The 53852-nt window shown below is 50.7% G+C and carries 48 protein-coding genes and 1 tRNA gene; 29 read left to right on the forward strand and 20 right to left on the reverse strand.

Features of this window, described 5'->3' with window-relative positions:
- Nucleotides 1-113: 113 nt before the first annotated feature.
- Nucleotides 114-734: a phosphoribosylanthranilate isomerase gene (locus A8O25_RS12685; protein WP_066835415.1), complete on the reverse strand. Its 621-nt coding sequence runs from the start codon at nucleotides 732-734 to the stop codon at nucleotides 114-116.
- 287 nt (nucleotides 735-1021) lie between these two features.
- Here A8O25_RS12685 and mnmA point away from each other — a divergent pair, with 287 nt between their 5' ends.
- From mnmA to A8O25_RS12705, 4 genes are all read left to right on the forward strand, one after another.
- Entirely contained in the window at nucleotides 1022-2128 is a 1107-nt protein-coding gene (gene mnmA, locus A8O25_RS12690) for a tRNA 2-thiouridine(34) synthase MnmA (RefSeq protein WP_066835417.1), read from the forward strand.
- Nucleotides 2129-2137: 9 nt separating this feature from the next.
- The gene (locus tag A8O25_RS12695) at nucleotides 2138-2845 is read left to right on the forward strand and encodes a hypothetical protein (protein ID WP_066835419.1); all 708 of its coding nucleotides are present in this window, start codon (nucleotides 2138-2140) and stop codon (nucleotides 2843-2845) included.
- A 254-nt stretch (nucleotides 2846-3099) separates the two neighbouring features.
- Nucleotides 3100-3756 carry a ribulose-phosphate 3-epimerase gene (gene rpe / locus A8O25_RS12700; protein WP_066835421.1) on the forward strand — a complete coding sequence of 219 codons (657 nt, stop codon included), beginning with the start codon at nucleotides 3100-3102 and terminating at the stop codon, nucleotides 3754-3756.
- A gap of 5 nt (nucleotides 3757-3761) precedes the next feature.
- Nucleotides 3762-6221 (forward strand): TonB-dependent receptor, encoded by a 2460-nt coding sequence (locus tag A8O25_RS12705; protein ID WP_066835423.1) that lies wholly within the window; start codon nucleotides 3762-3764, stop codon nucleotides 6219-6221.
- Between the two features lie 97 nt (nucleotides 6222-6318).
- Here the strand turns inward: A8O25_RS12705 and A8O25_RS12710 are convergent, their stop codons facing one another.
- Nucleotides 6319-7194, reverse strand: coding sequence for a DUF2911 domain-containing protein (locus A8O25_RS12710; protein ID WP_066835515.1), 876 nt, complete (start codon nucleotides 7192-7194; stop codon nucleotides 6319-6321).
- A 14-nt stretch (nucleotides 7195-7208) separates the two neighbouring features.
- A complete protein-coding gene (locus A8O25_RS12715) occupies nucleotides 7209-7550 on the reverse strand; it encodes a hypothetical protein (protein ID WP_066835428.1) in 342 nt (113 codons plus the stop codon).
- A gap of 103 nt (nucleotides 7551-7653) precedes the next feature.
- Between A8O25_RS12715 and hisG the strand changes: the two genes are divergently transcribed.
- The 10 genes from hisG (at nucleotide 7654) to A8O25_RS12765 (ending at nucleotide 16900) form a co-directional block, all read left to right on the forward strand.
- Nucleotides 7654-8505, forward strand: coding sequence for an ATP phosphoribosyltransferase (hisG, locus tag A8O25_RS12720; protein WP_066835430.1), 852 nt, complete (start codon nucleotides 7654-7656; stop codon nucleotides 8503-8505).
- A 1-nt stretch (nucleotide 8506) separates the two neighbouring features.
- The gene (gene hisD / locus A8O25_RS12725; RefSeq protein ID WP_066835432.1) at nucleotides 8507-9787 is read left to right on the forward strand and encodes a histidinol dehydrogenase; all 1281 of its coding nucleotides are present in this window, start codon (nucleotides 8507-8509) and stop codon (nucleotides 9785-9787) included.
- Nucleotides 9788-10066: 279 nt separating this feature from the next.
- Nucleotides 10067-11128 (forward strand): histidinol-phosphate transaminase, encoded by a 1062-nt coding sequence (gene hisC / locus A8O25_RS12730; protein ID WP_066835434.1) that lies wholly within the window; start codon nucleotides 10067-10069, stop codon nucleotides 11126-11128.
- 396 nt (nucleotides 11129-11524) lie between these two features.
- Nucleotides 11525-12619 carry a bifunctional histidinol-phosphatase/imidazoleglycerol-phosphate dehydratase HisB gene (hisB, locus tag A8O25_RS12735; protein WP_066835436.1) on the forward strand — a complete coding sequence of 365 codons (1095 nt, stop codon included), beginning with the start codon at nucleotides 11525-11527 and terminating at the stop codon, nucleotides 12617-12619.
- On the forward strand, nucleotides 12619-13200 hold the full coding sequence (hisH, locus tag A8O25_RS12740; RefSeq protein WP_066835438.1) for an imidazole glycerol phosphate synthase subunit HisH: 582 nt from the start codon (nucleotides 12619-12621) through the stop codon (nucleotides 13198-13200). The genes hisB and hisH overlap by 1 nt, the downstream gene beginning before the upstream one ends.
- A 3-nt stretch (nucleotides 13201-13203) precedes the next feature.
- Nucleotides 13204-13923, forward strand: a complete 720-nt coding sequence (gene hisA / locus A8O25_RS12745; protein WP_066835440.1) for a 1-(5-phosphoribosyl)-5-[(5-phosphoribosylamino)methylideneamino]imidazole-4-carboxamide isomerase — start codon at nucleotides 13204-13206, stop codon at nucleotides 13921-13923.
- A 280-nt stretch (nucleotides 13924-14203) separates the two neighbouring features.
- A complete protein-coding gene (gene hisF / locus A8O25_RS12750) occupies nucleotides 14204-14956 on the forward strand; it encodes an imidazole glycerol phosphate synthase subunit HisF (RefSeq protein ID WP_066835442.1) in 753 nt (250 codons plus the stop codon).
- Nucleotides 14957-15042: 86 nt separating this feature from the next.
- Complete coding sequence (gene hisIE / locus A8O25_RS12755; protein WP_066835444.1) at nucleotides 15043-15693, forward strand: bifunctional phosphoribosyl-AMP cyclohydrolase/phosphoribosyl-ATP diphosphatase HisIE; 651 nt, start codon at nucleotides 15043-15045, stop codon at nucleotides 15691-15693.
- Between the two features lie 136 nt (nucleotides 15694-15829).
- Nucleotides 15830-16438 (forward strand): HD domain-containing protein, encoded by a 609-nt coding sequence (locus tag A8O25_RS12760; protein WP_066835446.1) that lies wholly within the window; start codon nucleotides 15830-15832, stop codon nucleotides 16436-16438.
- 18 nt (nucleotides 16439-16456) lie between these two features.
- On the forward strand, nucleotides 16457-16900 hold the full coding sequence (locus A8O25_RS12765; protein ID WP_066835448.1) for a hypothetical protein: 444 nt from the start codon (nucleotides 16457-16459) through the stop codon (nucleotides 16898-16900).
- 33 nt (nucleotides 16901-16933) lie between these two features.
- Here A8O25_RS12765 and A8O25_RS12770 read toward each other — a convergent pair whose 3' ends face one another.
- Nucleotides 16934-17545: a TetR/AcrR family transcriptional regulator gene (locus A8O25_RS12770; protein WP_153042732.1), complete on the reverse strand. Its 612-nt coding sequence runs from the start codon at nucleotides 17543-17545 to the stop codon at nucleotides 16934-16936.
- Nucleotides 17546-17619: 74 nt separating this feature from the next.
- Entirely contained in the window at nucleotides 17620-18360 is a 741-nt protein-coding gene (locus tag A8O25_RS12775; RefSeq protein WP_082893613.1) for a LytR/AlgR family response regulator transcription factor, read from the reverse strand.
- Between the two features lie 271 nt (nucleotides 18361-18631).
- On the opposite strand from A8O25_RS12775, the gene A8O25_RS12780 reads away from it, so the two are divergent.
- The 5 genes from A8O25_RS12780 (at nucleotide 18632) to A8O25_RS12800 (ending at nucleotide 23271) form a co-directional block, all read left to right on the forward strand.
- The gene (locus tag A8O25_RS12780) at nucleotides 18632-19420 is read left to right on the forward strand and encodes a peptidase-C39 like family protein (protein WP_082893614.1); all 789 of its coding nucleotides are present in this window, start codon (nucleotides 18632-18634) and stop codon (nucleotides 19418-19420) included.
- Entirely contained in the window at nucleotides 19395-20867 is a 1473-nt protein-coding gene (locus A8O25_RS12785; protein ID WP_066835452.1) for a RimK family protein, read from the forward strand. Before A8O25_RS12780 ends, A8O25_RS12785 begins: the two co-directional genes overlap by 26 nt.
- A complete protein-coding gene (locus A8O25_RS12790) occupies nucleotides 20857-22092 on the forward strand; it encodes a carboxylate-amine ligase (protein ID WP_066835457.1) in 1236 nt (411 codons plus the stop codon). The genes A8O25_RS12785 and A8O25_RS12790 overlap by 11 nt, the downstream gene beginning before the upstream one ends.
- A complete protein-coding gene (locus A8O25_RS12795) occupies nucleotides 22089-22793 on the forward strand; it encodes an N-formylglutamate amidohydrolase (RefSeq protein ID WP_082893615.1) in 705 nt (234 codons plus the stop codon). The genes A8O25_RS12790 and A8O25_RS12795 overlap by 4 nt, the downstream gene beginning before the upstream one ends.
- Before the next feature lie 85 nt (nucleotides 22794-22878).
- Nucleotides 22879-23271 (forward strand): phage holin family protein, encoded by a 393-nt coding sequence (locus A8O25_RS12800; RefSeq protein WP_066835459.1) that lies wholly within the window; start codon nucleotides 22879-22881, stop codon nucleotides 23269-23271.
- 330 nt (nucleotides 23272-23601) lie between these two features.
- On the opposite strand, the gene A8O25_RS12805 is transcribed toward A8O25_RS12800, so the two are convergent.
- On the reverse strand, nucleotides 23602-24642 hold the full coding sequence (locus tag A8O25_RS12805; RefSeq protein ID WP_082893616.1) for a nucleoid-associated protein: 1041 nt from the start codon (nucleotides 24640-24642) through the stop codon (nucleotides 23602-23604).
- Nucleotides 24643-24860: 218 nt separating this feature from the next.
- Here A8O25_RS12805 and A8O25_RS12810 point away from each other — a divergent pair, with 218 nt between their 5' ends.
- Nucleotides 24861-25550 carry a TIGR02117 family protein gene (locus tag A8O25_RS12810; RefSeq protein WP_241499018.1) on the forward strand — a complete coding sequence of 230 codons (690 nt, stop codon included), beginning with the start codon at nucleotides 24861-24863 and terminating at the stop codon, nucleotides 25548-25550.
- 67 nt (nucleotides 25551-25617) lie between these two features.
- Here A8O25_RS12810 and A8O25_RS12815 read toward each other — a convergent pair whose 3' ends face one another.
- The 4 genes from A8O25_RS12815 to gyrA all read right to left on the reverse strand — a co-directional run bounded on the left by A8O25_RS12815 (nucleotide 25618) and on the right by gyrA (nucleotide 30746).
- Entirely contained in the window at nucleotides 25618-26151 is a 534-nt protein-coding gene (locus A8O25_RS12815) for a DUF4136 domain-containing protein (protein ID WP_066835461.1), read from the reverse strand.
- 256 nt (nucleotides 26152-26407) lie between these two features.
- On the reverse strand, nucleotides 26408-26791 hold the full coding sequence (locus A8O25_RS12820) for a methylglyoxal synthase (protein WP_066835463.1): 384 nt from the start codon (nucleotides 26789-26791) through the stop codon (nucleotides 26408-26410).
- Nucleotides 26792-26945: 154 nt separating this feature from the next.
- A complete protein-coding gene (locus A8O25_RS12825; RefSeq protein WP_066835465.1) occupies nucleotides 26946-28103 on the reverse strand; it encodes a tetratricopeptide repeat protein in 1158 nt (385 codons plus the stop codon).
- 72 nt (nucleotides 28104-28175) lie between these two features.
- Nucleotides 28176-30746 carry a DNA gyrase subunit A gene (gene gyrA / locus A8O25_RS12830; protein WP_066835466.1) on the reverse strand — a complete coding sequence of 857 codons (2571 nt, stop codon included), beginning with the start codon at nucleotides 30744-30746 and terminating at the stop codon, nucleotides 28176-28178.
- A 554-nt stretch (nucleotides 30747-31300) separates the two neighbouring features.
- On the opposite strand from gyrA, the gene A8O25_RS12835 reads away from it, so the two are divergent.
- Entirely contained in the window at nucleotides 31301-32056 is a 756-nt protein-coding gene (locus tag A8O25_RS12835; RefSeq protein WP_153042734.1) for a hypothetical protein, read from the forward strand.
- A gap of 68 nt (nucleotides 32057-32124) precedes the next feature.
- Here the strand turns inward: A8O25_RS12835 and A8O25_RS12840 are convergent, their stop codons facing one another.
- Genes A8O25_RS12840 through A8O25_RS12850 form a run of 3 tightly spaced genes read right to left on the reverse strand, consistent with a single transcriptional unit; the run spans nucleotide 32125 to nucleotide 36258 of the window.
- Nucleotides 32125-33837 carry a M14 family metallopeptidase gene (locus A8O25_RS12840; RefSeq protein WP_161947745.1) on the reverse strand — a complete coding sequence of 571 codons (1713 nt, stop codon included), beginning with the start codon at nucleotides 33835-33837 and terminating at the stop codon, nucleotides 32125-32127.
- 35 nt (nucleotides 33838-33872) lie between these two features.
- The gene (locus A8O25_RS12845) at nucleotides 33873-35525 is read right to left on the reverse strand and encodes a M14 family metallopeptidase (RefSeq protein WP_066835480.1); all 1653 of its coding nucleotides are present in this window, start codon (nucleotides 35523-35525) and stop codon (nucleotides 33873-33875) included.
- 31 nt (nucleotides 35526-35556) lie between these two features.
- Entirely contained in the window at nucleotides 35557-36258 is a 702-nt protein-coding gene (locus tag A8O25_RS12850; protein ID WP_066835486.1) for an HD domain-containing protein, read from the reverse strand.
- A 276-nt stretch (nucleotides 36259-36534) separates the two neighbouring features.
- Here A8O25_RS12850 and A8O25_RS12855 point away from each other — a divergent pair, with 276 nt between their 5' ends.
- A complete protein-coding gene (locus tag A8O25_RS12855; protein WP_066835488.1) occupies nucleotides 36535-37629 on the forward strand; it encodes a BamA/TamA family outer membrane protein in 1095 nt (364 codons plus the stop codon).
- A gap of 284 nt (nucleotides 37630-37913) precedes the next feature.
- The gene (locus A8O25_RS12860; RefSeq protein ID WP_066835489.1) at nucleotides 37914-38987 is read left to right on the forward strand and encodes a BamA/TamA family outer membrane protein; all 1074 of its coding nucleotides are present in this window, start codon (nucleotides 37914-37916) and stop codon (nucleotides 38985-38987) included.
- 469 nt (nucleotides 38988-39456) lie between these two features.
- Here the strand turns inward: A8O25_RS12860 and A8O25_RS12865 are convergent.
- The 3 genes from A8O25_RS12865 to A8O25_RS12875 form a co-directional block, all read right to left on the reverse strand.
- Nucleotides 39457-39529 (reverse strand) — tRNA-Thr (locus tag A8O25_RS12865).
- 131 nt (nucleotides 39530-39660) lie between these two features.
- On the reverse strand, nucleotides 39661-41943 hold the full coding sequence (locus A8O25_RS12870; RefSeq protein WP_066835491.1) for a DUF349 domain-containing protein: 2283 nt from the start codon (nucleotides 41941-41943) through the stop codon (nucleotides 39661-39663).
- Nucleotides 41944-41967: 24 nt separating this feature from the next.
- Nucleotides 41968-42522, reverse strand: a complete 555-nt coding sequence (locus A8O25_RS12875; RefSeq protein ID WP_066835525.1) for a YqgE/AlgH family protein — start codon at nucleotides 42520-42522, stop codon at nucleotides 41968-41970.
- A gap of 207 nt (nucleotides 42523-42729) precedes the next feature.
- Between A8O25_RS12875 and pdxH the strand changes: the two genes are divergently transcribed.
- From pdxH to A8O25_RS12890, 3 genes are read left to right on the forward strand one after another with little or no spacing between them, the layout of a single operon-like run.
- Complete coding sequence (gene pdxH / locus A8O25_RS12880) at nucleotides 42730-43383, forward strand: pyridoxamine 5'-phosphate oxidase (protein WP_066835493.1); 654 nt, start codon at nucleotides 42730-42732, stop codon at nucleotides 43381-43383.
- Between the two features lie 46 nt (nucleotides 43384-43429).
- Entirely contained in the window at nucleotides 43430-44707 is a 1278-nt protein-coding gene (locus tag A8O25_RS12885) for a DUF1015 domain-containing protein (RefSeq protein WP_066835499.1), read from the forward strand.
- The gene (locus A8O25_RS12890; RefSeq protein ID WP_066835501.1) at nucleotides 44694-45263 is read left to right on the forward strand and encodes a Maf family nucleotide pyrophosphatase; all 570 of its coding nucleotides are present in this window, start codon (nucleotides 44694-44696) and stop codon (nucleotides 45261-45263) included. The genes A8O25_RS12885 and A8O25_RS12890 overlap by 14 nt, the downstream gene beginning before the upstream one ends.
- A gap of 426 nt (nucleotides 45264-45689) precedes the next feature.
- Here A8O25_RS12890 and A8O25_RS12895 read toward each other — a convergent pair whose 3' ends face one another.
- The 4 genes from A8O25_RS12895 to sdaAB form a co-directional block, all read right to left on the reverse strand.
- Complete coding sequence (locus A8O25_RS12895) at nucleotides 45690-46688, reverse strand: NAD(P)H-dependent glycerol-3-phosphate dehydrogenase (protein ID WP_066835503.1); 999 nt, start codon at nucleotides 46686-46688, stop codon at nucleotides 45690-45692.
- A 3-nt stretch (nucleotides 46689-46691) separates the two neighbouring features.
- A complete protein-coding gene (locus tag A8O25_RS12900) occupies nucleotides 46692-48077 on the reverse strand; it encodes an efflux RND transporter periplasmic adaptor subunit (protein WP_066835509.1) in 1386 nt (461 codons plus the stop codon).
- A gap of 7 nt (nucleotides 48078-48084) precedes the next feature.
- A complete protein-coding gene (locus tag A8O25_RS12905; protein WP_161947746.1) occupies nucleotides 48085-49479 on the reverse strand; it encodes a TolC family protein in 1395 nt (464 codons plus the stop codon).
- 63 nt (nucleotides 49480-49542) lie between these two features.
- Nucleotides 49543-50223, reverse strand: a complete 681-nt coding sequence (gene sdaAB, locus A8O25_RS12910; RefSeq protein ID WP_066835511.1) for an L-serine ammonia-lyase, iron-sulfur-dependent subunit beta — start codon at nucleotides 50221-50223, stop codon at nucleotides 49543-49545.
- A gap of 249 nt (nucleotides 50224-50472) precedes the next feature.
- Here sdaAB and A8O25_RS12915 point away from each other — a divergent pair, with 249 nt between their 5' ends.
- The 3 genes from A8O25_RS12915 (at nucleotide 50473) to A8O25_RS12925 (ending at nucleotide 53622) form a co-directional block, all read left to right on the forward strand.
- Nucleotides 50473-51411, forward strand: a complete 939-nt coding sequence (locus A8O25_RS12915; protein ID WP_338152748.1) for a tryptophan 2,3-dioxygenase family protein — start codon at nucleotides 50473-50475, stop codon at nucleotides 51409-51411.
- Nucleotides 51412-51603: 192 nt separating this feature from the next.
- A complete protein-coding gene (locus A8O25_RS12920; protein WP_066835513.1) occupies nucleotides 51604-53181 on the forward strand; it encodes an NAD(P)/FAD-dependent oxidoreductase in 1578 nt (525 codons plus the stop codon).
- 81 nt (nucleotides 53182-53262) lie between these two features.
- Entirely contained in the window at nucleotides 53263-53622 is a 360-nt protein-coding gene (locus tag A8O25_RS12925; RefSeq protein ID WP_066835514.1) for a CoA-binding protein, read from the forward strand.
- Nucleotides 53623-53852 lie beyond the last annotated feature (230 nt).

Below are 53852 nucleotides of genomic sequence, written 5' to 3' on the forward strand. Positions count from 1 at the left end.
TTGGCCTGTTTCATGAAAACAGGCAAAAACAGAAGAGGGGGTTTGGTAGGAGGGATGCCTGATGAAAGCAGAAGAATTAGCCCATCAGCGCCGCAATGTTCCAGAACGTTGGCTTAATCTTCCAGCTGTTCAAAGATCTCCTCCAGCTCGTCAAAATTTTTGTAGCCGGGGCGTATCTCTTCGCCGCCTTTTAAGGCAATTCCGGCCGGGGAGACCTTGTCTAACGCTTCTTTGGTATTTTCCTTCGTGAGCCCGAAACCCAGGAGAATTGGGTATTTCTTAGACAGGTCTTTCAGGAAACGCAGGTTGGTGGCATCAATTGACGTGAAGTCTTCTGAGTCAATCAAGAAATATTCAACGTGGGGGTGGTACACCTCCAGCAGGCTCTGGATATTCTCCTCCACAGTGTCCTTGTCAATCATCACCCTGAAAATGATGGGCATGGGGATTTCGTCCAGCTCCTCAACCAGGTACAGGCTGTTGAGCTGCACCATGTCTACTTTGTACGTAAGCAGCAATTCTTCCAGATCAGGAATAGGCAGCTCCTGCACCTGGCCCACCAGCTTTACGCCAGATACCCAGCCAGAAATTTCTTTGAACGCCTCCGGCGAAACATACCCAGGCTGACCTTCCTGGAGATTGAAGCCCAGCATTTCTACCCCCATGCCGGCGCAATAGCGCGCGTCACTCAGGTTGTTGATTTGGTTGACCAGAACAATTGTACTTAGTGCCATGTCAGTTTTATGCGTAATGTGAGAAAAACTGCCCCTAAACGGGTGTTTGTTACGCCAAAAGTAATGCGTTTCCTTTAACAATTGCGCCAACTCAGGTTAAATCTGCCTCCTGAGCGGGTAAACCCTTCATTATCACCGTTAAAGCCTGCTTTTTTACTAAACTTTTTCAGATTGGCTTCGGTTTGAAGGGGAAGGCTTGCATCTCTGGAAAAGAAAGCCTTCAAAAATTACTATATTTGCAGCATTGTTTTTCGGCGGGACTGTGAATCCCGTTTAATCTAGAAAAAATGAGTTCAAAAGGACGAGTACTCGTCGCCATGAGTGGCGGCATTGATTCCTCAGTGGCAGCCGTGCTGCTTCACGAGCAGGGATACGAAGTAGTGGGCATGACCATGAAAACCTGGGACTACTCCAGTTCCGGGGGAAGCAAAAAAGAAACCGGCTGCTGCAGCCTGGATTCTATCAATGACGCCCGTGACATTGCGGTGCAACTGGGTTTCCCGCACTATATCATTGACATCAGGGAAGAGTTTGGCGACTATGTGATCAACCATTTTACGGATGAGTACATTGCCGGCCGCACCCCAAACCCGTGTGTTCTCTGCAACACCCACATTAAATGGGATGCCCTGCTAAGACGCGCCGATAAACTGGGCTGTGATTTTATTGCCACCGGTCACTACGCCAACATACGGGAGGAGAACGGCCGCTTTGTGATCTCCAAAGGCAAAGACCACAACAAAGACCAGAGTTATGCGCTGTGGGGAATCTCACAGGAGAGCTTGAGCCGCACTATTTTCCCGCTGGGGCACCTGCATAAGACCGAGATCAGGCAAATGGCCATGGACCGCGGCTTTGACGCACTGGTGAAAAAAGCCGAGAGCTATGAGATCTGTTTTATCCCGGACAATGACTACCGCGGTTTCCTGAAAAGGCGGGTGCCCACTCTGCAGGCCGAAGTGGCCGGCGGCGAGTTTGTGCTGGAAGACGGCACCGTGGTAGGCAAGCATGAAGGCTACCCTTTTTACACCATTGGGCAGCGCAAAGGCCTGGGGGTGGCATTGGGGTATCCGGCGTTTGTAACCAGAATAGAGAAAGATACGAATAGGGTAGTGCTGGGCAATTACGAGCAGCTGGCCAAGAACGGCATGAACGTAGGCAAACTGAGCATGGTCAAGTACGAGAACCTGCACGGTAGGCCCACTGAAACGGTCACCAAAGTACGGTACAATGACCCCGGCACCGCCGCCACCATTGAGCAGGTAGGTGATAAAATGCTGGTGCAGTTCCATGCGGGCGTGAACGCCATAGCCCCCGGGCAGGCGGCGGTCTTCTATGAAGGCGATGACGTGATTGGCGGCGGCTGGATTGAAACCAGCTTTAACCTGGAGTAATAAAAGTCTATGAGACGCATCTTGATCGTATTGGCACTGGTTGCCGGTTTCTTTTCCTCCTGCAGTGATGAGGAGGTAGTGTTAGACCCTGTCAAGCAGGGCTATGACTACTATCCCCTGGAAGTAGGGAGTTACCGCATCTACCATGTCACGGAGACCAGGTACCGCGACAATGTGGGGCAGACCACTGAGTATGAGCGCAGGGAGCTGATAGATGCCATCACCAAAGACCAGACCGGGAAAGAGTGGTACAGAGTAGAAGTAAGCCGCAGAGAGACGGGGGCCAGCTCCTGGTCAGTAAAAGGGGTGAAGCTTTTATCTGCCTCACCCACCAGCCTGCAGGTACAGGAAAACAACAGAAGCACGGTCTTGATGGTGTTTCCGGTGGTTTCTGGCAAAACCTGGGTGCATGATGCCTTCTCTAAGATTTCGACCACAGACACCATCTATGCCTACGAGAACGCCGGGGAAGCCTTTGAGATGAACAGCAGGAAGTATGACAAGACGGTGAAAATCCTGAAAAACTACTACAAAGACCTGCTGGTCTTAGATTACCGCTATGAAGTGCTGGCATTTCAGGTAGGTCCGGTGTACCGCCACTCAAAAGTTTACCAATACTGCAATGATGGTTCTGGCAACGCCTGTGAGCGGGGGGTTGACTACATTCAGGAAGGCAATGATGTCATAGAAGAACTGGTGGAAACCGGAAAAATATAACCGGCACCTTATTAACTAAGTACCAGTTGAAACGTCCATCAAATAGAACTTGATGGACGTTTTTTTTATCCTACAAGCCCGGCAGATTTTGTTTTTGGCTTGTTTTCATAAAAACAAACCAAAAACAGAATCTGCCGGGTTACCTCAAATCAAACATTCTTAAAGAATCTGCCGCCACTGTTGCCATTTCTTGGCGCTACCATTGGTTTTTGAGAGCAGAAAGTGTTGCTTTGTAGAAGTAAAATTCAAAGAAAATGCCTCATTTCATTGCCCCTTCTGTCTTGGCTGCCAATTTTGGCCAACTTGCCACTGATGTACAAATGCTCAACAACAGCACCGCTGACTGGATTCACGTTGATATCATGGACGGGCGCTTCGTGCCAAATATCTCGTTTGGCTTTCCGGTGGTACAGGCTATCCAGAAAGTAGCTACCAAACCCCTGGATGTTCATTTGATGATAGAGCAGCCAGAGCAGTACATTGAGCAGTTCAGAGCGGCCGGGGCCGAGTACATCTCTGTTCATTATGAGGCTTGCCCGCACCTGCACCGCACGCTTCAGCAGATTAAGGCCACTGGTGCCAAAGCTGGGGTGGCGTTGAACCCCCACACCAGCGTGCAAGTGCTGGCAGACGTAATCCAGGATCTGGACCTGGTGATTCTTATGTCAGTAAACCCGGGTTTTGGCGGGCAGAAGTTTATTCAGCATACCTATAAGAAGATTGAGCAGCTGAAAGCTATGATTCAGGAAAGCCAGTCTGCTTGTCTTATAGAAGTTGATGGCGGGGTTAACCAGGAGAACGCGCCTGCGTTACTCAAAGCGGGGGCAGATGTATTGGTGGCAGGATCCTTTGTCTTCAATTCAGCCAACCCCACCCAGACTATTCAGGATTTAAAACAAATTTCTTTCTAAGCTTAATGCCGAAGCGGTGCGTATGGTGGCTGTGTATGTGGGTTTTCCTGAGCTTTCCTGCTTGGGCGCAGCAAGCGTACGTACAAGGCATTGTCACTGACTCGGTTCAAAATCCGTTGGTGGGCGCCTCTGTGACCTTGCGGGAGGCACCACTTTCCACGCAAACAAACGCCAGAGGCCAGTTTAAACTGTCGCTTCAGCCGGGCAAGGCCTATACCCTTACATTCAGCTATATAGGTTACGAGTCCTCAACCCGGGAGGTCACGCTGCTGCCCAATGAGACCATGTTTCTGCGGGTGGAGCTGCTGGCGGGGGCTAGCCAACTGGAGACTGTAGAGATAAAGGCCCGCAACCCCAATGACACCCGCAGCCAGGTGAGCATAACCCGGCTTGACCCGCGGCTTACCCAAACGCTGCCGTCGCCTTTTCAAGAGTTCAACAAAATCCTGCTCACGCTGCCCGGGGTAACCAACAACAATGAGCTTTCCTCTAGTTATTCAGTGCGCGGGGGCAGTTATGACGAAAACCTGGTCTACGTAAACGGGATAGAAGTGTACCGCCCTTTCCTGACCGTGACCGGGCAGCAGGAGGGACTCAGCTTTGTCAATCCGGATCTGGTGGAGGATGTGACCTTTTCTTCCGGGGGCTGGCAACCCAGGTTAGGTGACAAGCTTTCTTCGGTCTTAGATATACAGTACCGCACCCCCACCAAATTTGCCGCTTCGGTTTCTGGTGGTTTAACCGGCGGCTCTGTGCACGCAGAAGGCACTTCGGCCAACGGCCGAATGGGATTTCTGTTAGGTGCCCGCCATAAAAACGCTGCCTACGTGTTAAACAGCCTGGAGGTGGAAGGGGATTACCGGCCTACCTTCAATGACGTACAGACGTTTTTGACCTATGACCTGTCCAGCAGAGAGCACAGAGCCACCGGCAGCGCCCCTAAAACCCAGATCAGCTTTCTGGGGAATATTGCCCGGAACAATTACCAGGTGCGGCCAGAGACCAGGGAAACAACCTTTGGGACGCTGAGTGCCCCGCTGCGGCTGTTGGTAGGCTATGACGGGCAGGAGCTGATGCGGTACACCACGTGGCAGGGAGGGCTACGGCTGCAGCATGAATTCAATTCTGCTTTCAGGTCAGAACTCATCTGGTCAGGCCTTTACAGCCAGGAGCGGGAGTACCGTGATCTGGAGGCGGGCTACCGGTTTTGTGATGTGATGCCCGCCCCCGGAGTTTCCCCCTTTAACCGCTGCAGCGGCGAACGCGGCGTGGGCACCCGCTATGACTACTCCAGAAACCGCCTGAGAGCCGCTATCCAAAACATAGAAGGCCGCCTGGCCTGGCAGGCCTCCCAGAAGAGTGAATTTTCAGCGGGATTTAAAGTGGGGCAGGAGGAGATAGAGGATGTCTTGCAAGAGTATACCTTCCAGGACTCAGCAGATTATGTCTTCAACCTTTCTAGCCTGAACAGCAGCCAAACCCTGGCTTCTACGCGCCTGCAAGGATTTGTCCAGCACCAGTGGGCCCTGGACAGCCTGCAAACATTGACTTATGGTGTTCGGCTGCATTATTGGTCTGTAAACCAGCAGCTCTCGTTCAGCCCAAGGGTGCAATACGCCCGCCAGTTTGCCTCGTTGCCAGACTGGTCGTTTAAAGTAGCGGGGGGCCTGTATGTGCAATCACCGCTGTACCGGGAGTTGCGTGACCCGCAGGGCAACCTTCACCGCGGGTTGCAGAACCAGGAGTCATGGCATTTCATTGCAGGCACAGAATACCGGTTCCAGAAGTGGGGAAGGCCGTTCAAGCTTACCACAGAGGCCTATTACAAATACCTGCCCTCGGTGATTCCCTATGAGCTGGACAACATGCGTATCCGGTACCTGCCGCTGAACCCGGCCACTGCGTATGCGGTAGGATTTGATGTGCGGGTAAACGGCGAGTTTGTGAAAGGGGAGGAGTCCTGGTTCAGCCTGGGGATTCTCAGAACCCGGGAGGATATCAGCGGTGACTCCACCGTTGCCCTTAACAAGGAGACGGGCAAACGGGAGACCACCGGGCCAAAAGGGTACATAAGACGGCCCACCGACCAGTTTCTGAACCTGGGCGTTTATTTTCAGGACCACCTGCCCAACAACCCCACCCTTAGAATGTACCTGAACATGGCCTTCAGCACAGGGCTTCCGTTTGGTCCTCCCGGAGAGCTGAATTTCAGAAGTATTTTCCCCGGCCCCCTGTACAAACGCATTGACATTGGCTTCTCTAAGCTCATTACCCTTGCGGGCACCCCAGAGGGAAACGGAGTTGGTTTAAAGAGTCTCTGGCTCAGCCTGGAGGTGCTTAACCTCATAGCGGCCAACAATGTGATTTCCTACAACTACATCAAAGACTTTAACAACACCACGTACGCAGTCCCCAACTACCTCACCGGGAGACTGGTGAACCTGCGGTTCATTGCCAAATTTTAACGCACTTACCAATTGCCTAAAACAGAAGAAGCCCAGACCTAAGCCTGGGCTTCTTCTGTTTTAGGCCTGTTTTTACCAAAACAGACCTAAAACAGGATTAATTGACGTTGAACCGTTTCTCTTTCCAGATCTGTTCAGCCTCTTGAATCTCTTTGGAGTAGGCCTGGTAAGACTCCATGGTTTTTTTACCCAGTTTCTGGGCTTTCTTGTTCAGCTCAAGGGCCGTCTCATATTCATTCTTCTGGGCCAGGAGCTTGGCTTTTAGCCAGGTGTTGTAAAAATTTTCTTCAATGGCCAGTGATTTGTTGATCCAGGTCAATGCCTGCTCGTGGTCCTGGTTCTGCTGAAGCAGGTAGTTCACCGCTTGCGCATAGGCACTCCAGTCAGTGGGTTTGGCCATTGCCAGGGAGTCTTTGATGGCCTTCATGGCGAAGCTGTGCGTCTCCACCCTAATGGGGGCTGACCATTGTTTCTCGGCCCAGTTAAGGGTAAGGCGGCCGCTGGAAGGCTGTATATCTTTAATGGAATACTGCAGGGTTTCATGAAAGGGCGCGGCCTGTGCCGTCATGGGCACCCTTACTACGTCCTGTTTAGGGTCATAGCCTTCAGTACCCCATAAACCCTTCTGTTTGCTCAGAACCAGCAATGCATTCTCAGGGTCTGTGAGAAGCACAAAAAGGCTATAAGTCCCGGCAGGAATATTTTCCTGCAGCATGCGCGCCTCTGTACTGAACGTGATAGTGGTGGCTTCATTCGCCCCGGCGCGCCAAATCTGGCCATACGGCACCAGCTTGCCCCAGACTTCTCTGTTTTTGACCCCGGGGGCCCCGTAATCAAGGGTGATTTCAGTGACGCCAATGGTGGCGGTGATCTTGTTTCTAGGGCTGGCCTGCGGTAGCTTAAGCTGTACCTGGGCGCTGGCGCAAAGGGTGATTAAAAACAGAAAGAGGGAAGCTACTAATGTTTTTTTCATGGTCACGGCAAGTATTAGGCAAAATTACAGCCCCTGGTTTGATCGGAACAAAGGCTTGCAGAAAAAGGCTCAATCTTTTTAAGAAAAAATAATGCCATATAGGCTGTTTTTGGCCTTTTTTTCTGAAAACAGGTCAAAAACAGAAATTGATGGAGAGGAGAAGGGGCAGCAGAGGGAAAACATTTATTGAAAACGCTTGTTTCTTCAATATTGGTTTTTACCTTTGGCGCAGCAATATGAACCGCACTCTCGCACATATCTTCCTTTCTTTGACCGCCACTGCAGCGGTTCACGGAGTGCATTGCCATCATTTCCACCATTCCTCTCAGGGGGAATAAAACTATCATATCGTCCATACTGGGGCTTGGCTCCATTTATCTGAGGTGTTTCTGAGAGAGGCACAGATCAGATCCTATCTTTGTTTTGCGTTTACCACGTTTTTACAGCATTTTCCAGTACATGATTCGCTTAGCTATCCAAAAATCCGGGCGCTTGTCAGATGACTCCCTGAAGCTCATCCGTGAGTGCGGTATTTCTTTCCTCAGTGCTTCTTCCAAACTGAAGACAGAGGCCACCAATTTCCCCCTTGAGATTCTTTTCCTGCGCGACGATGATATTCCCGGCTACGTGGCCGACGGCGTGGCTGATATTGGCATTGTGGGCCAGAACGTGCTGGTGGAGGAAGGGCTGCAGCAATTGACGGTGAAAAACCTGGGCTTCAGCAAATGCCGACTGTCTTTGGCCGTTTCTAAAGGTGATGCCTACGCTGATGTGACTTCGTTACAGGGCAAAAGCATCGCCACCTCGTATCCCAACCTGCTCCAGGAGTTCCTGACTTCTAAAGGTGTGCAAGCCGACATCCATACCATCAGCGGCTCCGTGGAGATTGCGCCTAGTATTGGCTTGGCAGATGCGGTGTGTGACATTGTCTCTTCGGGTTCAACCTTAATCAGCAACGGGCTGCGTGAGGTGGAGACGGTTTTCAAATCTGAGGCGGTCCTGATCGCGAACCAGAATCTGGATGCGGAGAAAAACCGTTTGCTCCAGCAACTGTTATTCAGAATGGAAGCGGTGCAGAAAGCACAGAAATCTAAATACGTGGTGTTAAATGCACCCAACTCAGCCATTCCGCAGATCAAGCCGCTGTTGCCGGGCATTAAATCGCCTACCATTATTCCGTTGGCCGAGGAAGGCTGGAGCTCATTGCACTCGGTGGTGAATGAAGACGATTTCTGGGACATTATCCAGAAGTTGAAAGAGGCCGGGGCCGAGGGTATTTTGGTGGTTCCCATTGAAAAGATGATTGGCTAAGATGAAAACCTATCTTTACCCGAAACGCGAGGAATGGGCTGACCTTACCCAACGTCCGGTCCAGAAACTGGACCAACTGCGGGCGGGCGTTCAGCAGACCTTCGACCTGGTACAACAGCGCGGCGATGCAGCTTTGATTGAACTGGCGGCCAAATTTGACAAAGCCACCTTGCAAAACGTCTGGGTTACTGACAAAGAAGTTGCCGCTGCCGTTCCGCAAGTTGCCCAAGAGTTAAAAGACGCCATTGAGCTAGCATACAACAATATAAGCCGTTTCCATGAAGCGCAGCGGGAGCCGGTGCAACAGCTTGAAACCATGCCGGGCGTAACCTGCTGGCGCAAATCGGTGGCCATTCAGAAAGTGGGTTTGTACATTCCGGGCGGTTCGGCGCCGTTATTCTCTACGCTGCTTATGCTGGGCATTCCGGCCCAGATTGCCGGTTGCCAGGAGATTGTTCTGGCCACACCTCCCAGTGCAGACGGCTCTATTAACGCCACTATTCTCTACACTGCCCATAGGCTCGGCATCAAACGCATTCTCAAAGCGGGCGGGGCGCAAGCCATCGCGGCCCTGGCTTTCGGGACGGAGACGGTTCCGGCGGTAGATAAAATTTTCGGACCCGGAAACCAATACGTGACGGCCGCCAAGCAGATGGTAACCCAAATGGGCGTCGCCATTGACATGCCGGCGGGGCCTTCAGAAGTTTTGGTCATCGCCGATGATTCAGCGGATGCCGACTTCGTGGCCGCCGATTTGCTTTCCCAAGCCGAACACGGCCCAGACTCCCAAGTTGTTTTCGTCTCGAATTCAGAAAAGCAGCTCCTAAACGTACAAGCTGCCGTGGCGGAACAAGTGGCAAAACTGCCTCGGCAGACGGTGGCCCAGCAAGCCTTGGATAATAGCGTAGGCGTGGTGGTACGTTCTTTAGACGAAGCGTTAGCCTTCTCTAATCTGTACGCCCCAGAGCACTTAATTCTGTCGGTGGCAGAGCCGGAGGTTTTGGCGGAAGGAGTTACCCAAGCCGGTTCGGTCTTCATGGGACACTTCAGCCCGGAGAGTGTAGGAGATTATGCCTCTGGTACTAACCACACCTTGCCCACTAACGGCTACGCCCGCAACTACAGCGGCGTGTCCTTAGACAGTTTCGTGAAGAAAATCACCTTCCAGCAACTCACCCGCGAGGGACTGGAGCGCATCGGCCCCGCCGTAGAAACCATGGCTGAGGCCGAAGGTCTGCACGCCCATAAAAACGCGGTGACTATTCGCCTTACGAAGATTTGAAAATAAGAAGATGTGAAGATTTGGAAATTAGAAAATTATTTTTGCCAACACATCTAATCAACATAACTGACCTCCTTTGTCATCCTGAAAGAATCTTGGTGGCAAACGGTAGAAGTGGTTGAGCTTCTGCTTTTCTAGTTTGCCCACAAGGTCCTTTCAGGATGACAAAGGGAAGAGAAGGCTTAGCTTGTATAAATAGAAAAGTAAAACAATGAAATAAGATTTGGTGCAGGAAGCCATTTTCAAATTTCCTCATCTCCAAATCTCCAAATTTGAAACATGTTCACCATAGAGAATTTCATCCGTCCGCACCTCAAGTCACTGAAGCCCTATTCCTCGGCGCGTGATGAGTTTGAGGGCGAGGCCAGCGTGTACTTAGACGCGAACGAAAACAACTTGGGCAGCCTGGCCGGGGGCGTGGATTACAACCGCTACCCCGACCCGTACCAGAAAACTATCAAAGAGAAGCTGAGCAAGCTGAAAGGCGTACGGCCAGAGCAAATCTTCATCGGGAACGGGTCAGACGAGGCCATTGATTTGCTGGTGCGTCTGGTGTGCGAGCCGGGCCGCGATGAGGTGCTGTTGCTGCCGCCCACGTACGGCATGTATGAGGTGAGCGCGAACATCCACAATGTGGGCATTCAGCGGGTGCCGCTGGATGAGCGTTTTCAGCCTGTTTTTGAAAAAATAGCCGCTAAACAGACGGAGCGTACCAAGATTCTGTTCCTGTGCTCGCCCAACAACCCCACCGGAAATATTCTGGAGCCTGCCACGGTAGAGCAGCTCATCCGGTCTTTTAACGGCTTAGTGGTGGTTGATGAGGCCTACATTGACTTCACCGACGAGCCCAGCTGGAGCACCCGCTTAGACGAGTTCCCGAACCTGATGGTGTTGCAGACGCTCTCCAAAGCCTGGGGCATGGCCGGCCTGCGACTGGGCATGGCTTTCGCTTCGCCGGAAATTATAGGTTACCTGAACAAAATTAAGCCGCCCTACAACATCAACGTGGTGACGCAGGAACTGGTAAGTGCCGCTTTAGATAAAACTGCCCAACTAGACGATATGCTTCAAGTTATCATTCAGGAACGTACCCGTTTGGTGGATGCATTTGCAGCACTTCCGCTTATTGAAAAAGTGTACCCGTCAGATGCGAACTTTGTGCTGGTGCAGGTGCCCAACGCCAATGAACTGTATGGCTATCTGCTGGAGCGGGGCGTGGTGGTGCGCAACCGTTCTACCCAACCGGGTTGCGCCAACTGCCTGCGCATCACGGTAGGTACGCCCGCAGAAAACGACAATCTGCTAGAGGCACTGCAAACGTACGCCGCGCAGGAAGCATAACAGCGTTTCCGTTTTTGGCCTGTTTTTCCGAAAACAGGCAAAACGGAAATCAAGAACTACTGGCGCGAGTCTCCGGACTCATGCCGATTGAGGAAGTGGAGTCTCTGACTTCCCTCGCTTCAGCGAAGCGAAAAAGGATTGCTGAAAAAAAATCCAGTTTGTGGTTCCCGGCGAGTCTGGAGACTCGCTACATCCATCGGCACGAGACTGAAGTCTCGCACCAGAGAAATTAAAAAAAAGCGTTTGGGGGCTCTTTTTCTGAAAATTGTCCGAAAACACTACATCATAAAGCTCCCCTCTCCGTGGGAGAGGGGCTGGGGGTGAGGTGACACTTGCGCCTCACATACTTAACCATATCGTGCTACTTGCTACGCGATACGTGCTACTACTAAACGAATGAAAAAAGTCTTATTCATTGACCGCGACGGGACCATTCTGCTGGAACCGCCCATCGATTACCAGGTAGATTCTTTCGAGAAGTTCTCATTTTACCCGAAGGTCATCCGGAACCTCTACAAAATCTTTACCGAGCTGGATTACGAGTTTGTGATGGTGACCAACCAAGACGGACTGGGCACTGATTCATACCCGGAAGACACCTTCTGGCCGTACCAGAACAAGATGCTGGAGATTCTGGAAGGCGAGGGCATTACATTCGCGCACATCCACATTGACCGCAGCTTTGAGCACGAGAACAGCCCTAACCGCAAGCCGCGTCTGGGCATGCTGGGCCAGTACCTGTCCGGCGAATATGACCTGGCGAACTCCTACGTGATTGGTGACCGCCTTACGGATGTGCAGATGGCCAAAAACCTCGGCTCTAAAAGCATCTTGCTGCAGGAAGGCACCAATGAAGACGCCACTTTCGTGAGCACCGATTGGGACGAAATCTACAACTTCCTGTGTTTGCCCGCCCGCAAAGCCACCATTCAGCGCAACACCAACGAGACGCAGATCAGCGTGGAGATAAACCTGGACGGCGAAGGAAAATCAGACATGCAGACCGGCCTCGGGTTCTTTGACCACATGCTGGACCAACTGGCGCGCCATTCCGGCGTTGACATGCGCATCCACGTGAAAGGCGACCTGCACATTGACGAGCACCACACCATTGAAGACACCGCTCTGGCCTTGGGTGAAGCCTTCGCGCAAGCCATCGGCGACAAACGCGGCATTAACCGCTACGGCTTTCTGTTACCAATGGATGATGCCTTGGTGCATGCCGCCATCGACTTCTCGGGACGTCCGTGGTTGGTGTGGGACGCAAAGTTTACCCGCGAGAAAGTAGGAGACATGCCCACCGAGATGTTTCTGCACTTCTTTAAATCGTTCTCAGATACCTCTAAGGCCAACCTCAATATCAAGGCTGAAGGCGAAAACGAGCACCATAAAATCGAAGCGATCTTCAAAGCCGTGGCCAAAGCTATTAAAATGGCCTTGGTGCGCGACGTGAATAAGATGGAAATCCCCAGCACCAAAGGCGTCCTGTAATGAAAATCGTCATCGTAGATTATAAAGCCGGAAACGTGCAGAGCGTACTCTTCGCGCTGGAACGACTTGGTGCCCAGGCTACCGTTTCTTCCAACGCCGAGGAAATTAAGAGCGCAGACAAGGTGATTTTCCCGGGCGTGGGCGAGGCTTCCTCGGCCATGCGCGCCCTCAAAGCGAATAACCTGGACACGCTGTTGCCTACCTTAACGCAGCCTTTTCTGGGCGTTTGTCTGGGCATGCAATTGCTCTGCCAACACTCAGAGGAAGGCGATACCGAGATGCTGAACATCATTCCGGTGCCCGTACGCAAGTTTGATGCGGCTATCAAAGTACCGCACATGGGCTGGAACAATCTGCACCACCTCAAGAGCGGTTTATTCGCTGGTATCAAGGAAGATGAATATGCCTACTTCGTGCACAGCTTCTATGCGCCGGTCACGGAGCATACCATTGCGCAGAGTTCGTATCCAGAGCCGTTCAGTGCCGCCTTGCAGTACAAAAACTTCTACGCCGTTCAGTTTCATACCGAGAAAAGCGGTCCCGCGGGGGCGCACATTCTCCAGAACTTCTTAAATCTCTAAGCCATGGAAATTATTCCAGCAATAGATCTGATTGAGGGCAAATGCGTCCGGTTGACCGAGGGTGACTTCGCGCAGCAGACCACTTACCACTCAGACCCCGTGGAGGTAGCCAAACAGTTTGAAGGCCTCGGGCTGCGCCGATTGCATTTGGTGGATTTAGACGGTGCCCGCGCCAAACAGCCCGTGAACCTGCCCGTGCTGGAGCGCATCGCCAGCCAGACCAAATTGATCATCGACTACGGCGGAGGCCTGCAAAGTACAGAGGCTGTGCGGCAAGCGTTTGATGCCGGGGCCCGGCAAATCACCGCGGGCAGCATCGCGGTGCGTGAACCGCAAACCGTAGAAGCCTGGCTACAGGAATACGGCGCTGACCGCATCATTGTAGGGGCTGATTTCAAAGACAACCGCATCGCCATCAATGCCTGGGCCGAGCAAAGCGACCTCACCTTGGAGGCGTTTTTGACCTCTTTTTCTGAAAAAGGCGCTAAAACGTTCATCTGCACTGATGTGAGCAAAGACGGCAAACTGCAAGGTTCCTCATTGGAGATTTACCAGCAGTTGATTACAAAGTTCCCCACGTTGCAGTTCATCGCCAGCGGCGGCGTGACTACCATTGAAGAAGTCCGTCAGCTCCGCGAAGCCGGTTTGCATGGCGCCATCATCGGCAAAGCCATCTATGAGGGCACCATTAAGTTAGAAGACCTGGCGAAGGAAGTAAGGTAGCGTTCTACTGGCTATCAACTGGCGCGAGTCTCCAGACTCGTGCCCACGGATGTGGGGAGTCTCCAGACTCCCGTATTCCGGCTGGTGGCTCCCGGCGAGTCTGGAGACTCGCATCATCCCTTGTCACGAGTCCAGAGACTCGCGCCAGTTGAAATCATAAATTGTAAAGCTATTTTGGGGCTGTTTTCAGAAAAAGAGCCCCGAAACGCAATTAAGAACAAATCAGAAAAGCCTGAAAGTCCCTCTCCGTGGGAGAGGGATTTAGGGTGAGGTCAACCAAATGCTTACAAAACGAATTATCCCTTGCCTGGACATCAAGAACGGACGTACCGTGAAGGGCGTGCGGTTTGAAGACATCCGGGATGCCGGCGATCCGGTGGAACTGGCGGCGCTGTACGCCAAACAAGGCGCCGATGAATTGGTGTTCCTGGACATTACCGCCACCAATGAAAAGCGCAAGACCCTGGTGGAACTGGTGCGCGAAGTGGCCCGCTACATTGACATTCCGTTTACCGTGGGCGGCGGCATCAGTGCCGTGGAAGACGTGGAAGTGCTGTTACAGAACGGTGCCGACAAAGTATCGGTGAACTCCTCGGCCATTCACCGTCCGGAGCTGATCACGGAGCTGGCCAGCCGTTTCGGGAGTCAGTGCGTGACGGTGGCCATTGACACCAAAAGCACTCCGGAAGGCTGGAAGGTTTTCAGCAAAGCGGGCACCGTAGATACCGGCCTCTGGGCCATGGACTGGGCAAAGGAAGTGGTGGAACGCGGCGCCGGAGAGATCCTGCTCACGTCCATGAGCAACGATGGTACTAAGAACGGCTTCGCGCTAGACATTACGGGGGAGATTTCCCGTAACGTGATTGTGCCAGTCATCGCCTCCGGCGGAGCCGGGAATGCCCAGCACTTTTTAGATGTATTTGAAGCCGGTGCCGATGCCGCGCTGGCTGCCAGTATTTTCCACTTCCAGGAAGTACCTTTGCCCGGCCTGAAGCAGTTTTTAGCAGAGAATAAAATAGACATTAGATGTTAGTATTTAGATGCTAGACTTTAGTGATATGACTTTTGAGTTTTTTAGAAATCTAACATCTACTATCTAGCGTCTGACATCCAAAAAATATGACCATAGATTTCAACAAAGGAGAGGGACTGGTGCCCGCCATCATCCAGAACGCTACTACCGGAAAGGTATTGATGCTGGGCTACATGAACGAAGAAGCCTTTCAGCAGACACAAACAACCGGCTTGGTCACCTTTTTCTCCCGTTCCAAGAACCGCCTCTGGACCAAAGGCGAAAGCTCCGGCAATACGCTCCAAGTGGTGAAGATAGAACTGGACTGCGATCAGGACACGCTCCTGATTCTGGTAAATCCCACCGGGCCCGCCTGTCACCGCAACACTGAAACCTGCTTTGATGTGGAGGGAGATGCAGATTCTTACCACCAAAGAAGTTTCCAGAACTTTTCACCTACTGAGAAAGCCTTGCAGTTCATCTCCAAGCTGGAGCAAACTATTAAAGAGCGCCGCAAAAATCCTATTGAAGGTTCTTACACCAACTTCCTCTTCGACAAAGGCTTGAACAAAATGGCCCAGAAAGTTGGCGAAGAGGCCGTGGAAGTGGTCATTGACGCAGTAGCCGGCAAAACCGACACCATGAAAGGCGAAGCGGCTGATTTGATTTTCCACCTGCTGGTGCTGCTGGAAGCTTCCGGTCTTTCTCTGGCCGAGGTGGTGCAGGTATTGGAAAGCCGGCATAAACCCAGAGAGTAGCGCTTCCTGGTTTTTCCGTTTTAGGCCTGTTTTCAGAAAACAGGCCTAAAACGGCTGCTACAGAAGAATTCCTCTTGGCTGACTGTATTTTAGTTTTACTGAACTGCTTTCCCTTCAACGTCTCAGCTCTTTTCATATGGAAAATCTTGATACGCTCCTCCAGCAGATGGCTTTCATCCATGAGGTGGACAAGCTGAAATATATCACCCGCAAAACCCGCCTCTTCAACAGCGACCGCCATGAGAACGATGCGGAACACAGTTGGCACCTCATGGTCATGGCCCTGGTTCTGGCGCAGCACGCCAATGAGCCGGTAGATATTCTGAAGGTGCTCAAGATGCTGCTGATCCATGATCTGGTGGAAATTGACGCCGGTGACACCTTCTTGTTTGATACGGTGTTGAACCACACCAATACCGAAACCGAACGCAAAGCCGCAGAACGCATTTTCGGGTTGCTGCCTGAGGCACAAGCCGGGGAATTCATTGATGTCTGGGAAGAGTTTGAAGCTGGCCAAACACCTGAAGCCCGCTACGCCCAAGCGGTTGACCGCTTGGAGCCCATTCTGCAAAACATCTCCAACGGCGGCGGCACCTGGAAAGAGCACAGCATTCCGTATGAGAAGGTCATCCAGAAGACCCAGCACATCCAGAACGGTTCAGCGGCGCTTTGGGACTTCGCCAAAGCCCTGATTGACAGAACCGCAGAAGCTGGTATTCTCAGAAAAGAACCCACAGAGATGTAAATCCTAAGACTAAAGCTGATGCGGAACTACTTCTTTACCTTTCTACTCCTATGCCTTTTACTGGGGCAGTCATCCTGCAATTCCATCAGGAGGGAGGTGGCTTTGCCCAAATTCATAGTAGATTCGGCACCTAAAAACCGGTTCATTGTCAACAGGAAACCGCTATATGGAGATGGCAGGCCAGACGGTTATGTAGTGGAAAGGCAGATACAGCTTTCTTTAGCTACAGATGGAGGACCGCGAATAGTAGGAGAGGTGAAAGATGCGAAAACCCTGGAAGTGCTTCCAGGGGCTTCAGTCCAAATTCATTTTGCAGGGCAGCCGAACCCCCACATTGTTTCGGCAGATTCTGTAGGTAGAATATACCTGACCCGTCTTGCAGCCCTCCAACAGATAGAAGTAAACTCTATTGGCTACAGAACGCTTCACATAGACCTGAGCAAAAAGAAAAGCTTGCTGTAAGGATGGAAAGGTCGCAAAGCACTAGTTTCTCACTTACGCGTTAAGATGGTTTTTGAGCTGGAGCAAATACCGGATCATCACATCTTGCAACGGGAAATTTGGCACCGTGAGATACTGCTGCGCAATGCCGTCTAAGGTAGCAAGCATCAAAGCCGCCTCCGCCGAAGGGGAATGGGAACCCGCCGCTGCCAACTGGTTGACTAAAGAATTAGCCTTGGCCTGTGTTTCCTTATCCAATTCTGCTCCTAGGCTGTTCTTCAGGCTTGGCTGTAAACGCAGAAGATAAAGCAGGCGCCAGTAAGTAGGTTGCTGCTGCAATTCCTGAAAAAAGTTTCTGACCTGGTGCTCCAGCGCCTGAAAGGGCGTTAATCCCTCGGGCTTCTCAAGTTTTTCACTTTTCCTTCCCCTCAAGACAATGGCTTTCAGCAACTCTTCTTTGCTGCTGAAATAATTATAAAGAAGCCCTAAAGAAATTCCCGCCTTCACCGCAATCTGCCGGATAGAGGTACCCTCAAATCCGTGCTCAGCAAATAGCTCCACGGCCGCCTCCAAGATCGCGTGCACGCTTGTTTCTCGCTGTAAAACCCTTTTTGACATATTGATTGAACGTTTGTTCAATATTAGTAACTGCTTCAGTAAGAACAAAATAAAACTCCCGTTTTCGGCTGTTTTCGTAAAAACAGCCCGAAAACGGGAGTCAGGGAAATAGTGGGCTCTACTTACAGTTTGTTGATTCTGCTGTAAAATTTACTCTGGTAGGAGCCACCAATAGGAATGTATTTTTCCTGCATGAATACGGAGTCATCTTCTATCATCTCAATTTTCTTAAGGTTGATGATAAAAGAGCGGTGAATGCGCAGGAATAGCTCAGCGGGAAGCTTCTGGTCTATGGCACTCATGGTGGTATAGACAATGTGCTTCTTGTTTTCTGTGTTGATGACTACATAGTCTCCCCGGGCCTCTATGAAGGAGATGTTCTCATATTTCAGCTTGATGATCTTGTTGTCTACTTTTACAAACAACTCATCTGGCTGGGCCGCCGCCGCCGCGGCTGGTGGGGCCAGTGCAGCCTGGGCGCTCTGTACTGCCTCCAGTTTGCTGGTGGTGTTGAGAACGGCCTGGGTGAAGCGCGTAAAATCTACCGGTTTGAGCAGGTAGTCAGACACCTGAAGTTCAAAGGCCTGCAGGGCAAAGTCTTTGTGGGAGGTGATCAGAATGGTCTGCGGTTTTTTAGGGAGGGTTCTGAGCAGGTCAATGCCCGTCATCTCGGGCATCTCTACATCCAGAAACAGTATATCCACACCTTCGTTCTGCAGAAGCCAGGCAAGGCCTTCAGTGCTGGAGTTGAATGCTTTTACCAGTTCCAAAGAAGGAGTCGCCTTGATGTGGCGCTCCAGTATCATGCGGCTGAGCTCATCATCATCAATGATGATAGCGCGGTAGGGGGTTTCCTTTTTCAAGCGGTAATTAGTTTGTAGACCTGTGTCAAATTGTTTCTATTTATTTCTTACCCCAAAATTAGTTCTAAACGTTTGCAGCGCCTAGGGGTAAAGGTAAAATTATAGTTAATAACACCTATAGGGGCGGTTTGTTACAGGTAAGATAAGAAAATCTTCCTGCTTCACAAATAACACGGCTGTAAAACCACTCCTGTTTCCCAGTTCTTGTGGCCATTGCGCAAAACACTTATGTAAAAAAACGTATAAGAGGCATGCCAAATAAAATTAGACCGTGCTACCTGTAACGCTGCTCAACTCCCTGAAAATCCTGACCCAGCCAGATGACTCAACTTGCGGGCCCACCAGCCTGCATGCGGTATACCAGTATTTCCAGGATGCTCTACCGCTGGAACAGGTGATCTCAGAGGTGTCTTTTCTGGAGGAAGGGGGAACCCTGGCTGTTTTACTGGGATGCCATGCCCTTAAAAGAGGGTACCGCGCCCGCATCTACTCCTATAACCTGCACGTGTTTGACCCCACGTGGTTCAAGCAGAGCACTGAGAAACTCATTGCCAACCTCAAGGAACAACTGTTGTTTAAGTCTGATACCAAACTCCAGGTGGCCACGCGCGCTTACATTGAGTTTCTGGAGCTGGGAGGGGAGATCTGCTACCGGGACCTTACCCCAAGCCTGCTGGACAGTTATTTCTCCCGCGGAATTCCCCTGTTAACCGGCCTCAGCGCCACCTACCTCTATAACTGCGCCAGGGAGCGCACCAATGAGCGGGGAGAGTCTATCTATGATGATGTAAGGGGGGAGCCCCTGGGCCATTTTGTGGTTCTGGCCGGGTTTGTAGATGACCAGGACAAAGAACATGTGATTGTGGCGGACCCTTATCAGGAGAACCCCCTTTTTGGCAATAACTATTATAATGTGCAGGTGTCGCGTCTCATCAATGCCATTATGCTGGGCATTGTGACCTATGATGCCAATCTGCTCGCCATAGAACCCAAAGAAAACACTAACAAAACTTCAACCGAACCCCAACACCTGCATGCGCAAACTAGTAGTGGTCAATAATCCCAAAGACTGGGACTTAGACGTAGAAGACGTGGAAATAGTAGATGCGCAGCGGTACCTCACCGACCCAGCCTACACTGAACTTAAAAGTGCCCGCATATTTAACCTCTGCCGATCCTATAAATACCAAAGCAGCGGGTACTATGTATCACTGCTGGCTGAGGCGCGCGGGCACCGGGCAATTCCCAACGTCACCACCATTCAGGACCTCAAATCCCAGACCATAGTGCGGGCCATTACAGATGAGATCAATGAGACCATCCAGAAAAGCCTTTCCAAGTTAAAGTCAAAGAACTTCACCCTGAGTATTTACTTTGGGCAGAATGTGGCCAAGCAGTATGAGAAACTGAGCAAGCAACTGCATGACCTGTTTCAGGCTCCTTTGCTCCGGGCGCAGTTTGTCTACAACAAGGAGTGGGTGCTGGAGAGCATCAACCCCATTCCGGTAAACGAGGTGCCAGAACACCATTTAAAGGACCTCTACAAATTTGCCAAGGCGTATTTTGCCCGCAACCGTTTCTCTTCTATCAGAACGAACAAAAAAATCTATGATTTGGCCATTCTGGTGAACCACGCAGACAGTGACCCGCCCAGCAATGACAAAGCCATTCAGCAGTTCATAGAGGCGGCAGACTCCCTTGGTTTTTATACCGAATTAATAACCAAGGAAGACTACCGGCGGCTCTCAGAGTTTGACGCGCTCTTCATACGGGAAACCACCTCTGTGAACCACCACACGTACCGCTTCGCCCGAAGGGCGCATGCTGACGGGTTGGTGGTGATTGACGACCCAGTGTCTATCCTGAGGTGCACCAACAAAGTCTATCTGGCTGAACTTCTGACCAAAGCGAAGGTTCCCATTCCAAAATCTATGATCATTCACCGCGACAACTGCGCCAAGGTGACCGAGGAGCTGGGTTTGCCCTGCGTCCTGAAAAAACCAGATTCTTCTTTCTCCCAGGGCGTGGTGAAGGTGAAAACCGAAGAGGAGCTGCAGGAACAGCTGCAGGAGATGCTCTCTGAGTCTGACCTCATCATTGGGCAAGAGTTCAAGCCCACTGATTTTGACTGGCGCATTGGCATTCTGGACAAGCAGCCGCTCTATGCCTGCAAATATTTCATGGCCAAAGACCATTGGCAGATTTATAACTGGGACGGCAAAAAGAAAGACATCACCGGTGATTTTGAAACGGTCCCTTTTGCAGATGTTCCTTTTTTTGTGCTGCATACCGCCCTGAAAGCTGCCAACTTGATTGGCGACGGTTTGTATGGGGTAGATCTGAAGGAGATTGACGGCAAAGCCTATATCATTGAGGTGAATGACAACCCCAACATTGATTATGGCGTGGAAGACAAAATCCTGAAGAAAGACCTGTATCAAACCATTCTGAAATCTATCAAACGCCGCATTGACAACCAGAAGAACCTGAACCAACATGAACAATAGACTAGGGTTATTTCAGGGGTTTGGGGTGGAGATGGAATACATGATTGTAGACCGAGACACCCTGCAGGTAAAACCCATCTCAGATGAGGTGCTGAAAGCCGAAGCCGGAGAGTTGACATCTGACGTGGAGCGGGGCGACATGGCCTGGTCTAATGAGCTGGTATTGCACGTGCTGGAGTTAAAAACCAATGGCCCCGCCCCATGCCTTTCTGCGCTTTCAGAAAAGTTCTATAACGAAGTTCAGCGGGTGAACCAGTTGTTGGCGCGGCACAATGCCATGCTGCTTCCCACGGGGGCGCATCCGTTCATGAACCCTTATCACGAAACTAAGCTCTGGCCCCATGAAGCGAGTGAAATCTACCAGGCCTATAACAAAGTGTTTGATTGCCAGGGCCACGGCTGGTCAAACCTGCAGAGCACGCACCTGAACCTTCCGTTTGCCAATGATGAGGAGTTTGGGCGTCTGCATGCGGCCATCCGGTTGGTCCTGCCGTTGATCCCGGCCCTCAGTGCGGCTTCGCCGGTATTAGACGGCCAGGTGACCAGTTTCCTGGACAGCCGGCTGGAAGTGTACCGGAAAAATCAGCAAAAGATCCCCCTGATAGCCGGGGAGGTGGTGCCAGAGGCGGTTTTCTCTGAACAGGCGTACCAGGAGCAAATCTTCCTGCCTATGTTCAAAGCCATTGCCCCGTATGACCCGGAGGGGATTTTGCAGGAGGAGTTTCTTAATTCCCGGGGCGCTATTGCCCGCTTTTCAAGGGGGGCGATTGAGATCAGAATCATAGACAACCAGGAATGCCCGCTGGCAGATATAGCAATTGTGTCACTGGTGACGGAGGTGCTCAAAAGAATGGTGGGAGAGGAGTGGGCTAGTTATGTTGAGCAGCAGCAGGTAGAAACCTCCTGGTTGGCTTCAGTTTTCCTTCAATCTGTGAAAAACGGCCCGGAAACAGAAATCACCCAACCCAGCTATCTCCGGATGCTTGGTATGGAGGAGGACACGGCTACCCTGAAACAGGTGTGGCAACATCTGTGGCAGGAGGTGAAGGCGTCTGGTGAATTTACAGATGAATTGTCTTGTGGTGTGGAAATTATGTTAAACCAGGGTTGTCTGTCACAGCGATTGCTGAAGGCTCTGGGGGAGAACCCCGGCCAGGAAGCCCTAGAGAAGGTGTACCGTCAGTTGGCAGACTGCCTGGCCCACAATAAACTTTTTGAAGCATGAACAATGCCGCAGAAGTGAAGGTGCTGGTAACCTGTGAGCACGGTGGAAATGAGATACCCCGGGATTACAGCCAATATTTTACAAATGCCCAGCAGGTGCTGCAATCCCATAGAGGGTATGACATAGGTGCACTGGAACTGTTCCACCAGTTTATTCCTACCGCTCATTTTTCCACTTTCAGTACCACCAGCCGCCTTTTGGTTGAGCTGAACCGCTCTGAGCACCATCCGCAGCTGTTCTCAGAGTTTACCCAGAAAGCCTCGCCAGCAGAGAAAACAGAGATACTGGCAACGCACTACCACCCGTACCGGCAGTTGGTGGAGCAGAAAGTGCAGGAATGGGTAGCGGGAGGCGGACCAGTGCTGCATCTCTCAGTGCATAGTTTCACCCCTGAGCTAATGGGGAAAGAGAGGAAGGCAGACATAAGTTTGCTGTATGATCCGGCTAGGGAGCGGGAGCAGCTTTTTTCTGCGCGCTGGAGACAGCTTCTGGAGCAGGAAATTCCCGGCCTGAGGGTCAGGTACAACTACCCGTACAAAGGAACCGCAGATGGTTTGGTGACCCACCTGAGGAGACGTTTCAGCCCCCGGCAGTACGCGGGGCTAGAGTTGGAGGTAAACCAGCGGTTTCCGGAGCAGGGACTGCCGGCATGGCCTGAGCTGCAGCAGGCGCTTGTGAAGTCGTTTAGCCGGGCCCTCTAACCAAATTGGCTCAATGGGAGTATATGAATTCTAATTCGGCCGTTGAGGCCACACGTTCTTGATTGTTCTACTAAAACTATGAAAAATGAACTGGATTATTGAACTCTTGGTAAGCGCAGGTGTCATTCTGCTGCTGGCGTACATTCTGCCGCAGGTAAAGATCAAAAGCTTCTGGACGGCCCTTTGGGTGGCTATCTTGGTGGCAATTCTCAATTTCTTGATAGGGTGGCTTCTGAGAGGCGTTTTAAACCTGGTAACGTTCTTCCTGCTAACCAGTATTGTGCGCATTATTGTGGCGGCCGTGGTCATTAAGCTGGCTGACAAACTGGTGCGCAATTTTGAGATAAAAGGCTTCTGGCCTGCCCTGGTGATAGCCATTGCCCTGGCCGCTGTGAGCTATTTCCTTGACAGCTCAGATGAAGGCAGAGCCGAAATCAGTACCGTTAGACAGCCTGTTCTGCAGGAACTAACGGTTTAGAGGGAATTAAGTAGATTTCATCTGGAAACGCAAGCTTCTGTAATGGGGGCTTGCGTTTTTGCTTTGTTTTAAGAAAAACAGTCCGGAAACAGAAAAACAGCGCCCTTGAAACGTACTCCTTTTAGAAAGGCTTCTTAAATAATTTCATCTTTCTGGAAATACCAATGCCGAAGAAGCTTTCAAACCAGGAGTGGGGCTCAGGTAAGAGCCGCTTTAGATCTACCAGCCAGATGAGTTGCTGTAGACTGGCTTTGGAGATAATAGCTGGGAGGGTAGCTGTAGTTTCCTGTTTTGGGGCTGCTTTCTGGAAAACAGCCCCAAAACAGGAAACTACTCCTCATCTTCATAAAAGAGCTTGTAGTATTTACGGCCATCCTCATCTACGCCTTTCTCTATCATGTCCTTGTTGCCGTGAATATAGATGTGAAAGTTCTTGTCCAGCTTTAAGACGCTTTTAAAAACCCGGGCTTGTTTTTTTACCGCCTGCGGCGAAATACTGAAACTGTCTTCCAGTTCAATGTCATAATTCTGCCGGTATTCCCCGTCATAGTTCCTAAAGGACTCAATCAGTTCTGGCTGCCCAAAGACTTCGGCTTCAAATTCTTCTTTGTCAAATGTCTCGTGCTTGTTGAAATACTCCACTGATCGGTTGAGCAGCACAATCTGGTCTGTCTTTTCTACCTCAAACTCCTCAGACATGCGTTCTGAGATGAATTCTTTGGTCAGGTTCAGGATGTGGTTGGTCTGGTGGAACTCATTGTTGATCTGGGTGAGCCCCAGAAAATTCTCCCGCCAGTATTGGGCTTCTTCGCCGCGGTTCTGGTTGTCTATGATGGCTACAATAAAACCCTCTTCTGGTTTGGTGTTGAAAATGATACAGCCTTTGTCAAACTTATTGCTGTCAATGCCCTCCAGGTAGGAGATGGTATAGTCACGGTTCTTGCGCTGCACGTCAAAGTAACCTGTCTTGACTTCGGTTTTAAAGATACCTATGGCCTCTACCACACGTTCTTCCACCTCGCAGTTAATGAAATGGCACACATAAAGTTCGCCGGGTTTAATTTTGGGGTGGCTGGAGCTTTCAAACAGGTGCCGGGCCATCTGCCGGCTGTTTTCATGAAAAGCGGCTTTGTCGGCAAAGATATTGTCTGCGTAGCTGTAGACCTCATTGAACTGCAGAGAGGAGGGGTGGGTGAAGTGAAACCGCTCATGCGCCTGGCTAAACTTGGTGAGGAAGAATTTCTCTAACTTCTCAGTGAGCTCTTTGCCGGGTTCAAACGTATTCTCTGAAAGTGTCAGTTTCTGTTCCAACCCCTTGTTGCCCACATGGTGAATGGAAAGACTGGTCAGCGATGCGGTATCAAATTTCATGATCAAAAGCCAAATAAACGGGTGGCAAAACTAATGAAACTGATTGTGATTTTAGTTCGAAATCAAATTTGGCAAACCGCTGTTTTAGACGTATTTTTCAGAAAACAGCCCTAAAACAGCCCTTCAATTTGGTGTGGACGTACTGATATTGTTTACCCGCTTGCCCCGCATGCGCTTTACCTCTGAATGTGTTCCTCAAAAATCTGACTTCTCTGAGGGTGGCCATTAAATTTCTGACCCTTTTTATTCTTACCCTTGTGGCACTGGTGGTGCTGTACCTGGTGGCGGCCTTTTTCCTGTCCAGGATTTTAGTGCCCAAAGAACTTTCTGCTCAGGGCGATGTGGAAATTTATATTCTCTCAAATGGCGTGCATACTGACCTGGTGGTGCCTTTGAAAACTGAGGTTTTTGACTGGAACAGCTTCATTTCTGTGGCTGACACAAAGGTGCCGGCCACAGAAGCCCGGTATGTGGCCTTTGGCTGGGGAGATAAAGTCTTTTACCTGGAAACACCAACGTGGGCTGACTTAAAGGTCAGTACTGCCTTTAAAGCGATGTTCGGGTTGAGCAGTTCGGCCATTCATGCCACTTTTTACCAGCAGCTGCAGGAAAATGAACTGTGTAAGAAGATTTTGCTCACCAAGAGTCAGTACAGCCGCCTGATCAGACACATTCAGCAATGGTTCCAGCTGGATGCGGCAGGTAGCACCATGCCTGTTAAAACAGATGCCAATTATGGCACCAATGATGCTTTTTATGAGGCAAAAGGAAGTTATAATCTCTTTTACACCTGCAACACCTGGACTAACAACGGGTTAAAGGCCTGCGGGCAGAAAGCCAGCTGGTGGACACCCTTTGATACAGGCATACTGTATCACTACAGACCAGCAAAGAAAGCCGCTGAATAGAGAACCAGATAAAAGTCTTATAATTTATATTATGTTAAGTAATAATTAACAAAACAGAGATCTCTCCCTACTGAATCTCTTTAAACATTTCTTCAACCCCTTCTCTGATCCGCTCTTCCAGTTTCTCTTTTTTATTGGGGATGACAGCCGCAGCGTCTGCCCGCCATACCAACTCGTTTTTCACCCGGTCAACTAAATGGACAGAAACAGTGCCTTCCTGGTAAGTACCCACCGGTACTTCCTGGCTTTTCCAGCTATAGCGCCGCTGTCCAGTGTAATACGGACCATCTTGCCCAAACCTGGTTTCACGGGTCTGCGTTTTTTCTGAAATCATAGCCCCAATGTTCACCAATAGATCTGGTTGGCCACTGCTTTGCCGTAACCCTCTTTTTTGCAGTTGTTTGGCCACTTCATTTCTCAAGAGGCCAAATTCCTGCTCAAAGGCAGCGGTCTCTGCGGTGGCGTCAGACTGAAAATCAAAAGTTTTGTAGGAGGCCAGCCGAAAATCATCTGCTGCTTCCTTGTTTGAAACCCTTACCGCATTGCAGCTGATCAATAGTACCACGCACAGCCACATCACTTTCCACCAGTATCTTGCCATTCCCATTCTATTAACGTTATACCTGTAAGCGTGTTCTCATGAGTTTTTACGCTCTGAAAGAGATAAAAGAGCCTTAGTTCACCTTCTTTCGCTCCATAGCGTACTATGAAGCTCAATGATGGCTTTGCCAGCAACTTTTACCCCACTTGTTAGCCAATTAAAAAAACAAATTGCAAACAGGCTCTGAATGGTATACACGGCCGCGGTAAAAAAGTTGAGGGAAAGCAGCTTCTGAGATTGCTGTTTTCCCTCGTTGTTATTTTACCACCCCAAATTCTGACTCCAGTCCTTTTACTAACAGCCGGGCGGTAGATGGATTGGTGGCTAAGGCAACATTATGTAAATCACAAAGCCGCATGAGCATCTGTACATCTGGCTCATGCGGGTGTTTCCCCAGTGGGTCCCTGAAGAATATTACCGCCTGAAGTTTCCCTTCGGCTACCAAACTGGCTATTTGGGCATCCCCTCCTTTGGGACCAGACAGAAGCTTCTTCACTTTTAGCCCCGTTTGTTGCACGTATTGGCCCGTGGTGCCGGTAGCCACCAGTTTTACATTGTTAAAAATTTCTAAATGGTCTTTAATAAACGCTACCATTTCAGCTTTTTTCCCGTCATGGGCAATCAAGGCAATTCCTTTCATAGTTGTAGATTCCTGTACTAAAACAGAGTTAAGATAAATATTATTGACCAGTAAATGGTACCTGTTGAAAATTTTTGTTAAGGTATCCCCTACTCCTGTGCAATCCATAAAAAAAGGGGCACCAGGCCCCTTTTTACTTCTTTTATTTGATAAACTACAGCGTCTGCAGGAGAGTATCCATGCGCTTGGCATCGGCCTGTCTGTCTAAAGCAGTATAAGCTTTTAACAGCGACTGAACTGTGTTGCGGTCCTTAGGCTGCAATTTCAAGGCATTCTCAAAATAAGGAACAGCTTGGCTAAATTGTTTTTTTGCCTCGGCCTGTAACGCTTTACCGCTCTTCTGAAACTCAGCGTAACTCATTTTATTTGCCTTGTTGTTCATGTTGGCTCCTTTGTTAAAGTAGTAAACCCCCATGTTGAACTGGGCATCAAAGTTGGAAGGGTCTAACTCGGCCGCTTTTTTATAAGAAGCCAGGGCTTCATCTGCTTTGTTCACGCGCTCCAGCAAGTTTCCTTTTACAGTGTAAAGGTTGGCATTGGTTGGATCTGCTTTAATAGCAGCGTCTAATTTTGCCATGCTTTCTTCACCTTTTCCAGCCTTGATAAACAAATCTAATTCCTGCAACATGAAGTTTTTGTTTTCAGGATAGGCTTTACGGGCTTTCTCTAACACCGCCAATGTCTCCTGGTCATTCTTCTCTACATTGCTGGCAATGTACAAGAGCTGGCTGTAAACAGTTGGTGAGGCCATGTTCTTTTCTACCAGCTGGTTATACATTTTCTTGGCACTGGCATAGTCTTCATTGCCCGCCGCCGCATAGGCTGCATAAATGTAAGCAGTTGTATCCTGCGGCTTTAATTTAACTGCCTCCAAATAGGCCTTCTGCGCTTCAGCAAACTTTTTGTTGTTGTAGTGCTCCACGCCTTCATTGAGGGCAAAAGCATACAGGTTGCTTTGCAAAGCCTCCTGGCGCTCTTTAGCCTGCTGGGTAAACTCTTTCTTCTTGGCAGTGCTTTCTAAGGCCGGTACTTTCTCAAAGGCCTCATACGCCTGTCTTGATACTTCTGCGGCGTTTACCGTTTTCCCGTAAATAGGGTGACCGGCAAGGTCCTGATAGATAACCCCTTTGTAGAACCAAGCCTTGGCATTGTCCTTGGTTTTTTCATTGGCGACAGCTTTATCAATTTCTGACTTGGCCTTATCTAATGTTCCCTTCTGCTGAAACATGATGGCATTGGTGATAGCTGAAGTCTGGGCGAAGGCTGATTGCATTGCCACTGCTGCTGTCACTGTCAAAAGAAACTTTTTCATTGCTTTCTTTAGGTTTTGTGAAGTTGGTTGTATGCTAAACAATAATTAAAAGGAAATTGATTCACTTCCAGGTTAATTCTCACTAATTGTGTCTGGATCTGTCAGATCAGGATCAGTCATTTCTGGGTCTGTCATGTCTTCCGGGTTCAGCGCCTCGTCAATTGGAAGCTCAGATGCCTCTAAAATAGCCTCTGCCTTATCTTCCACCTCAATCTTGGCAACAGAAGAAATTTCATCTCCCTCATTTAGTCTGAGCAGTCTCACACCCTGTGAAACCCGGCCGATTAACCTGATGTCAGTCACCCGCAGGCGGATGGTGATACCTGATCTGTTGATGATCATCAGGTCATCAGTTTCCAGAACACCTTTGATGGAAACCAGGTGACCAGTTTTCTCTGTGATGTTCAAAGTCTTAACCCCTTTTCCTCCGCGGTTGGTAATCCGGTATTCCTCCAGGTCAGAACGCTTCCCGAAGCCTTTCTCAGAGACTACTAGAATGTTGGTGTCATGGTTCTGTACACAAACCATACCAACTACTTTGTCTTCTTCATTGGCTAACGTTATACCCCGTACCCCGGCGGCTGTTCTGCCCATTACCCGCACCTTGTCTTCAGGGAACCGGACAGCCCTGCCTGAGCGGAGCGCAATGATAATGTCATTGGCCCCATTGGTGAGCTGAACATCTAACAGCCTGTCGCCTTCATTGATGGTAATTGCCTGTATACCGTTGGCTCTAGGTCTGGAGTACGCTTCTAATGGAGTCTTTTTAATGGTACCCTGCTCTGTACAGAAAACCAAATAGTTATTTAAAACATAATCTGGATTCTTGAGGCCATGCACGTTAATGACGGCACGTACATTGTCTTCCTTCTCTATGTTGATGAGGTTTTGTATGGCGCGCCCCTTTGTGGTTTTGCCACCTTCCGGTACCTCGTACACTTTCAACCAGAACACCTTGCCTAGTTCAGTGAAGATCAGGAGGTAGTTATGGGTGCTGGCAATGAAAAGGTGCTCGGTAAAGTCATCTTGCTTGGCGGCGGCAGCTCCTCTGGAACCTACCCCTCCCCGGCTCTGACTTCTATACTCCGTCAGTGGCGTGCGCTTCATGTAGCCCTCATGGGAGATGGTGATCACCATACTCTCATCTGGGATCATATCCTCCAGAGAGATATCACTGGACACCATTTCAATAGAGGTTCTACGCTCGTCACCGTAACGTTCCCGGATCTCTGTAAGCTCGTCTTTGATGATTTGCATGCGAAGGCTTTCATCAGCTAAGACAGAGGTCAGGTAGTCTATGAGTTCTTTGATTTCCTGGTACTCCTTTACAATCTTATCACGCTCCAGGCCGGTAAGGCGCTGCAGACGCATATCCAGAATGGCACGAGCCTGGATGTCAGAGAGGGCAAACCGTTCTATCAAACCTGCGCGGGCAATCTCCGGGTCTCTGGAAGAACGAATCAAATTGATGACTTCATCCAAGTTATCAAGGGCAATAAGCAAGCCCTCTAAGATGTGGGCGCGCTTACGGGCTTCCTCCAGTTCGTATTCTGTTCTTCTGATGACCACCTCATGCCGGTGATCCACAAAATGTTTGATCTGGTCTTTCAGGTTCAGGGTCATAGGCCTGCCGGCCACCAATGCCACATTGTTCACTCCAAAAGATGATTGCAGCTGTGTGTATTTGAACAGGTTGTTCAGAACCACATTCGGCACCGCATCACGCTTCAGGTCATAGACAATGCGCAACCCCTCCCGGTCAGACTCGTCTCTCAGGTCAGAGATTCCTTCAATTTTCTTCTCATTGATGAGGGCAGCTGTTTTTTCAATCATGGCTGCCTTGTTCACCATGTACGGGATCTCTGTGATCACAATCTGGTCTTTGCCTGACTTTGAGGTCTCAAAAGAGGCTTTAGCCCGCACAATCACGCGGCCACGCCCCGTCTCAAAAGCAGATTTCACCCCGTCATACCCGTAAATGATTCCTCCCGTAGGGAAATCTGGGGCCGTGATGTACCTCATCAGGTCAGCGATGGTAATTTCAGTGTCATCAATGTAGGCAATGATACCGTTGACCACCTCTGTAAGGTTATGGGGAGCCATATTGGTGGCCATGCCCACTGCAATACCAGACGTACCATTCACCAGGAGGTTTGGCAGTTTGGCGGGTAACACGCTTGGCTCCTTGAGGGAGTCATCAAAGTTAGGAACGAAGTTGACGGTATTCTTATCCAGATCAGCCAGTAGTTCATCGGCAATCCGCTTCAAACGGGCCTCTGTATAACGCATGGCGGCGGGGGAATCCCCGTCAATAGATCCAAAGTTACCTTGTCCGTCTACCAGTGGGTAGCGCAATGACCAGGGCTGGGCCATCCGTACCATGGTGTCATAGACAGACGAGTCACCATGCGGGTGGTACTTCCCTAGCACCTCCCCTACAATCCTGGCTGACTTTTTATAGGCTTTGTTATAGGATACTCCCAGTTCAGACATCCCGTACAACACACGCCGGTGCACAGGTTTCAAGCCATCCCGTACATCTGGTAGTGCTCTGGAGATGATCACGCTCATTGAATAATCAATGTAGGCGCCACGCATCTCGTCTTCAATGTTAATAGGAATAATCCGCTCGTTTTCTGCCATTTTACTTAACTAGAGCTAAAATTTTGTACTTTCTATAAGCTTGCAAGTTACTTATAAAGATAGTGAAAAGCTAATTTTTGCCCTTTTTACCCCTATCATTCCGGTACATTTCCTCCTTCACTTCTTTAGACTTTTTAGGTAATTTTTCGCCTATCCTGGGGTTCTGCTTTTTGTACCAGGGCATGCCCCTAAACTGTTGCTCCCCATGTCTGTGAACCATTCTGGTTTGGCAGGAATTGATGGGGCACTTAGGCATGCAGCTGGAGAAGAGGCATATTGCTACCGCCGCCATTAGGGCTTTTGGGGGAAAGAAACGGAGTGGAGGGGTCATAAGTACTGAAAGTTAATGAGCAATTGATAAGGCACTGCACCAAAAATAAGACCATTTTACGGGACAGTTTGTGTTTTTGCGGTGTTTTTCTGAAAACAGGGCGAAACCAGAAGCGGAGTCCTGTTTTAGAATGGAGAGCATGAGAGTCTGCTGGGAATTATTTCAATGTTTTTACTTATTTAAAGAAATCCTTAAATTTAGAAGTACAATATAAAAAATTAGAATGACTTCTTATTTCTTAAAACCTGTAATGACTATGTCTTTGGCTATGGGGTTCACGCTATTAGCGCAAGGCCAAACCTCAAGTCCAGTAGGTATGAATGCGCAACTCAACCTACAAGCCCTCAACAGAGGTTCAGATTCAAATGTGAGATTATTTGACAACAGGTACCAGGGTATGAAGGGAAACCCCTATTTTGTCAACTCTTGGTTGCCTGGTAGTCTTGTATTAAAAACAGATAATACAGGTAAAACGGAAAAATATAGCAATGTGCTTTTAAAGTTTGATGTCTATGGGAACCACTTAGCGGCGGTGATTCCTGGCAGTAAGGATACTGTTCTGTTCAGTACTAGCCCAGTGGTCAGTTTTCATTTAGATGCCCCTACTAACAGCCAGCCAATACTGTTTAAACGCGTGCCGGAAGCTAAAGCAATAGATACAAAATTAGCCGATGTATTCTTTGCTGTTCTGTATGATGGAAAGTCACAGCTACTTAAAAGAGTTAACAAGAAGAAGATAGAGGCAAATTTCAAAGGGCCTTACAGTGCCGGACAAACATATGATGAGCTGGTAGACGAAGTTCAGTACTATGTTTTAGCCAATGGAAAGCTTGAGAGGGTGAAGCTAAATAGAAAGTCGCTTCTGGAGGCTATTCCAGATAAAGCTGAAAAAGTAAAATCATGGATGACTGCCCAAAAAGTGAACATTGACAAGGAAGAGGATGTCGTGAAAGTTTTAACATTTTATGACAGCTTGTAACGAGGCTAAAAAGAAAGAAGCGGGAAGTATTTTCCCGCTTCTTTCTTTTTAGCCTGGGCTTTATTGAATCAAAACTTCTTTTCAACCACGCCGCCTTTCCTGCTGTCTACCTCAAAATGCAGAACAGGACTGGCTGATTTTGTTACCCAGCGCACCCTTACACTATCTTCAGCACCAATAGAGGGGACTTCAATTCTACTGGGGTTCAAACGCTGCTCCTTGCCTATCACTTTACCCTTGTCAGTTACTAGCATGCCCGCTACCACGGTACTGTCTTTAAGCTTGACAAAGTCAGGGCGTTCAATTTTACGGGATACATCATGAGGGGTGTGTGTGGGTATTTTACTGAGGTTGACAACTGTGACAAACACCTCGGTATTGCCGTTGGGTAATCTGCTGTAAGACGGTTTTCTTATTAAAAGTTTAGGGGTTTGGTACAGGTGATACAACGTCTGAATCATTACCTGGTGCGCCTCCTTGCTTAGGCTGAGGTCTGAGGCATTTTGGAAGAAATCTTTCTTGAAGCCACCAATCTCTATTGATCCATAAGTAGGGTGCTCATACGGAGTCCAGGGTGTAAACGCCTCCTTCCCCAGCCAGCTTTCTTCCTTGCTTTTCCTTTTTTTACGTGGTTTGTCACCCTCCTCTTTCGCATCGTCTGTTTCTGGGGCAAAGCGGTACAACTCAACCTGTAAAGGAAGAATACCGCGGGCTTGCCAGAACCAGTGCAGCTGGCCCCCATATATATCTGGCGTTAGGGTATTTGACAAGGCATAAAAATGATGAGGCAGGAGTTGGTGGTAACCTGTTTCTAAACTTGCGTAAAGCTGGACTAAGGAAGTGTCTGTGGGTGCCGTATCTCCCTCACCAGAAGTCTCTGGGTAAAAGAAATCAATGGGAAATTTAAAATTTTGCGCGGCTGCAATGTTTGGGTGACGCAAGACAAACTCTTTGGCTGCTCTATTCTCTGGCAGGGAAAAAGGGTAGAGAGAAGCCCCTTGCTGCAGGTATTGAGGTTGCCACCCCCACGCCCAGTCTGTCATTGGATTCAGGTACCCAACCGGGTCTTCATTTACTAACCCGTCGCCATCATTATCATGCCCTTCATACCCAATCAAATCAAATTGGCCATTTTCACCTCTGGGAGCCAGGAGCAGGTGATGTTTAAGATCTTTGTCTACCACGTACTTCCCTGCTTTGTTTTTCCGGCGCATCAAGGTGATAAAGCCATCCCCATTCAGATCATTAGGTCCGTCTTCATCTACCAGGCCGTCACCATCCTCATCAGAAGGATTATTGTCTCCCTTCGGACCTCTTTGTTCAGGAGTGCCCATTAATTTGTCCCGCATGTCTGGGTACAGGAGCGGGATTATATAGAGGGTTTTCTCTTTCAGGAGTTGGGAGATGAAAGCATCTTTGCCATAGCTTTCCAGTAGATACCAGGCGGTGTACAGGGTGTATTCAGAACCCTGCAAGCCGTTGTGGGAGATAATGCCATCCAGGTACAGGGCAGGCTTTGCATCTGGGTCACCCGCACCAAAATCTGTTACTGTAAGTGCCCAAAGTCTTTTGCCTTGAAATGACTCCCCAATAGATTCCATCCTGATCAGATGCGGGAACGCCTTAACCAGTTTCCGGCAAATTTCAGTGATCCCTTCGTGGTCATAATAGCGCTCCCAGTTAACAGCAACTGTGGGGTCGTCAATAGGGGAAGCTGAAAAGATCTGGCTATTGTGCTGCCCATTGGCATGACGACTCCAACAAAAACTGAGAGCCAGCAAAAAAGCGCAGAAGGTTCTTTTTAAACAGGGGCTGTTCATCTCAGGGCTATTTCTTTAGATTGTTTGCCGCCGGTGGGGCTGCTGGCTTCTACCACCACATACCCCTGCCCTTTTACTTTCCAGGAGGCTTGTACTTTGGCGCCGGCAGGCAACGATTCAAATGTGGCTTTTACGTTCCCCTCTACCAATTTCTGGCCAGCCTCTAATCGTAAGGTAACGGTCACTTTAGAAACCCAGGGCAGCAGGTCTCCCACCTTGGCATGGGTGGGTAAACTTCCCTGGTTATGAATTTCTGCCGTGACCAGGGTATTTCCGTCTGCGGTGGGTGCCGCCCGCAGGCTGGTAACCTTCAGCTCTGGCATCAAGTGGGCGTAGGCGTAGAAAAACCGAAGGTGCTCCCGCGCAACTGACTTTAGCAGATGAATGGGTGGAGTATGTTTTGCATAAGGGGCAAAGCCGCCTATTTCTACTTTTTGCCCAGGAAAATCAGGGTGCTGAATAGGTTTCCAGTTTAAAAAGACCCCGGTGACGCTATTCTCCTCAGCCCATTTTAGAAAGTGAAGGTCCTCTCTCTCTGAGGGTGTCATTTCTTCCTCAGGTACAGGATAATGCTCAGCAGAAGGTATCAAGGGAACCCACCAACCCGGTGTGGAGTAGCTGAACCTGCCGTAATGGAAATAGGCCCACTGAACCACGTCGCCCGGTGTTGGGTTCACTACCGGAAAATTTTTAGCGGATATATGACCGGCATATGTTTGGCTGACCAACTGGTTCACCTTTTCATCCAGGGCCATTGCTGCTGTTACAGCCGGAAGGGAGACGTTTGGCGGGGCAAAGGAAACACCCCCGGCCAAAGTAGATGCAGGACCTAAGACAAAAACGGAGTAAACATTCCGGGTACTGAAAAGGAAATCTGCGAAGGCTTTGGTTTCCCGCTCAGACATAGGGTGCTCCCCTGCTTCCCGCTCAAAATGGGGGAAGTTGTAAGAGAAGTTCATGTTAAAATTCACCCCTCCTTCGGCATCTTCGTTCCAGAGTCCGTCACGGTCATTGTCTATGCCTTCAGAAAGAAGGCGGTAGCTGCCTTTTTCTCCTTTTGCCGGGTTTACCTGCACCATGATGCGCGGGTCTACCGTTGAAGGGCGGTACTGCCCCAGCGTGTCCTGAACCCGTACCATGGTGATAATACCATCACGGTTCAGGTCTTCAAAAGGATCTTCAAATATGCGGCCGTCACGGTCATCATCCCTTGGCTGGGCATTCCCGGTGCGCTCCCACCGTAGCTTCTCATGGTATTGTTCAGAAGCATCTGGGTTGAGGTTAGGGAAAATGTAGAAGGTCTTGTTCCGGAGAAGCTGGTAAACCGAGTCTTGGATAGACGCTGCCAGCAGCATTTGCTCAGCCATCTGCACAGATAGCTCTGTGGTGGCCAATTGCGTGGCCTGCACCCCGGCGGCAATCACAACAGCCGGTTTTTCAGCGGCCCGTTCCCGGCCCAGCGTTAACAGCCAAACTTCTTTGCCTGTGGCTGTTTTACCTATAGAGGTGAGGGTGCAGAGTTTATGGTATTGGCTACTGAGCCGCTTTAACCTGAACGTAAGCTGGTCATAGCTCTGATAATCCCGTTGGGCCCAGCTGGTAACAGAAAGTGAGGCAAAAAATAGAAAAGCTAAAATCCTGGATAACATGTACTGGAAACGGTAGAAAAAGGATTTTAAGCTACAAACTGTGGTTTATGGAGATGGGAATCTGAAATGATTCAGGCGCGGGGTCAGACCCGTGCCATTCTGCCAGAAACCGCCCCACAAATGCCTCCATGAAATCATGGCGCTCCTGCGCCATCTGCTTTCCTGACGGGGTGTTTAAACGGTCTTTCAGGAGAAAAAGTTTTTCGTAAAAATGGTTAAGGGTGGGTGCTTGATTGGTTTTATATGCTTCAAAGGTGGCGTGGAGCTCAGGCGCAATGGCAGGGTTGTACATTTCCCTCCCTTTATAGCCGCCGTAGGCGAAGGCGCGGCCAATACCAATGGCCCCAATGGCATCCAGGCGGTCTGCGTCTTGTACAACCTGGGCCTCTAAGGTTGAAGGCATAGTAGAGACTCCAGCGCCTTTGAACGTGACCTCCCGTATGATCTGGCAGATGGGTTGAACCAAATCTTCTGCCGCCCCCAGACTTCTGAGCCACGCCGCCGCCGCCGTTGGGCCGGCCTCTTCATCGCCCCCGTGAAATTTCCAGTCGGCAATGTCATGCAGAAGGGCGCCCAGTTGCACCACGGTCAGATCAGCCCCTTCCTTCTGCCCTATTGCCCGTGCGTTCTGCCAAACCCGCCTAATGTGCCACCAATCATGTCCCGAACCTTCGCCCGTGAAAAGACGCTCCACGTAACGGGCTGTTTTTTCTACCAGTACCTCTGCATTCATGACTGCAAATTAGCCAAAAAGTTTGGGTTGCCCCCGTTCTGTTTTAGGGCTGTTTTTCAGAAATCAGCCCCAAAACAGAACGGCACAGCAGCAAAGTAGATAAAGTAGGTGGCTCGTTTACAAATTTTTCTTATCTGGAGGTTTCTAATTTCACAACCAAACCTAATGTTTACCAGTTAAGATAGAATAAAAAGTGCTATATTAAAATTTCAATATGTTCGGCGCGGCCGGCCCCATACAAGGAATGTTTGCACACTACAACTTAGCCCCAGCGGAATGAGAACTTTAGTACTTTCACTTTTTCTGGCGGGTTCTTTTTCTGCCGCTTTTGCCCAGATTCCAGACCAACCGCCCGCAGATTCTCTGGCTAAGCGGCAGACGCGGTTTAACATTTACCCCGTGGCCTATTACACCCCAGAAACCCAATTTGCGTTCGGGACCAAAATCATCCACGTCCGGAAACCCAAGGGAAGCTATGATACAGACCGCCCTTCCACGTTTTCGCCTACGCTGGTGTACACCACCAGAAAACAGATATTAACCGCCTTCACCACTGACATCTGGCGCAAACACAACAGGCTGCACTTTCAGGGCGTGGTGGAGTACAATGACTACCCGTACTTCTTCTTCGGGGTGGGCAATGATACCCCAGAAGAGGCTAAGGAAGCCTATACCAGCCGCACCTTGAATGTGTCTGCGCAGCTGGAGCGGCGTATTTTTGACATGGTCTACCTGGGCGCCCGCTATGAGTTCAAGTATGAGACCCTGCCCAAAGTGGCGCCAGAGGGGCAGCTGGCCCGGCAGGAGATCTTAGGGAGCGAGGGGTTCACCGCCTCAGGGGTTGGGCCCATGCTCTTGATTGACAGCCGGAACAATATTTTCACCCCTTCCAGAGGGCATTACCACCAGCTGTCTGTTGTTTACTTTCCCAAATTCCTGAGCAGCGAGACCAATTTCTCCCGCTACAAGTTTGACCTCCGGAAATATTTTTCAGGAATTGGACCGGGCGTGCTGGCCGTGCAGGGAATGGCTACGTTCACCCACGGAGACACCCCTTTTCAGTTTCTGTCGCCAATTGGCGGCGTGAACGTGATGCGAGGACTTTTAGAAGGGCGCTTTAGAGATGAAGATGCGCTGGTGGCGCAGGTTGACTACCGGTTCCCGCTCTTCTGGAAAATTGGCGGCGCCGTCTTTGGCGGCGCTGGTCAGGTAAACCAGCGGCTGGACAAGTCCAGGTTCAGTGATTTTCATACGGCTGGCGGCGGCGGCCTGCGGTATAAACTGAACAATGAAGGCATGGTGGTGCGCGGTGACGTGGCGTTCTCCCAGGAAGGAATGTATCTGTACTTTGCTTTCTCAGAGGCTTTTTAAGGATTAATTTACTCGGGTACAGCAATTATGCTAGCTGAATATGTGCTGGTTTTAAAAAGCCAGTCACATAACCTGTGTTCTGTTTTCGGGCCGTTTTTGGGAAAACAGCCCGAAAACAGAAAATGGAGTTGCTACCTTTGGTGACAATTCTAACTGTAGACCTTACCAGAATGACCGCCGTGGAAATTCTTGCCTTCTCCTGCCCTTCCTGCTTTGCAAAAAAGTTGCAGTCACTCCTAAAATGGCAGTGGGGTCTGGCTGCCAAAATAATATTGGGCTGTGCAATGGGAATAAGTAGTTCCTTTCTGGCGGGGGCTCAACCCGCGGCAGGCGCGGCCCCAGACTCAGTGACTGCAGAAACCAAACGCAAGCTGACCATTTTCCCCGTGGCCTCTTATTCCCCAGAGACCAGTTTTTCATTTGGGGCGAAGGGGATTTATGTCATCCGGCCTGCCGGAAGTTATGTCCGGGACCGCCCCACCTCCTACTCGCTTACCTTCTTCTATACACTAAAGCAGCAGATTATCTCCAGCCTGCGCGCCGACATCTGGCAGAACCACAACCGTGACCACTGGCAGGGAACGGCAAATTTTAATGACTACCCTTATGTGTTCTTCGGGATTGGGAACAAAGCCCCAGAAAGCGCAGAGGAAAACTACACCAGTCTGTCCTGGGATGGCTTTGTACAGTATGAGCGCCGTGTTTCACCAAAAATCTATGTGGGGGGGCGCTATGACTTCAGGCATGAAGAAATAACTGAAACAGAAGCCAGTGGCATGCTGGCCGCGGGCGTTATAGAAGGCAGCACCGGCACCCGTGCCTCCGGCCTTGGCCCCACCCTCAGCTATGATACCCGTAACCATCTGTACATACCCGGCAAGGGAGCGTATCATCAAGCCAGCGTGCAGGCCTTTGGGAAAGCTCTGGGGGGGAGCACTTCCTTTAACAGGTATACCCTGGATTTCAGGAAGTATTTTCCGGCCCCGGGCAGGGCGGTGGTGGCCATACAGGCGCAGGTTACCGCCACCTCTGGAAATGTGCCGTTTCAATACCTTGCCGCCATTGGCGGAAGCACATTGTTGCGGGGGTATTTAAATGCCCGCTACCGGGACCGCCACGCGGAGGTGTTCCAGGCTGAATACCGGCTTCCCCTCTTCTGGCGGATTGGGGCAGTGGCCTTTGCCGCCGCCGGCAAAGTAGCCCCAGACCTATCTGAACTGGTCCCCACCAGCCTTCACCCGGCGGGTGGACTGGGAGTGCGCTACCGGTTGAATGATGAGGGGATCAACCTGCGCGTAGACGCTGCCCTCTCTAAGTCAATGCCCGCTGTGTATTTTAGCCTGTACGAAGCCTTTTAGAGCTACTCTGTGTTATATAATAAAGGTGTACCTCCTCTCGCCAGATTCTCAAAAGAAGCCTTCCGCTAGCAAGGTAGTGGGGATAAGAATCAGGGAAAGCCAGAAACACGTCTGGGTACTGGAATGGTGTTACCGCGCGCAGCAGATGAAGCAGTGGCAGGCAGTGGAGTATTCCTTTTTTCTTTCTGCGCCAGGGTGTAAGCCTCCCCCGCACGTTTAAGGCACACAGTAGGGAGCTAATAGATAATGCCTATGCACTCGCTAGAAAAAGCAGCAGAATCCACGCGGCACTTCCTGGCGTACCGGAAACCTTATGTCACCAGAACAAAAGGGGGCAAAGAAAGAAGCAGGAGCCGTTGACACTTCTTTATAGAAAGTCTTGAGGTGCGTTTTTGGCCTGTTTTTCAGAAAACAGGCAAAAACAGCAGATAACAAAAAAGGCTTCAACATCTGTTGAAGCCTTTTTATGAGCCCCCTGCCGGGATCGAACCAGCGACCTACTGATTACAAGTCAGTTGCTCTACCAGCTGAGCTAAGGAGGCGTTTCGCTTTCAGAACTGTGATCGTTGCTGAAAGCGATACAAAAGTAGTAGTCTGTTTTCTATTTGCAAATACCTCCCAAACTTTTTTTTGAAGGTTTTGGGCAACAGTCTGAAAGTCAACTTGAAAAATTTTACTGCGCCCGCAACGCCTTCAGTTGGCGCTTCAGTTGCTGGATGCGCTCATTGGCATCATCAATCTTTGACTGGTACTCCTCGCGCAGTTTTTCTGCGTTCTTGGAGCGGGCAAAGAATTCAATGTTGGTCTTGAGCGTAGAGATATCATTCTCCAGCGTAGTAATGTCGCGGCGCAGGTGTTGCTCTTTCTGGTACAGCTTGTGGTCAGCGTCTGGGCTGGACTTCAACTGCTGCAGTTGCAGTTTGAACAGGGTCTGCTCCTTCTGCTCAGGCGTCAGCTCCGGAACTTTGTCCAGGTACTTGGCCAGCAGTTGCTGGAAACGGTCTTCCTGCTTGCCATTGCGCTTGCCGTCACTTCCCAGGCTGTCCCAGTCCTGCCTGACCTGGTTAAACCTGTCTAAATGGCCCACAAAGGTAGGGTCAGCCACCTGGGTAGCCAGCTGCTCCAGAAACTCCTGCTTCTGCGAAGAAAGCTGGTTCTGCTTGCTCTCCTGGTTTTTGGCCTCTGCGTGCAGACGGTCAAAGAACGTATTACACGCGTTTCTGAAACGGTTCCAGATTTTGTCTGAGTACTTGTCTGGCACGCGGCCAATGGTTTTCCATTTCTTCTGCAGCTGGATCAGCTTCTCTTTGGTGCTGTCCCACTCCTCAGACTCCTGCAGGGCTTCCGCTTCCTCACAAAGGGCTACTTTTTGGCGGTAGTTGCCCATCTTCTCCTCATCCAGCGCCTTGAAGAAGCTGTTTTTATTGTGGAAGAACGCTTTGTAGCTGCTCCAGAAGGCTTTGTTGACCTCTTCGGCATTTTCTTTGGGCACCAGGCCGGCCGCATCCCAACGCTCTTTCAGCTGCTGGATCTGGTCTGTTTTGTCGCGCCAGTCATTGATGCGCTCGGTTTTGAAGTGCTGGAACTGCTCAATCTCCTGCAACAGCGCACGTTTCTTCTCCAGGTTGGCGGTTTCTTCAGTGCGGCGAGCCTCAAAAAAAGTCTTCTTGCGGTTGTGCACCTGCTCAGACGCCTGAATAAAGCGGTTCCAAATCTGGTCACGAACGTCATTGGGCACAGGGCCAATATGCTTCCATTCGTCATGCAGGTGACGGAGTTCCTGCAAGGCTTTGTTGATGTTCTGCTCGTTTGCCAGCGCCTCTGCCCGTTCTACCAATTGGGTTTTGGCATCAAGGTTTTTCTTGCGGTCCAGCTCTTTCAGTTCAAAAAAGATGCTGCGGTTGTTGTAGTACATGTCCAGCAGCGCATGGTATGAGTTCCAGAGCTGCTGCGCCTCCGCGTTGGGAACCGGGCCTATGGCTTTCCACTCGGCCTGCAGTTCTTTGATGGCATTGCCGCTGGTCTGGGTCTCTGAACCCTCTACAAATGCTCTCAGACGCTCCAGCAGGTCCTGCTTCTTCTGCAGATTGCTGATTTTCTGCTCCTCTTCCTGGCGCTGCTCTCTGAAACGGACTTCCCGGAAGCGTTGCATGGCCTGCTCCACTTCTTTGTGCTCCTGCGGGGCGTGGTACTCAAAATCGTCTTCTTCGCCACCGTCGGCTACAAAGCGTTTCAAGGCCTCTGCCCGCTCCAGCTGGAAGTGCTGGTCATAAACCTTGTATAGCTCTGCTACTGCTTTGCCCGCTTTGCGCGGCTGGCCTTCCCTGGTCAAGGTCAGGATCCGTTTCCTGATTTCCTCCCCGGAAAGGCTGGTGATGTCTTCCTCCTGCGCATGCAGGTCCTCCTCCTCCTCCTCTTCATGCTCCGCCCCGGGGGAGGAACCTGCCGGAGCGTTGGCGGCGGGCGCCACGGGAATGCCTGCCACCGGGGTGTTAGGGGCATTGGCCTGGGTTACCGGCGTGACCGGTTCAGCTTCTGTCTGATTTTCTTCTATGGGCGCTTCTGAGGCGGCAGGCAGGGGAATGTCCTCAACCGGAGTGACCTCCTCTTCTGCGGCGGCTGGTTCGCTTACCGGTGCCCCGGTTGGCTCTGCCGCTGCCGGTTCTGTTACTGGCTCCTCAGAGGTTAGCACCGCTGACTGGGTTTGATCAGGCTGCACTACCGGAGCCGCCGTTTCTTCAGGCTGGGCGGCTGGCGCCGAAGCTTCAGGAGCCGGTTCTTCTACGGCTGCAACCGGGCTGGCCGCCGGCTCTGCCGGAGCAGACGGGGACTGGTTGCGGGAATTTATTTCGGCCAAACGCTCCTCCAGAATGCGGCGCTGCTCCTGAGCGCGGTCTTGGGCGGTTTGATCTTCCGTTTTGTCGTTCTGCTGATTTTCCGGGTTCTGGTTCATCATACACGGGTGGCTTGCGCCGTTGGGTTAGTTTAAACTTGGGTCTGCCGGGTAGTTGGAATACATTTTGTATTTCCCGCCCATCTCTTTCAAGATGTCGCGCCACAAGCTATCTATATTCAAAGTAAGCAATTTATTTGCAGCATTGTTATTTACAAACCAAACATTTTTCTGTACCTCTTCTTCCAACTGGCCGGGGCTCCACCCGGAGTACCCAACAAAGAACCTGATCTCGTCTTCTTTGACCAGCCCCTGGTTGAGCCAGCGGGTCAGTTCCTCAAAGTCACCGCCCCAGTACAGGTCACTGGCAATGGGTTGGGCATCTGTTAAATGGGGCAGGCGGTGAATGTAATGCAGGGTGTTGGGCTGCATGGGGCCTCCCACGGCCAGCGCCATGTCAAACACGTCTCCGTTCACCTCTACCACGTCAGACAGCTGCAGGTTGGAGACACGGTTCAACACCAGCCCCACGGTGCCTTCTTTATCATGCTGGCAGATCACGATCACACTCCTCTCAAAGTTGGGGTCCCCCAGGAAAGGCTCTGAAATCAGGATACTGCCGTTCTTTATCGCTTTAGCCATATTGCAAGGGTCTAGTTTTCTGTGGTCAATGTCTTCTATACGTACTAAAAAGGGGCACATATGGTTTGTGCAATCCCTTTCTCTGCACTTAATTAACGTATAAATACCCAATTGCAGTATCCTGAATTCTTCCTGCACGCCTCTGTCACAACTTTGTGTTTAAATATATTCCCTACTTTTGGAGATACAAACCATTGTTCTACTTCTATGTCATCACCACTGTCGCTTGCTGATATAAGAATCAATTATTCGCTGAAAGTGCTTACCCCGGAGGCGGTGGCCCACAGCCCGCTGGAACAGTTCAACACCTGGATGCAGGAGGCGCTTTCGGCCAAGGCCGATGAAGCCACCGCCATGACACTGAGTACGGCAGATGCCCAGGGAAAACCCTCTGCCCGGGTGGTGTTGCTGAAAGAAGTCACTGCGCAGGGTTTTGTGTTCTACACGAATTATGAAAGCCGAAAGGGAAACCAGCTGGCCCAGAACCCTTACGCCGCCCTTACTTTTTTCTGGCCGGTGCTGGAGCGCCAGGTGCGCATTGAGGGAACGGTGCAGCGGGTAGACGGTGAGACCTCAGACACCTACTTCCAGAGCCGCCCGCGCGGCAGCCAGATTGGGGCCTGGTCATCGCCGCAGAGCCAGCCCATTGCGGACAGAAACGTTCTGGAGGAACTGGAGAAAGAAAATACCCGCAAGTTTGCTGACCAGGACCCGCTGCCGCGCCCACCGCATTGGGGCGGTTACGTAGTGGTGCCGGAGCGGGTGGAGTTCTGGCAGGGCCGGCCCAACCGTCTGCATGACCGGCTGGTGTATGAGCCCAATGCGGAGGGTAGTTGGAGTCTGCAGCGCCTGGCCCCTTGAGGTGCGTTTTTGGCCTCTTTTTCTAAAAACAGCTTAAAAACAGCCCATGGCAGAAATATTACCTGTGAAAGGGTTCAGGTACAACCCCCGGTTACCGTTCAGCATTGATGCCCTTACGTCTCCCCTCTTTGACGTGGTGTCTCTGAAACAGCGGCAGGCATTGTACCGGAACTCCTACAACAGCATCCATTTGTCTGTGCCCCCCGGCCCAGACCCCTCAGAAAGCGCCCGCCGCACTGCTGAACACTGGAAACGCGCGGGTATCCTGCTGCAGGACCCGCTGCCGGGCATCTACGTGTACTACCAGTACTTTAGACTGCCCGGCTCAGACCGCGAGTACTGCCGTAAAGGCTTTCTATGCCACATCAAAGCCTATGCGTGGGAAGAGCAGGTTATCCTTCGGCATGAGAACACCATTCCGGCGGCGGTCAATGACCGTATTGAGCTGCTGGAGCAGACACAGATGCACACCAGCGCCACCCACGGCCTCTATACAGATGACAATCATATTCTGGAGCGGTTCATGGATGAAAGCATCACTTCGCCCATTTATGAGTCAGAAGATTACCAGGGCGTGCGGGATGTGCTCTCGGTGATTCATGACGCGCAGGTGATTCAGCGGTTTGTAGACCATGTGAAAGACCAGAAAATCATTCTCGCAGATGGGCACCACCGCTATGAGGGTTCCCTCGCTTACCGGCAGAAAATGCTGGCGCAGCACCCCGCTGCCACCGGTGACGAGCCCTTCAATTACCACCTCATGTATCTGACCAATGCGGCCGCAGATGATTTGCGTATTCTGCCCACGCACAGACTGCTGGAGAAACTCCCGCTGGCACCAGACGTTTTTCTTGCAAAGCTGCAGGAGTTCTTCACCGTTACCCCCATTGACGAAGCCTATGACCTGAATGAGGTGATCACCGGCAAAAAATGGGCCTTTGGCATCTACCTGCGCGGCGAGGCGTATAAAGTCAGGCTAAAGCCGGAAGTGCATGATCAGCTGGCCTGGCCGCTCCCATCCGAAGTGAAGGCGCTGGACCTGACGGTGATGCACTACTTCCTTTTGGAGCGTGTACTGGGCATCTCTGCCGAAGAGCAACGCCAGTACCCCGGCCTGTCTTACGTGCGCAGCTTCGCCGAATGTCTGTCTAAAGTAGATGCTGGCCAAGCCACTGTGGCTTTGATTACCAACGAGGTGAAGATGGAGGAAGTGCAGCGCGTCTGCCTTTCTGGTGCAGTCATGCCTCAAAAGTCAACGTTCTTTTACCCTAAGGTGATCTGTGGTTACCTGTTTAGCTCCATACAAGAAGATGAATTTTACTAAAACCTACATCCTCGCCTCCAATTCACCCCGCCGCAAAGAGCTGCTCACCAATTTGGGGCTGCCGTTCCAGACGCGGGTAAAGGAAGTGGATGAGAATTTTCCGCCGGATCTGATGCGGGCCGAGGTGGCCGAATATCTAGCCGCCCATAAAGCCAGCGCCTACCGTCAAGACCTGCAGCCAGAGGAGGTCCTCATCACCGCCGACACCATTGTGTGTCTGGATGAGAAAGTGCTGAACAAGCCCCTGAGCCACGCTGAAGCCACCCGCATGCTCACGCAGCTCTCCGGCCGCAGCCATGAGGTGTACACCGGCGTCTGCCTGATGAGCCTGGAGAAGAGCGTGGTTTTCTCTGACGTGACCACCGTCCATTTCAGAGACCTCACCCGTGACGAGATTGATTTTTACATCAACCAATATACCCCTTTTGACAAAGCAGGGAGCTACGGCGCCCAGGACTGGTTGGGCATGGTAGGCATTGAACGCATAGAAGGCTCCTACTTTAACGTAATGGGGCTGCCTGTGCACCGGTTGTATGAGGAGCTGCAAACCTTTTAAGCCGCAGTTTGCTTGCAGAGCCTTTTCCCAAACTGTGGAGAAAAGCTGTCTTTGGGGTAATCTGGCCAGGCCGCTGTTTTAGGGCTACTTTTCTAAAAACAGGCCGAAAACAGAAATTTCAGAGAACCGGTTTTGGTTTGAAAAAGGGATGTAAAACTAACATTCCTTTTCAGATACTCTTTAAGGTTTGCCAGCGCAGCCGGGCTCAATAAGGTTCTGGCAGGTGCCTGGGCGGAGCAGCAACGCTGGTGGGTGAAGTAACCAGGAAGGCAGCGCCTGATACGACTCTATGCCGCCTGCAAGACAGATTATTTTCTTGTTTTGAGTTTCCTGTTTTGGGGCTGTTTTTGCCAAAACAGCCCCAAAACAGGAAAAGCCGCCTTCATGAAAGGGCGGCTTTTTCTGTGGCAGGCAGGCGGGAGTAGCCTACTTGAACTGGTCCTTTAGAATATCTATTTCCACCCCGGGGCCAACTCCTTCATACAAAATGCGGTACACGGCAGAGACAATGGGCATCTCCACGTTCAGGCGTCTGTTGAGCTCATGAATGCTTTGCACCGCGTAATAGCCTTCTGCCACCATGTTCATTTCAAATTGGGCAGATTTAACGGTGTAGCCCCGGCCAATCATGTTCCCGAAGGTGCGGTTCCGGCTAAACTGTGAATAAGCGGTCACCAGCAGATCTCCCAGATACGCACTGCCGGTGAGTTTACGGGGCAGCGGCATAATGGCGTGCAGGAAGCGTTCAATCTCTTCCATGGCATTGGAGACCATAACCGCCTGAAAGTTATCCCCGTAGTTCAGGCCGTGGGCAATGCCGCAGGCCAGCGCAATAATATTCTTCAGGACGGCACAGTACTCCACCCCGTCAATGTCATCTAACGGGTTGGCCTTCACGTAGCGGTTTCTTAGCAGCTGGCAGAACGCCTCTGCCCGGTCAATGTCATGTGAGCCAATGGTAAGGTAAGACTGCTTCTCCAGCGCCACTTCCTCTGCGTGGCACGGGCCGGCAATGACACACTGGTGTTCGGCGGGTACGCCGAAATGGTTTTCCAGAAAATCTGTGATGAGCACGTTCTGGCCGGGAATCATGCCTTTTACCGCTGATACCAAGGTCTTGCCTTTAAAGGCCTCTGCCGGCAGCGGCGAAAGCGCCTGTTGGATAAAAGCGGCCGGAACCGCAACAATCACCCAGTCAGCCTCCTGTATGGTGGCCTGGATGTTGTTAGAAGGCAAGACATAGTTCAGGTCAAACTTGACCCCGCTGATGTACCGCGGGTTATGGCCAAACTGCTGCAGGTGCTGCACATCTTCTGTGTTCCGAAGCCACCAACGCACCTCTGCTTTGTTTTCAGACAGGATCTTCACCAAAGCGGTGGCCCAACTGCCACCGCCCAGTACTGCTATTTTCGTTTTTTCTTGCAAACCTTATTCTTCTTCAGACGAGTCTTCTTTTGTATCAGCCCCAAGTGACTTTTCATCTTTCACGGTGACCTTAGCCCCGTCTTTCAGTTGTTTTGACACGGCTCTGAAAGGCCCGGAAACTACTTCCTGACCGGCTTTTACACCTGAGAGGATTTCAATGTTGTCAAAGTCACTGATGCCAGTTTTTACTTTCACCATGGTGACTTTGCCTTTCTCATGCACAAAGACTACTTCATCTGGCCTGTCTTCGGCCCTTACCGGTTTGTCTTCGGCGCCGGCATTGTTCTCTTTCTCTGGTCCACCCGCTTTTTCGCCGGCTTTTTCTTTGGCTCTGGTAGTAACCGCCGCCAAAGGTACTGAAAGTACGTTTGTTTTCTGATCAGTGATGATGTCAACAGAGGCGGTCATGCCCGGGCGGAACGGGGAGCGGCCATTTTTCTGGAGCAAATCCTGATAAGATTCATTGATCAGCCTGATTCTGACTTCAAACTCGGTTACAGCCTCCAGGGTGGCGGCGTCTTTGGCGGTGTTGGCAATAGAGGTTACTACGCCTTTGAATTTGCGGTTGGAGTTGGTGTAGGAGTCTACCTCTACAATGGCAGAGTCATTTAGGTGCACCCGTACAATGTCATTCTCATTCACGTTCACCCGCACCTCCATGTTGCTTAGGTTGGCAATGCGCATGATCTCGGTACCCGCCATCTGGGAGGTACCCACCACACGCTCCCCTTTCTCTACGTTCAGTTTTGAGACGGTGCCGCTTACCGGGGCGTAGATGGTGGTTTTCTCCAGGTTTCTTCTGGATTCCTCCAGTGAGGCGCTGGCGCTGCGCACGGTTGATTCGGCAGCCCTGATGGCTTGTCTGGCCGCATCTACCTCTGCTTTGTTCGCCTCATACTGTGCTTTGGCGGCATCAAACTCAGAACGGGAAATCACCTTCTGCTCAAACAGTTTCTGGTTGCGCTCAAAAGACTGCCTGATGTTTCTGCTGTTGGCCAAAGCCTGGTCTAACCGGGCCCGTGCCTGGGCCAGGTTGGCCCGCTGGGTGTTTACAGAGGCAGACTGCATTTCTACCATTGCCTGGTAGTTGTCAGGCCTGATGCGGAGCAGCAGCTGCCCTACTTTCACTGAATCGCCTTCCTTTACATAGAGTTCAGTGATTTCACCAGACACGTCTGGGCTGATTTTTACCTCAATCTCCGGCTGAATTTTACCGGAGGCGCTTACTTTCTCTACAATGGTGGTGGGTTTGGCTTTGGCTACAGCCACTTCAATGCCTTCTTCTTTCCCAATCCAGCCGTTCTTTTTCGCCACTAATAAGAATACCAACAGCAGCACTACCAGGCCACCCAGAATGTAGATTAGTTTATTTGATTTACGCTTCGCCATAATAGGGTTAAAGTGTGATGGTTTTGCCTTGGTAAAAATCTAAAATCTTTAATTTAAACGTGTAGTCGTATTTTGCCTGGATTATGTCTGACTGAGCTTTGACAAGGTTGTTTCTGGCAACGTTAAAATCTACATTGTTGATGAGCCCATTATTAAGGCGAATCTCTGCATTTTTATAAGCTTGTTCAAAAGCTTCCAGTTGTTTTCTTGCAGCTACAAAACGCTTTTGCGCCCCTACAGCATCAGTGTAGGCTTGGGCAATGGTCTGTTTCAATTCGTTCTTGGCAATGTCTGAGGAGATTTCGGCATTTCTTAACCCAATCTTAGACAGCTGCACGTTGTTTCTCACCCTAAACCCGTTGAAAATTGGAACATTCAGATTGATCCCAATAAACTGGCCTACGTTGTCTTGTAACTGGTCAAAGTATGGGTACTTAACTTCATTCTGCTGTGGGCTGTACAGAATCAATTCCTGGCTCATGGCCGGGTCAATAAAACCAATAGGCCGACCAACGGTGGTATTCCCGAAGGAAATCAGAGAATTTCCACTAGAGTAACGGGTGCTTACACTTCCTACCAAACTCAAACTGGGGTAATAGGCTCCTCTGGCAATCTCAATATTTCTAGTCGCACTTTGAATCCTGAGCCTGGTCCTTAGTATTTCTGGCATCCTGTCTGAGGCGGTAGCATACACATCCTCAGCGTTGAACCCTATAACTGATTGATCTGGATTAGGGATCTCTGGCACCACAATAGAAAAATTGGCAGGGTTGGCGTTCGTTAGATTTAATAATTGGATAAGACGCAGTTCTGCCAGTTCAATGTTGTTTTGCGCATTAATGATATTTAATTCATCACTAGCAATTTGCGCGTTAAGGTCTAACACATTGCTTTCAGGAACGCTTCCAGCCCTGAACAGCTTTTCAGTTCGTTCTAACTGGCTTTGGGTAAGGGTTAAACGCTCTTGGTTGGTTTTAAGGATTTCCTGATTGAGCAAGACATTCATGTAAGCGGTTACCACATTGAGGGTAACATCATTCTTCACTTTCTGCTGGTCTAACTGACTCGCCTGGTATTCTAATCTGTTCCTTTTAATAGTGTTATGCGTCTGTAAACCACTAAATAGATTGACAGAACTATTCACACCAACATTGCCAGACCATATCTGAGTGTTTTGAATCTGATTTCTAACAGGATCCAGGAAGAAACCATTATTAAACCCATGAGAGGCGCTGCCATTGACGGTGGGAAGTTGATTAGCTCTTGACTGGTTTACGTCAATGGCCGCTTGCTCCACTGAAAGCCCAGACTGAATGATTTGCAGGTTATTTTTAACCGCATGGTCTACACACTGTTGCAGAGACCAAACTGTTTCTGAGCCAGTAGTGGTTTGGGCGCTCATGAAAGTGCTTGCACCCAGTACCAATCCCAAAGTGGCTAGTACAGAAGAAGAGAAACGTCGCATTTATAAGTCAATATTAGGGATATAGATCACGTTTTTGACCCAGCTCAACTGCCTGATGTATTCCAGTGAGATGGGGCGCAACCCTGAGTCCATTTCAATGAACTGGCGGGCTAAGTCATGGCGGCCTTTCCTGGACACGTTCATGGTGGCAATATTGCAGTCATCATGCGCTATCACATTGGCAATGAAGGCAATGCTGCCTGTCACATCATCTGCGTCAATGATGAGCGTGTGCAGGTTGGCCGAAAAATTGGAGGGGAAGCCGTCTACTTCCACTATACTAATGACACCGCCGCCCCTGCTTTGCCCCACTACCTCAGCCATGCGCCCATCTGCCGCTGCTAAATTCAGCTTAATGGTATTAGGGTGCATGGTAGAGGCATTCCCTACTGACTTAAAGCTATACTTCAGGCCTCGCTCCTTTGCATGTTCAAACGCCTCCTTAATGCGGGTGTCGTCGGTTTTAAAATCCAGCAGGCCCGCTATGATGGCCCGGTCACTCCCGTGCCCTTCATAGGTGCGGGCAAAAGAGTTGTAAAAGGTCACCGTGGCCTCTACTGGCAACGCTCCCAAAATTCTGATGGCGGCGCGGGCTATCCTCACCACCCCTGCCGTGTGCGAACTGGAGGGGCCTATCATCACAGGGCCTATCATATCAAATATACTGCTCTTCTCAGCCATGGTCTCTCATATACTTCCGGCGTCAAAGTTAAAGATATTGTGGAGCTATAAAAGCCTCTGGTGTTCCTGGGCAGTGCCTTTTCTGCTGCAAGATGCGGTTCCCCAATAAAAGGTTGCCTCTGAGCAGGAACAAAGCGGCAATGTCACCAAATACAAGAACTTTTACTTTCTTTGTCGCAGGTTCAAAAGGTTTCTTACAAAGTATTCAGAAAATAATATATGCCAGAGCACAAGTTTTCCCCCCAGGTTTTGGATTTGTTAGATCGTCTGCAGCAGAAGTACAACCCACTGGGGCAAGATTTGGCCGGTTATCTGGAGGGCCTACTCTATTCTGACTTCCTGAATTATTGGGACTATATTCACCTGGATACCCTTTTGAGCCTGCAAACGCCCCGCACCAGGATCCCTGATGAAGAGATTTTCATCATGTACCACCAGATCACCGAGCTGTATTTCAAGCTTTGCCTGCATGAGTACCAGCAGTTAGGCAATGACCCGGCCCCCACGGTGAACAAGGTAATTCAGCGAGTGGGACGCATTAACCGCTATTTTGAAAACCTGATTGCCTCCTTTGATGTGATGGTAGACGGCATGGACCAGCGGGAGTTCCTCAAATTCAGGATGGCGCTCATGCCGGCCAGCGGCTTCCAGTCTGTGCAGTACCGCATGATTGAAATCTGCTCTACTGATCTGCGCAACCTCACAGACAAGGCCAAGCGCCAGGCACTGGGCCAGCAGAGCACCCAGGAGGAGCTTTTTGGCTGCATTTACTGGAAAGAAGGCGCCACAGAGGCGGCCACCGGCGCCAAAACCCTCACGCTGTTACAGTTTGAGGAAAAATATTCTGACCAGCTGATCCAGCATGCCCGGGAGTACCAGCACAAGAACCTGTGGTTTATAGTAAAGCAACTGCCCCAGGAAGATCATCAGAATGAGAAACTGATTGCCCACTTAAAGGAGCTGGACAGTAATGTCAACGTGAACTGGCCGCTCATGCACTACAAGTCGGCGGTGCGGTACCTGCACCGGAACCCAGATGATATTGCGGCCACCGGCGGAACCAACTGGCAGAAATACCTTCCACCCCGCTTTCAGAAACGCATCTTCTACCCGGAGATCTGGACCCAGCAGGAAATAGACAACTGGGGCAAAGGCTGGGTGAATGATATTGTGGGCGAAGTAGATTAAGTACCAGGCCTAAGACTTTTCCATTCCCATCTCTTGCGGTTTTCTGTTTTTGGCCTGAAATCTGAAAAACAGGCCTAAAACGAATTTTCTTTCCCTGCTCTTGGTTACGGGGGAGTGCGTATCTTTGCAGCAGCAATTGCCGTCAACCCTAAAAGACAGCACCCTTTAAGGTTAACTACCTTACCCCGTACCATGAAAAAAGAACTTGATCTGGTCTTAGCGCCCCAGGTGGCCTTTGACCCTGCCCTACTGGAGCAGGAGCTCCTGCAGCAAGCTGCCCTGCCGGCCACCCATGCCTCTGCCTACATCCATAAAATTAAACGCTCCATTGACGCCCGCGGCCGCAAGGTACAGGTAAAGGTACGGGCTGATGTGTATGACCAGACCCCAGATCTTTCCTCTATCCTCCCCACGTACGTGTACCCTGAGGTAAAACCCAACGCCAAACGGGTGGTCATTGTGGGGGCCGGGTCAGCAGGCCTGTTTGCCGCTTTGCGGTGCCTGGAACTGGGCCTCAAACCTGTAATACTGGAACGTGGCAAAGATGTGCGCACCAGAAGGCGGGACTTGGCGGCCATCAACAAAGAGCACCTTGTCAATCCAGATTCTAATTACTGCTTTGGTGAAGGCGGGGCGGGCACCTATTCAGACGGAAAGCTCTATACCCGCTCCAAGAAACGGGGCGATGTTCAGCGGGTGCTCCAAATCCTGGTGCAGCACGGGGCCACGCCCGATATTCTTTTTGATGCCCATCCCCATATTGGCACCAACAAGCTGCCGGTCTTGATTGCGCAGATACGGGAAACCATCTTACAGGCGGGCGGTGAGATTCATTTTAACACGCGGGTTACTGATTTCCTGGTGGAGAACCAGCAGATGAAAGCCGCAGTGACCGCCAGCGGGGCTGTCTTTGACGGTGAGGCGGTGATTCTGGCTACCGGGCATTCGGCGCGGGATATTTATGAGCTGCTGCACAAGAAGGGTATTCTCATAGAAGCCAAGCCCTTTGCCATGGGCGTGCGGGTAGAGCATCAGCAGAGCCTGATTGACGGCATTCAATACCACTGTGACGGTGACCGCGGGAACTACCTGCCAGCAGCCTCTTATGCGTTGGTGCAACAGGTGGCGTGGCGGGGCCAGGAACGCGGGGTGTTTTCATTCTGCATGTGCCCCGGCGGCTTTATAGTGCCTTCGGCCACAGCCCCCGGCGAGGTGGTGGTGAACGGCATGTCCCCCAGTCGGCGCGATTCAAAGTTTGCGAACTCAGGGATAGTGGTGGCCATTAACCTGGAAGACATGGACCTGAAGCAGCATGGCGCACTGGCCGGTTTACGGCTGCAGCAGGCGCTGGAACAGAAAGCCTGCGCCGCAGCCGGAGGCACCCAGATGGCCCCGGCGCAACGCCTCCATGATTTTGTGAAAGGCAAGGTGTCGGCTTCGCTGCTGGAGACGTCTTACCAGCCCGGGCTGGCCAGTGTAGACATGCTGGAGGTGCTGCCGCCCATGATTGGCCAGCGCCTGAGAGGCGGTTTTCAGGAGTTTGGGAATAAGATGCGGGGCTACCTCACCAATGAGGCTCAGATTGTGGGGGTGGAAAGCCGCACCTCCTCCCCGGTCCGGATTCCCAGAGACAAGGAGACGTTGAGGCACCCGCAGATTCAGAACCTTTTTCCGTGCGCCGAGGGGGCCGGTTACGCCGGCGGTATTGTCTCAGCCGCCATGGACGGGGAGCGCTGCGCAGAACAGGTAGCGCTGCTGGTGCAGCGGTAGTCCTTTTCTCCATAAAATTACGTATACCGGTAACCAGATAGGGAGATATATTCCCTTTCGGATGACTATAAATGCAAACCTATGAAGAAGACCGTAGTTTTGGGTGCCTCAGACAACCCCAGCCGTTATAGCTATAAAGCCGTGCACCAGTTAAAGCGGAGCGGCCATGAAGTGGTGCCGGTGGGCATTAAGAAAGGAGAAGTAGCCGGCCTGGCCATTGAAACAGAGAAGCCTGAGGTGACGGGTGTAGATACGGTGACCCTGTATGTGGGGCCGCAAAACCAGCCCAGCTGGTATGACTATATCCTCTCCCTGCAGCCTAAGCGCATCATCTTTAACCCGGGCACTGAAAATTATGAGCTGGAAAAAAAAGCCCGTGAGCAGAATATTGAGACGCTGCACGCCTGTACGTTGATCATGCTTTCCGTAGGCAACTACTGAGCGTTGCCCCACAAGGCATGTATGAAGTTGTCTTTTGGGTAGCAGAGAGCCATAACCAATACCGGAACCCCCGCTTTTACCTGCTGGGCCCCGCTGCTCTGCCGGGCAAACTATTCCAATTGAAATCCGATCTTTAAACAACCGCTCCTGTTTTGCCTGTTTTCTGAAAAACAGGCCGAAAACAGGAGGCGGTTGTTACTATAAAAAGGGGAGTTAATTCTTCTTGCTGG

The sequence above is a fragment of the Rufibacter ruber genome, assembly GCF_001647275.1.
Lineage (GTDB): Bacteria > Bacteroidota > Bacteroidia > Cytophagales > Hymenobacteraceae > Nibribacter > Nibribacter ruber_C.

Excerpts from the sequence above, each read along its gene's own strand:
- A8O25_RS12685 (WP_066835415.1), bottom strand. The coding sequence starts at position 734 with ATGGCACTAAGTACAATTGTTCTGGTCAACCAAATCAACAACCTGAGT.
- mnmA (WP_066835417.1), top strand. The coding sequence starts at position 1,022 with ATGAGTTCAAAAGGACGAGTACTCGTCGCCATGAGTGGCGGCATTGAT.
- A8O25_RS12695 (WP_066835419.1), top strand. The coding sequence starts at position 2,138 with ATGAGACGCATCTTGATCGTATTGGCACTGGTTGCCGGTTTCTTTTCC.
- rpe (WP_066835421.1), top strand. The coding sequence starts at position 3,100 with ATGCCTCATTTCATTGCCCCTTCTGTCTTGGCTGCCAATTTTGGCCAA.
- A8O25_RS12705 (WP_066835423.1), top strand. The coding sequence starts at position 3,762 with ATGCCGAAGCGGTGCGTATGGTGGCTGTGTATGTGGGTTTTCCTGAGC.
- A8O25_RS12710 (WP_066835515.1), bottom strand. The coding sequence starts at position 7,194 with ATGAAAAAAACATTAGTAGCTTCCCTCTTTCTGTTTTTAATCACCCTT.
- A8O25_RS12715 (WP_066835428.1), bottom strand. The coding sequence starts at position 7,550 with ATGGACGATATGATAGTTTTATTCCCCCTGAGAGGAATGGTGGAAATG.
- hisG (WP_066835430.1), top strand. The coding sequence starts at position 7,654 with ATGATTCGCTTAGCTATCCAAAAATCCGGGCGCTTGTCAGATGACTCC.
- hisD (WP_066835432.1), top strand. The coding sequence starts at position 8,507 with ATGAAAACCTATCTTTACCCGAAACGCGAGGAATGGGCTGACCTTACC.
- hisC (WP_066835434.1), top strand. The coding sequence starts at position 10,067 with ATGTTCACCATAGAGAATTTCATCCGTCCGCACCTCAAGTCACTGAAG.
- hisB (WP_066835436.1), top strand. The coding sequence starts at position 11,525 with ATGAAAAAAGTCTTATTCATTGACCGCGACGGGACCATTCTGCTGGAA.
- hisH (WP_066835438.1), top strand. The coding sequence starts at position 12,619 with ATGAAAATCGTCATCGTAGATTATAAAGCCGGAAACGTGCAGAGCGTA.
- hisA (WP_066835440.1), top strand. The coding sequence starts at position 13,204 with ATGGAAATTATTCCAGCAATAGATCTGATTGAGGGCAAATGCGTCCGG.
- hisF (WP_066835442.1), top strand. The coding sequence starts at position 14,204 with ATGCTTACAAAACGAATTATCCCTTGCCTGGACATCAAGAACGGACGT.
- hisIE (WP_066835444.1), top strand. The coding sequence starts at position 15,043 with ATGACCATAGATTTCAACAAAGGAGAGGGACTGGTGCCCGCCATCATC.
- A8O25_RS12760 (WP_066835446.1), top strand. The coding sequence starts at position 15,830 with ATGGAAAATCTTGATACGCTCCTCCAGCAGATGGCTTTCATCCATGAG.
- A8O25_RS12765 (WP_066835448.1), top strand. The coding sequence starts at position 16,457 with ATGCGGAACTACTTCTTTACCTTTCTACTCCTATGCCTTTTACTGGGG.
- A8O25_RS12785 (WP_066835452.1), top strand. The coding sequence starts at position 19,395 with ATGCGCAAACTAGTAGTGGTCAATAATCCCAAAGACTGGGACTTAGAC.
- A8O25_RS12790 (WP_066835457.1), top strand. The coding sequence starts at position 20,857 with ATGAACAATAGACTAGGGTTATTTCAGGGGTTTGGGGTGGAGATGGAA.
- A8O25_RS12795 (WP_082893615.1), top strand. The coding sequence starts at position 22,089 with ATGAACAATGCCGCAGAAGTGAAGGTGCTGGTAACCTGTGAGCACGGT.
- A8O25_RS12800 (WP_066835459.1), top strand. The coding sequence starts at position 22,879 with ATGAACTGGATTATTGAACTCTTGGTAAGCGCAGGTGTCATTCTGCTG.
- A8O25_RS12805 (WP_082893616.1), bottom strand. The coding sequence starts at position 24,642 with ATGAAATTTGATACCGCATCGCTGACCAGTCTTTCCATTCACCATGTG.
- A8O25_RS12815 (WP_066835461.1), bottom strand. The coding sequence starts at position 26,151 with ATGGCAAGATACTGGTGGAAAGTGATGTGGCTGTGCGTGGTACTATTG.
- A8O25_RS12820 (WP_066835463.1), bottom strand. The coding sequence starts at position 26,791 with ATGAAAGGAATTGCCTTGATTGCCCATGACGGGAAAAAAGCTGAAATG.
- A8O25_RS12825 (WP_066835465.1), bottom strand. The coding sequence starts at position 28,103 with ATGAAAAAGTTTCTTTTGACAGTGACAGCAGCAGTGGCAATGCAATCA.
- gyrA (WP_066835466.1), bottom strand. The coding sequence starts at position 30,746 with ATGGCAGAAAACGAGCGGATTATTCCTATTAACATTGAAGACGAGATG.
- A8O25_RS12835 (WP_153042734.1), top strand. The coding sequence starts at position 31,301 with ATGACTTCTTATTTCTTAAAACCTGTAATGACTATGTCTTTGGCTATG.
- A8O25_RS12845 (WP_066835480.1), bottom strand. The coding sequence starts at position 35,525 with ATGTTATCCAGGATTTTAGCTTTTCTATTTTTTGCCTCACTTTCTGTT.
- A8O25_RS12850 (WP_066835486.1), bottom strand. The coding sequence starts at position 36,258 with ATGAATGCAGAGGTACTGGTAGAAAAAACAGCCCGTTACGTGGAGCGT.
- A8O25_RS12855 (WP_066835488.1), top strand. The coding sequence starts at position 36,535 with ATGAGAACTTTAGTACTTTCACTTTTTCTGGCGGGTTCTTTTTCTGCC.
- A8O25_RS12860 (WP_066835489.1), top strand. The coding sequence starts at position 37,914 with ATGGGAATAAGTAGTTCCTTTCTGGCGGGGGCTCAACCCGCGGCAGGC.
- A8O25_RS12870 (WP_066835491.1), bottom strand. The coding sequence starts at position 41,943 with ATGATGAACCAGAACCCGGAAAATCAGCAGAACGACAAAACGGAAGAT.
- A8O25_RS12875 (WP_066835525.1), bottom strand. The coding sequence starts at position 42,522 with ATGGCTAAAGCGATAAAGAACGGCAGTATCCTGATTTCAGAGCCTTTC.
- pdxH (WP_066835493.1), top strand. The coding sequence starts at position 42,730 with ATGTCATCACCACTGTCGCTTGCTGATATAAGAATCAATTATTCGCTG.
- A8O25_RS12885 (WP_066835499.1), top strand. The coding sequence starts at position 43,430 with ATGGCAGAAATATTACCTGTGAAAGGGTTCAGGTACAACCCCCGGTTA.
- A8O25_RS12890 (WP_066835501.1), top strand. The coding sequence starts at position 44,694 with ATGAATTTTACTAAAACCTACATCCTCGCCTCCAATTCACCCCGCCGC.
- A8O25_RS12900 (WP_066835509.1), bottom strand. The coding sequence starts at position 48,077 with ATGGCGAAGCGTAAATCAAATAAACTAATCTACATTCTGGGTGGCCTG.
- A8O25_RS12905 (WP_161947746.1), bottom strand. The coding sequence starts at position 49,479 with ATGAGCGCCCAAACCACTACTGGCTCAGAAACAGTTTGGTCTCTGCAA.
- sdaAB (WP_066835511.1), bottom strand. The coding sequence starts at position 50,223 with ATGGCTGAGAAGAGCAGTATATTTGATATGATAGGCCCTGTGATGATA.
- A8O25_RS12920 (WP_066835513.1), top strand. The coding sequence starts at position 51,604 with ATGAAAAAAGAACTTGATCTGGTCTTAGCGCCCCAGGTGGCCTTTGAC.
- A8O25_RS12925 (WP_066835514.1), top strand. The coding sequence starts at position 53,263 with ATGAAGAAGACCGTAGTTTTGGGTGCCTCAGACAACCCCAGCCGTTAT.